48 protein-coding genes, 6 pseudogenes and 2 riboswitches (2 of these 56 running past the window's edge) are annotated in these 55,584 nt (G+C 68.3%); of the genes and pseudogenes, 28 read left to right on the top strand and 26 right to left on the bottom strand.

The window, feature by feature from the left end; all coding sequences use genetic code 11:
- Both ACQ858_RS20135 and ACQ858_RS20130 read left to right on the top strand, forming a co-directional pair.
- Nucleotides 1-116 carry the 3' portion of a YraN family protein gene (locus tag ACQ858_RS20135; RefSeq protein WP_431274323.1) on the top strand. 265 nt of this gene lie to the left of the window's left edge, so 116 of the gene's 381 nt are visible here — the last part of the coding sequence; the start codon falls outside the window, past its left edge; its stop codon occupies nt 114-116.
- Between the two features lie 121 nt (nt 117-237).
- Nucleotides 238-873 carry an SIS domain-containing protein gene (locus ACQ858_RS20130; RefSeq protein ID WP_431276909.1) on the top strand — a complete coding sequence of 212 codons (636 nt, stop codon included), beginning with the start codon at nt 238-240 and terminating at the stop codon, nt 871-873.
- A gap of 22 nt (nt 874-895) precedes the next feature.
- Here ACQ858_RS20130 and ACQ858_RS20125 read toward each other — a convergent pair whose 3' ends face one another.
- Nucleotides 896-2,386, bottom strand: a complete 1,491-nt coding sequence (locus tag ACQ858_RS20125; RefSeq protein WP_431274322.1) for a patatin-like phospholipase family protein — start codon at nt 2,384-2,386, stop codon at nt 896-898.
- A gap of 198 nt (nt 2,387-2,584) precedes the next feature.
- Here ACQ858_RS20125 and ACQ858_RS20120 point away from each other — a divergent pair, with 198 nt between their 5' ends.
- Nucleotides 2,585-3,397 carry a BON domain-containing protein gene (locus tag ACQ858_RS20120; protein ID WP_431274321.1) on the top strand — a complete coding sequence of 271 codons (813 nt, stop codon included), beginning with the start codon at nt 2,585-2,587 and terminating at the stop codon, nt 3,395-3,397.
- Nucleotides 3,398-3,528: 131 nt separating this feature from the next.
- Here the strand turns inward: ACQ858_RS20120 and ACQ858_RS20115 are convergent, their stop codons facing one another.
- The 3 genes from ACQ858_RS20115 to ACQ858_RS20105 all read right to left on the bottom strand — a co-directional run bounded on the left by ACQ858_RS20115 (nt 3,529) and on the right by ACQ858_RS20105 (nt 6,803).
- A complete protein-coding gene (locus tag ACQ858_RS20115; RefSeq protein WP_431274320.1) occupies nt 3,529-4,449 on the bottom strand; it encodes an NAD(P)-dependent oxidoreductase in 921 nt (306 codons plus the stop codon).
- Between the two features lie 18 nt (nt 4,450-4,467).
- On the bottom strand, nt 4,468-5,604 hold the full coding sequence (locus ACQ858_RS20110; protein ID WP_431274319.1) for a PilT/PilU family type 4a pilus ATPase: 1,137 nt from the start codon (nt 5,602-5,604) through the stop codon (nt 4,468-4,470).
- A gap of 155 nt (nt 5,605-5,759) precedes the next feature.
- Nucleotides 5,760-6,803, bottom strand: coding sequence for a type IV pilus twitching motility protein PilT (locus ACQ858_RS20105; RefSeq protein ID WP_093162313.1), 1,044 nt, complete (start codon nt 6,801-6,803; stop codon nt 5,760-5,762).
- Between the two features lie 38 nt (nt 6,804-6,841).
- Between ACQ858_RS20105 and ACQ858_RS20100 the strand changes: the two genes are divergently transcribed.
- Nucleotides 6,842-7,528 carry a YggS family pyridoxal phosphate-dependent enzyme gene (locus ACQ858_RS20100; RefSeq protein ID WP_431274318.1) on the top strand — a complete coding sequence of 229 codons (687 nt, stop codon included), beginning with the start codon at nt 6,842-6,844 and terminating at the stop codon, nt 7,526-7,528.
- A gap of 12 nt (nt 7,529-7,540) precedes the next feature.
- Here the strand turns inward: ACQ858_RS20100 and ACQ858_RS20095 are convergent, their stop codons facing one another.
- Entirely contained in the window at nt 7,541-8,020 is a 480-nt protein-coding gene (locus ACQ858_RS20095) for an Lrp/AsnC ligand binding domain-containing protein (protein ID WP_431274317.1), read from the bottom strand.
- A 98-nt stretch (nt 8,021-8,118) separates the two neighbouring features.
- Here ACQ858_RS20095 and ACQ858_RS20090 point away from each other — a divergent pair, with 98 nt between their 5' ends.
- From ACQ858_RS20090 to ACQ858_RS20075, 4 genes and pseudogenes are all read left to right on the top strand, one after another.
- The gene (locus ACQ858_RS20090) at nt 8,119-11,100 is read left to right on the top strand and encodes an L-glutamate gamma-semialdehyde dehydrogenase (RefSeq protein ID WP_431274316.1); all 2,982 of its coding nucleotides are present in this window, start codon (nt 8,119-8,121) and stop codon (nt 11,098-11,100) included.
- Between the two features lie 84 nt (nt 11,101-11,184).
- Nucleotides 11,185-12,462 (top strand): Glu/Leu/Phe/Val family dehydrogenase, encoded by a 1,278-nt coding sequence (locus ACQ858_RS20085; protein ID WP_431274315.1) that lies wholly within the window; start codon nt 11,185-11,187, stop codon nt 12,460-12,462.
- A pseudogene (locus tag ACQ858_RS20080) lies at nt 12,459-13,096 on the top strand (nucleoside/nucleotide kinase family protein). Before ACQ858_RS20085 ends, ACQ858_RS20080 begins: the two are co-directional and overlap by 4 nt.
- Before the next feature lie 111 nt (nt 13,097-13,207).
- The gene (locus ACQ858_RS20075) at nt 13,208-13,864 is read left to right on the top strand and encodes a DUF2242 domain-containing protein (protein ID WP_431274314.1); all 657 of its coding nucleotides are present in this window, start codon (nt 13,208-13,210) and stop codon (nt 13,862-13,864) included.
- Nucleotides 13,865-13,868: 4 nt separating this feature from the next.
- Here the strand turns inward: ACQ858_RS20075 and ACQ858_RS20070 are convergent, their stop codons facing one another.
- A complete protein-coding gene (locus ACQ858_RS20070) occupies nt 13,869-14,990 on the bottom strand; it encodes a YeiH family protein (RefSeq protein WP_431274313.1) in 1,122 nt (373 codons plus the stop codon).
- 112 nt (nt 14,991-15,102) lie between these two features.
- Between ACQ858_RS20070 and ACQ858_RS20065 the strand changes: the two genes are divergently transcribed.
- The gene (locus ACQ858_RS20065; RefSeq protein WP_431274312.1) at nt 15,103-16,038 is read left to right on the top strand and encodes a LysR family transcriptional regulator; all 936 of its coding nucleotides are present in this window, start codon (nt 15,103-15,105) and stop codon (nt 16,036-16,038) included.
- 26 nt (nt 16,039-16,064) lie between these two features.
- Here ACQ858_RS20065 and rocF read toward each other — a convergent pair whose 3' ends face one another.
- The 3 genes and pseudogenes from rocF to ACQ858_RS20050 form a co-directional block, all read right to left on the bottom strand.
- Nucleotides 16,065-16,976: an arginase gene (gene rocF / locus ACQ858_RS20060; RefSeq protein WP_431274311.1), complete on the bottom strand. Its 912-nt coding sequence runs from the start codon at nt 16,974-16,976 to the stop codon at nt 16,065-16,067.
- Between the two features lie 64 nt (nt 16,977-17,040).
- Nucleotides 17,041-18,289, bottom strand: a pseudogene (locus tag ACQ858_RS20055) (branched-chain amino acid ABC transporter substrate-binding protein).
- Nucleotides 18,290-18,362: 73 nt separating this feature from the next.
- Nucleotides 18,363-19,052 carry a TetR/AcrR family transcriptional regulator gene (locus ACQ858_RS20050; protein ID WP_431274310.1) on the bottom strand — a complete coding sequence of 230 codons (690 nt, stop codon included), beginning with the start codon at nt 19,050-19,052 and terminating at the stop codon, nt 18,363-18,365.
- Between the two features lie 75 nt (nt 19,053-19,127).
- Here ACQ858_RS20050 and ACQ858_RS20045 point away from each other — a divergent pair, with 75 nt between their 5' ends.
- From ACQ858_RS20045 to ACQ858_RS20035, 3 genes are all read left to right on the top strand, one after another.
- On the top strand, nt 19,128-20,741 hold the full coding sequence (locus ACQ858_RS20045) for an AMP-binding protein (RefSeq protein ID WP_431274309.1): 1,614 nt from the start codon (nt 19,128-19,130) through the stop codon (nt 20,739-20,741).
- A 4-nt stretch (nt 20,742-20,745) separates the two neighbouring features.
- A complete protein-coding gene (locus ACQ858_RS20040; RefSeq protein ID WP_431274308.1) occupies nt 20,746-24,045 on the top strand; it encodes a carboxyl transferase domain-containing protein in 3,300 nt (1,099 codons plus the stop codon).
- A gap of 110 nt (nt 24,046-24,155) precedes the next feature.
- A complete protein-coding gene (locus tag ACQ858_RS20035) occupies nt 24,156-24,533 on the top strand; it encodes a YXWGXW repeat-containing protein (protein ID WP_431274307.1) in 378 nt (125 codons plus the stop codon).
- A gap of 5 nt (nt 24,534-24,538) precedes the next feature.
- Here ACQ858_RS20035 and ACQ858_RS20030 read toward each other — a convergent pair whose 3' ends face one another.
- The 6 genes from ACQ858_RS20030 to purU all read right to left on the bottom strand — a co-directional run bounded on the left by ACQ858_RS20030 (nt 24,539) and on the right by purU (nt 29,579).
- Nucleotides 24,539-25,264, bottom strand: coding sequence for an LrgB family protein (locus ACQ858_RS20030; RefSeq protein ID WP_431274306.1), 726 nt, complete (start codon nt 25,262-25,264; stop codon nt 24,539-24,541).
- An 8-nt stretch (nt 25,265-25,272) separates the two neighbouring features.
- Entirely contained in the window at nt 25,273-25,632 is a 360-nt protein-coding gene (locus ACQ858_RS20025; RefSeq protein ID WP_431274305.1) for a CidA/LrgA family protein, read from the bottom strand.
- Between the two features lie 2 nt (nt 25,633-25,634).
- Nucleotides 25,635-27,140 carry an FAD-linked oxidase C-terminal domain-containing protein gene (locus ACQ858_RS20020; RefSeq protein WP_431274304.1) on the bottom strand — a complete coding sequence of 502 codons (1,506 nt, stop codon included), beginning with the start codon at nt 27,138-27,140 and terminating at the stop codon, nt 25,635-25,637.
- A gap of 51 nt (nt 27,141-27,191) precedes the next feature.
- Nucleotides 27,192-27,698, bottom strand: coding sequence for a hypothetical protein (locus tag ACQ858_RS20015; protein ID WP_431274303.1), 507 nt, complete (start codon nt 27,696-27,698; stop codon nt 27,192-27,194).
- Nucleotides 27,699-27,743: 45 nt separating this feature from the next.
- Nucleotides 27,744-28,472, bottom strand: coding sequence for a S1C family serine protease (locus tag ACQ858_RS20010; protein WP_431274302.1), 729 nt, complete (start codon nt 28,470-28,472; stop codon nt 27,744-27,746).
- A 261-nt stretch (nt 28,473-28,733) separates the two neighbouring features.
- Nucleotides 28,734-29,579 carry a formyltetrahydrofolate deformylase gene (gene purU, locus ACQ858_RS20005; RefSeq protein ID WP_431274301.1) on the bottom strand — a complete coding sequence of 282 codons (846 nt, stop codon included), beginning with the start codon at nt 29,577-29,579 and terminating at the stop codon, nt 28,734-28,736.
- Between the two features lie 205 nt (nt 29,580-29,784).
- Here purU and ACQ858_RS20000 point away from each other — a divergent pair, with 205 nt between their 5' ends.
- A complete protein-coding gene (locus ACQ858_RS20000) occupies nt 29,785-31,119 on the top strand; it encodes an aminotransferase class III-fold pyridoxal phosphate-dependent enzyme (RefSeq protein WP_431274300.1) in 1,335 nt (444 codons plus the stop codon).
- On the opposite strand, the gene ACQ858_RS19995 is transcribed toward ACQ858_RS20000, so the two are convergent.
- Both ACQ858_RS19995 and ACQ858_RS19990 read right to left on the bottom strand, forming a co-directional pair.
- A complete protein-coding gene (locus ACQ858_RS19995) occupies nt 31,103-31,684 on the bottom strand; it encodes a ChaN family lipoprotein (RefSeq protein ID WP_431274299.1) in 582 nt (193 codons plus the stop codon). The genes ACQ858_RS20000 and ACQ858_RS19995 overlap by 17 nt on opposite strands.
- Entirely contained in the window at nt 31,612-31,944 is a 333-nt protein-coding gene (locus tag ACQ858_RS19990) for a hypothetical protein (protein WP_431274298.1), read from the bottom strand. Before ACQ858_RS19990 ends, ACQ858_RS19995 begins: the two co-directional genes overlap by 73 nt.
- Between ACQ858_RS19990 and ACQ858_RS19985 the strand changes: the two genes are divergently transcribed.
- The gene (locus ACQ858_RS19985; protein ID WP_431274297.1) at nt 31,943-33,058 is read left to right on the top strand and encodes an AbrB family transcriptional regulator; all 1,116 of its coding nucleotides are present in this window, start codon (nt 31,943-31,945) and stop codon (nt 33,056-33,058) included. The two genes, ACQ858_RS19990 and ACQ858_RS19985, sit on opposite strands and share 2 nt — an antisense overlap.
- 41 nt (nt 33,059-33,099) lie before the next feature.
- On the opposite strand, the gene ACQ858_RS19980 is transcribed toward ACQ858_RS19985, so the two are convergent.
- From ACQ858_RS19980 to ACQ858_RS19970, 3 genes are all read right to left on the bottom strand, one after another.
- Nucleotides 33,100-33,378, bottom strand: a complete 279-nt coding sequence (locus ACQ858_RS19980; protein ID WP_431274296.1) for a BTH_I0359 family protein — start codon at nt 33,376-33,378, stop codon at nt 33,100-33,102.
- Nucleotides 33,379-33,493: 115 nt separating this feature from the next.
- Nucleotides 33,494-34,564, bottom strand: a complete 1,071-nt coding sequence (ydiK, locus tag ACQ858_RS19975) for an AI-2E family transporter YdiK (RefSeq protein WP_431274295.1) — start codon at nt 34,562-34,564, stop codon at nt 33,494-33,496.
- A gap of 68 nt (nt 34,565-34,632) precedes the next feature.
- Entirely contained in the window at nt 34,633-35,775 is a 1,143-nt protein-coding gene (locus ACQ858_RS19970) for an FAD-dependent monooxygenase (RefSeq protein ID WP_431274294.1), read from the bottom strand.
- 166 nt (nt 35,776-35,941) lie between these two features.
- Between ACQ858_RS19970 and ACQ858_RS19965 the strand changes: the two genes are divergently transcribed.
- Nucleotides 35,942-36,925, top strand: a complete 984-nt coding sequence (locus ACQ858_RS19965; RefSeq protein WP_431274293.1) for an AraC family transcriptional regulator — start codon at nt 35,942-35,944, stop codon at nt 36,923-36,925.
- Between the two features lie 9 nt (nt 36,926-36,934).
- Here the strand turns inward: ACQ858_RS19965 and ACQ858_RS19960 are convergent, their stop codons facing one another.
- A complete protein-coding gene (locus ACQ858_RS19960; protein ID WP_431274292.1) occupies nt 36,935-38,086 on the bottom strand; it encodes a DUF3108 domain-containing protein in 1,152 nt (383 codons plus the stop codon).
- A 100-nt stretch (nt 38,087-38,186) separates the two neighbouring features.
- Here ACQ858_RS19960 and ACQ858_RS19955 point away from each other — a divergent pair, with 100 nt between their 5' ends.
- Nucleotides 38,187-39,218 (top strand): fumarylacetoacetate hydrolase family protein, encoded by a 1,032-nt coding sequence (locus tag ACQ858_RS19955; protein ID WP_431274291.1) that lies wholly within the window; start codon nt 38,187-38,189, stop codon nt 39,216-39,218.
- Between the two features lie 53 nt (nt 39,219-39,271).
- On the opposite strand, the gene ACQ858_RS19950 is transcribed toward ACQ858_RS19955, so the two are convergent.
- Nucleotides 39,272-40,051: a LuxR C-terminal-related transcriptional regulator gene (locus tag ACQ858_RS19950; protein ID WP_431274290.1), complete on the bottom strand. Its 780-nt coding sequence runs from the start codon at nt 40,049-40,051 to the stop codon at nt 39,272-39,274.
- A gap of 80 nt (nt 40,052-40,131) precedes the next feature.
- Between ACQ858_RS19950 and ACQ858_RS19945 the strand changes: the two genes are divergently transcribed.
- The 3 genes and pseudogenes from ACQ858_RS19945 to ACQ858_RS19935 all read left to right on the top strand — a co-directional run bounded on the left by ACQ858_RS19945 (nt 40,132) and on the right by ACQ858_RS19935 (nt 43,099).
- Nucleotides 40,132-41,877, top strand: a complete 1,746-nt coding sequence (locus ACQ858_RS19945; protein WP_431274289.1) for an FAD-dependent monooxygenase — start codon at nt 40,132-40,134, stop codon at nt 41,875-41,877.
- On the top strand, nt 41,874-42,083 hold the full coding sequence (locus ACQ858_RS19940; protein ID WP_431274288.1) for a hypothetical protein: 210 nt from the start codon (nt 41,874-41,876) through the stop codon (nt 42,081-42,083). Before ACQ858_RS19945 ends, ACQ858_RS19940 begins: the two co-directional genes overlap by 4 nt.
- Nucleotides 42,084-42,124: 41 nt before the next feature.
- Nucleotides 42,125-43,099, top strand: a pseudogene (locus ACQ858_RS19935) (Bug family tripartite tricarboxylate transporter substrate binding protein).
- 153 nt (nt 43,100-43,252) lie between these two features.
- Here ACQ858_RS19935 and ACQ858_RS19930 read toward each other — a convergent pair.
- Complete coding sequence (locus tag ACQ858_RS19930; RefSeq protein ID WP_431274287.1) at nt 43,253-44,431, bottom strand: toxin-antitoxin system YwqK family antitoxin; 1,179 nt, start codon at nt 44,429-44,431, stop codon at nt 43,253-43,255.
- Nucleotides 44,432-44,530: 99 nt separating this feature from the next.
- Here ACQ858_RS19930 and ACQ858_RS19925 point away from each other — a divergent pair, with 99 nt between their 5' ends.
- The 5 genes and pseudogenes from ACQ858_RS19925 to ACQ858_RS19905 all read left to right on the top strand — a co-directional run bounded on the left by ACQ858_RS19925 (nt 44,531) and on the right by ACQ858_RS19905 (nt 48,087).
- Nucleotides 44,531-44,887 (top strand): DUF2946 family protein, encoded by a 357-nt coding sequence (locus ACQ858_RS19925; RefSeq protein WP_431274286.1) that lies wholly within the window; start codon nt 44,531-44,533, stop codon nt 44,885-44,887.
- Nucleotides 44,888-45,026: 139 nt separating this feature from the next.
- Nucleotides 45,027-45,458 (top strand): annotated as a pseudogene (locus ACQ858_RS19920) (YcnI family protein); the annotation flags it as partial.
- Nucleotides 45,459-45,515: 57 nt separating this feature from the next.
- A pseudogene (locus tag ACQ858_RS19915) lies at nt 45,516-45,943 on the top strand (copper chaperone PCu(A)C).
- Nucleotides 45,944-46,033: 90 nt separating this feature from the next.
- The gene (locus tag ACQ858_RS19910) at nt 46,034-46,777 is read left to right on the top strand and encodes a PhaM family polyhydroxyalkanoate granule multifunctional regulatory protein (RefSeq protein WP_431274285.1); all 744 of its coding nucleotides are present in this window, start codon (nt 46,034-46,036) and stop codon (nt 46,775-46,777) included.
- Between the two features lie 41 nt (nt 46,778-46,818).
- Nucleotides 46,819-48,087, top strand: coding sequence for an FIST signal transduction protein (locus tag ACQ858_RS19905; RefSeq protein WP_431274284.1), 1,269 nt, complete (start codon nt 46,819-46,821; stop codon nt 48,085-48,087).
- Here the strand turns inward: ACQ858_RS19905 and ACQ858_RS19900 are convergent.
- The 3 genes and pseudogenes from ACQ858_RS19900 to ACQ858_RS19890 all read right to left on the bottom strand — a co-directional run bounded on the left by ACQ858_RS19900 (nt 48,048) and on the right by ACQ858_RS19890 (nt 51,994).
- Nucleotides 48,048-49,360, bottom strand: a pseudogene (locus ACQ858_RS19900) (D-amino acid dehydrogenase). The gene ACQ858_RS19905 and the pseudogene ACQ858_RS19900 overlap by 40 nt on opposite strands.
- A gap of 88 nt (nt 49,361-49,448) precedes the next feature.
- Nucleotides 49,449-49,555, bottom strand: a riboswitch (glycine riboswitch).
- Between the two features lie 140 nt (nt 49,556-49,695).
- Nucleotides 49,696-50,928, bottom strand: coding sequence for an FAD-dependent oxidoreductase (locus ACQ858_RS19895; RefSeq protein WP_431274283.1), 1,233 nt, complete (start codon nt 50,926-50,928; stop codon nt 49,696-49,698).
- 79 nt (nt 50,929-51,007) lie between these two features.
- A riboswitch (glycine riboswitch) is annotated at nt 51,008-51,115 on the bottom strand.
- A 144-nt stretch (nt 51,116-51,259) separates the two neighbouring features.
- Nucleotides 51,260-51,994: a helix-turn-helix domain-containing protein gene (locus ACQ858_RS19890; RefSeq protein WP_431274282.1), complete on the bottom strand. Its 735-nt coding sequence runs from the start codon at nt 51,992-51,994 to the stop codon at nt 51,260-51,262.
- Between the two features lie 126 nt (nt 51,995-52,120).
- Between ACQ858_RS19890 and ACQ858_RS19885 the strand changes: the two genes are divergently transcribed.
- The 4 genes from ACQ858_RS19885 to ACQ858_RS19870 all read left to right on the top strand — a co-directional run.
- Entirely contained in the window at nt 52,121-52,813 is a 693-nt protein-coding gene (locus ACQ858_RS19885; RefSeq protein ID WP_431274281.1) for a hypothetical protein, read from the top strand.
- Between the two features lie 25 nt (nt 52,814-52,838).
- A complete protein-coding gene (locus tag ACQ858_RS19880; protein WP_431274280.1) occupies nt 52,839-54,791 on the top strand; it encodes an MFS transporter in 1,953 nt (650 codons plus the stop codon).
- Between the two features lie 102 nt (nt 54,792-54,893).
- Nucleotides 54,894-55,463 (top strand): phosphatase PAP2 family protein, encoded by a 570-nt coding sequence (locus ACQ858_RS19875; protein WP_431274279.1) that lies wholly within the window; start codon nt 54,894-54,896, stop codon nt 55,461-55,463.
- Nucleotides 55,464-55,568: 105 nt separating this feature from the next.
- Nucleotides 55,569-55,584, top strand: partial view of a hypothetical protein gene (locus ACQ858_RS19870; RefSeq protein WP_431274278.1) — the beginning only. 236 nt of this gene lie beyond the right edge of the window; the window shows 16 of its 252 coding nt (coding positions 1-16); its start codon is at nt 55,569-55,571; the stop codon falls past the right edge of the window.

Here is a 55,584-nt window from a genome sequence, read left to right as displayed (position 1 = left end):
TCTTCGCGGCGCGGCACTATCTGAGCCGCCTCCGCACGCTGCCGCCATGCCGTTTCGACGTGGTGCTGGTCGAAGACCGCATCGAGTGGATCCAAGGCGCCTTCGACGCTGAATAGCGAACGATGAGTCCAGGAATCCCGCGGAACCGGCTCCGCCGGGCCGCTGGGATTGCCCCCTTGAGGGGTGGAGAGCGACACGAAGTGCGCGAGCCTGGGGGTGGTCGTTATCATCCGCGCCATGCTCGAGCAACGGATTCAGCAGCACTTCATCGACAGCGCCGACCTGAAATACCAGGCCGGACCTCTTCTCGAAAAACCCATCACCCAGGCCACGCAGGCCCTGCTCGCCTGCGTGACCAGCGGCGGCAAGATTCTTTCATGCGGCGCCGGCGTCTCCGGCTTTCTGGCCGCGCAGTTCGCAACGCAGTTCGTCGGCCGCTTCGAGCGCGATCGGCCCGAGCTTGCCGCGCTGGCCTTGCAGGGCGATGCTGCCGATCCGTCCTCCGACACGCCCGGTGCCTCCGACCCCGACCGCTACGCGCGGCAGGTGCGCGCGCTCGGCCAGGCCGGCGACGTCTTGCTCGCACTGAGCGCGAGCGGCCAATCGGCCGCCGTGCTCGCGGCAGTCGAAGCCGCGCATGCACGCGACATGACGGTGATCGCGCTGCTCGGAAACGCGGGCAACACGGGCGGCGGCAATGGCGGCGCGGTGGGGCGCGCACTGCGCGAGACCGACGTGCTGGTCTGCGTGCCGCACGAGCGCGCGGCGCGCATCCACGAAGTCCACCTGCTCACGCTGCATTGCCTGTGCGATGGCGTCGATGCGCAGCTGCTCGGCGACCAGGACACCGATTCCTCGCTGCTGTCCGCCTGAGCGGACACGCGCGCACGTCCATCTACGGCTGCGAAGCCGGCTTCCGCTTCGAGGGTGGCGCGCTCTCGGTCATGCGCTCTTGCAGCTCGCGGAACGCCGGCGTTTCGCGCAGCAGGCGCCCGCCCAGTTCCCGCAGGCGGTCGACGGCCTCGTCGGGCAGCACGAAGGTGGTCGGCAGGTTCATGAAGTAGCGCCGCTCGTCGGGGTCCGCGATGGACTCGAAGCTCACGTCGATGGCGTCGAAGCGCAGCTTGGGCACCGAGGCTTCGGCCTGCGCCTGCGACATGCCCGCGAGCCGGCGCTCGGCCACTTCGAGCCGGCGCTTGTCGGCCCAGCGCTGCGCGATGTCCTTCAGCAGCTCGACGGACTCGGACGAGAAATGATCGATCGGCACGCTCGATGACTGGAAGAGCTGCGACACGATGCCCGGCGCGTTGGGCCGGCGGTCCCAGTCGATGTCCGGCGACGAGCGCGAGTTGACCACGACGACCACGATGCGGCGCAGGTTCTTGAAACCCACCTGCTCCTGGAAGGTGCGGCTGGCTTCCACTTCTTCGAGCGCCTCGAGCAGTCCGCGCAAGCCCAGGTTGTCGGAAACGCCGCCGTCGACCACATGCAGATACGGCCGGTTCCCGCTGTCCTGGAAGCTCTGGATGTCGCGATAGCGCAGAAGCGCTCGCCCGGCCGGGCGAGCAGGGCTGTCGGGCCGGGTGACGTCGCTGACCCACGGCGGCATCACGGCGCCGCAATGGCCGCCGTAGTTGTAGTAGGTGACCGGCGAGAGCACCGCCGGCACCGCGGACGAGGTCGCCGCGGCGCGCGCGAGCCGGACCTTGCCCAGGTCGGAGCACAGCAGGTCGAAGTGATCCTGCGAAAACTGAAAGCGCGCGCCGGTCGAGAGATCGGTTCCCGTGACGGCGGTGACCGGCGTGGGCTTGTCCATCAGGTCGTCGAAGGTCGCGCCGTTGAACAGGATCTCGTCGTAGTAGTCGGCGGCGAGCTCGGAACGCCCGTAGGAACCGCTGCCGAGCGCGAACCAGTTGAGCGGATTCAGCGCGCGCCGCGTGAGCGCGCCCTGCACGTCGCGCTTGAGGAAGCGGGGCTCGTACTCGGTGAAGAGCCTGTCGCCGTACAGCGCGTAGGCGAGCGCAGTGAAGCTGCCGCCCGAAACGCCCGCGATGGCGTCGACCTCGGCGAGAAGATTCACGTTTTCGCCGTCGACCTTGATGTTCGTGCGGCGGAGTTCTTCCAGCACGCCGTAAGAAAATGCCGCCGCGCGCGTGCCGCCGCCGGAAAAGGTCAGCAGGAACAGCGTGTCGGGATCGTTCTTGACCCCGTGCGAGCGCTTGAGCATGTTGCCGACGCGATAGCCGCTGTCCAGGTCGACGTGGTCGATCTGCGGATTGACCGGCGCCATCGCGGTGCACCCGCCCAGGACCAGCGCTGCCAGCGGGACGACTGCGCAGGCCAGTCTGCGGGCCAGGCTTGGCTTCGACTCAATATGTTGATTCAAGTGAGGTCCTTCTCGCTCGATCGCATCCCAATTGACGCGGAGGTTGCTTGCAACAACCGCGCCATCAATGCGGCCGGCAACACGCGAGCCGTGCGCAAATTGTAGGGACGCCGATGCGTTTGACACGTCGTAACCGGCGGTCAATTTCGCTGGGCTACCATCGACGACCCAGTCACTCATACAGGAAGGCTTCGATCCATGACGACCACCATCGCACAACGCATCGCGATCGCATTGGCTGCAGGCGCCGTATCGCTGGCAGGCCTGTCCGCTTGCGCGCCGCTGGTGGTCGGAGGCGCCGCGGTCGCGGGCGCCGGCATGGTGGCGACCGATCGCCGCACATCGACGGCGCAGCTCGACGACCAGGCGATCGAGTTGCGGGGCGCTTCGCGCGTGCGCGAGATCGCCAACGATGACATGAACGTGACAGTCACGAGCTTCAACCGCCAGGTGCTGCTCACCGGCACGGTGGGTTCGGAGGCCGACAAGCGCAAGGTCGAGGACGCCATCCGTCGCGTGGACAACGTGCGTTCCGTGGTCAACGAGGTGGTGGTGGGTCCGGCCAGCAGCTTTCCGGATCGCTCGAACGACACCTTCATCACCGGCAAGGTGAAGGCCTCGCTGCTGGATCAGAACGACATCTTCGCGAACTCGTTCAAGGTCGTGACCGAGCGCGGCGTGGTCTACCTGATGGGCATCGCCACGCGCCGCGAAACCGATCGCGCCACCGAGGTGGCGCGCGGCACCTCGGGCGTTCAGAAGGTGGTGCGCATCGTCGAAATCATCAGCGAGCAGGAGCTCGCGAACCTGAAGGCGCAGCAGCCGCTTTCGTCGATGAACGGGTCGTCGGGCTCGACGTCTTCTTCGGGCACATCGTCTTCGACGACGCCGGCATCGACTTCCAGCTCGCGCGTGCCGCTGCCGCCGATGGAGCCGCTGCCCGCTTCGTCGTCTGCTGCGCCTGCCGCCGCACCGGCCAGCAGCGGCGTTGTAACAACCCCGGTCCGCTGATCAGTCGGCGACAACGCCCGAACCCGCCGCACCCATCCCAGGGCACCCGCGGAACCGGCTTCGCCGGGCCGCCGGGTGCGCCCCTCCCGCCGAAGGCGAGAGAGGGGAGCCGCGAAGCGGCATGGGGGTGCCTACTTCAGCCGAGTGATCAGGCTCGACGTGTCCCAGCGCCTGCCGCCGGACTGCTGCACGTCGGCATAGAACTGGTCGACCAGCGCGGTCACCGGCAGGCGCGCGCCGTTGCGCTTGGCTTCGTCGAGCACCAGTCCGAGGTCCTTGCGCATCCAGTCGACCGCGAAGCCGAAGTCGAACTGGCCCGCGATCATCGTCTTGCCGCGGTTGTCCATCTGCCAGCTCTGCGCCGCGCCCTTGCCGATCACGCCGAGCACCTCGTTCATGTCGAGGCCGGCACGCATGCCGAAGGCAATGGCTTCGGACAAGCCCTGCACGAGGCCCGCGATCGCGATCTGGTTCACCATCTTTGCGAGCTGGCCTGCGCCGCTCTCGCCCAGCAACGTGCAGGCCCGCGCGAACGCCGAGATGACGGGCTTGACGCGGTCGAAGGTGGTCGAGTCGCCGCCGCACATCACGGTCAGCACGCCGTTCTGCGCGCCGGCCTGTCCGCCGGAGACCGGTGCGTCGATGAATTGGAGGCCGTGTTCGATCGCGGCCTTGGAGAGCTCGCGCGCGACGTTGGCCGATGCGGTGGTGTGGTCCACGAACACCGCACCCTTGGGCATGTCCGCGAACGCGCCGTTCTCGCCGAGCACGACCGAGCGCAGGTCGTCGTCGTTGCCGACGCAGCAGAACACGATGTCCGCATTCGAGGCGGCGCCGCGCGGCGTGGACGAGTGGGCGAGGGTGCCCTTGGCAATCGGCCTGAACTCGTCGATCCACGCGTTGGATTTGGCGTCGGTCCGGTTGTAGACCGTCACGCTGTGACCGGCCAGCGCAAGGTGGCCGGCCATGGGATAGCCCATCACGCCCAGGCCGAGGAAGGCGACCTTTTGCGGGGGGATGGCGTCGTAGGTTTTGGGATTGAGGCTGCTCATGTGCCGAGCTTAGCGCGATCAGACGATCGCGAAATGCTCGGTTCCCGCAGAGAGGTCGGTCGTGCGCGCGCGCTGGCTGTTGAGCTTGATCTGCAGCCGCAGGTCGTTCGCCGAATCGGCGTTGCGCAGCGCGTCCTCGAAGGAGATCGCGTGGCCTTCGAAGAGGTCGAACAGCGCCTGGTCGAAGGTCTGCATGCCGAGGTTGCGGCTCTTCTTCATGATCTCCTTGATCTCGCCGACCTCGCCCTTGAAGATCATGTCGGAGATCAGCGGCGTGTTCAGCAGCACCTCGACCGCGGCGATGCGGCCGTGGCCGTCTTCCGTCGGGATCAGGCGCTGGGAGACCAGCGAGCGCAGGTTGAGCGACAGGTCCATCAGCAACTGCGCGCGGCGCTCTTCGGGGAAGAAGTTGATGATCCGGTCCAGCGCCTGGTTGGCGCTGTTGGCGTGCAGTGTGGCCATGCACAGGTGGCCGGTTTCGGCGAAGGCCACCGCGTGTTCCATGGTTTCGCGGTCGCGGATTTCGCCCATCAGGATCACGTCCGGCGCCTGGCGCAGGGTGTTCTTGAGCGCGGCTTCCCAACTGTCGGTGTCGATGCCGACCTCGCGCTGGGTGACCACGCAGTTCTTGTGCGGATGCACGAATTCGACCGGGTCCTCGACCGTGACGATGTGGCCGTAGGAGTTCTCGTTGCGCCAGTCGATCATCGCGGCGAGCGTGGTCGACTTGCCCGAGCCCGTGGCGCCGACCAGGATGCACAGCCCGCGCTTGGTCATCGAGACTTCCTTGAGGATCTGCGGCATGCCGAGCCCGTCGATGGTCGGCAGCTTGGCGGGAATCGTCCGCAGCACCATGCCGACCTTGCCCTGCTGCACGAAGGCATTGACGCGGAAGCGGCCGATGCCGGTCGGCGAGATCGCGAAGTTGCACTCCTTGGTGCGCTCGAACTCGGCCGTCTGGCGGTCGTTCATGATCGAGCGCGTGAGCGCCAGCGTGTGCTGCGCGCCGAGCGCCTGCTGCGACACCTTGGTGACCTTGCCGTCCACCTTGATCGCGGGCGGGAAGTCGGCCGTGATGAACAGGTCGCTGCCGTTGCGGCTCACCATGAGCTTCAGCAGGTCGTTGATGAACTGGCTGGCCTGATCGCGTTCCATGAGAGCTCCTAGTACAAGTTCGAGCCGGCCGAAACCGGCGTGGCCGCTTCACGCCAGGGACCCCGCGGAACCGGCTTCGCCGGGCCGCCGGGGTCGCCCCCGGAGAGGGGGTGTCCGAGCCACAAGAAGTGGGCGAGGCTGGGGGTGAACATCATCTATCCAGGGAAATTCTCGGGGATCTTCGCCTTGCCGCGCGCTTCGGCCGAAGAAATGACATTGCGCCGCACGAGGTCGGTGAGGTTCTGGTCCAGCGTCTGCATGCCCTGGCCGCTGCCGGTCTGGATCGACGAATACATCTGCGCGACCTTTCCTTCGCGGATGAGGTTCCGGATCGCGGGCGTGCCGAGCATGATCTCGTGCGCGGCGACGCGGCCCTGGCCGTCCTTGGTCTTGCACAGCGTTTGCGAGATCACGGCCTGCAGCGATTCCGACAGCATCGCGCGGATCATTTCCTTTTCTTCGCCGGGGAAGACGTCGATGATCCGGTCGATGGTCTTGGCCGCCGACGAGGTGTGCAGCGTGCCGAACACCAGGTGGCCGGTTTCGGCCGCGGTCATCGCGAGGCGGATGGTTTCGAGGTCGCGCATTTCGCCGACGAGGATCGCGTCCGGGTCTTCGCGCAAGGCGGAGCGCAGCGCATTGGCGAAGGACAGCGTCATCGGCCCCACTTCGCGCTGATTGATCAGGCACTTCTTGGATTCATGCACGAACTCGATCGGGTCCTCCACCGTGAGGATGTGGCCGTATTCGGTTTCGTTGAGGTAGTTGATCATCGCCGCCAGCGTGGTCGACTTGCCGGAGCCGGTCGGGCCGGTCACGAGCACGAGGCCGCGGGGCTTGAGCGCGAGATCGCCGAAGATCTTGGGTGCGTTGAGCTGTTCGAGCGTGAGAATCTTCGACGGAATGGTCCGGAACACCGCCGCCGCGCCGCGCGACTGGTTGAAGGCGTTCACGCGGAAGCGTGCCAGGCCATCGATTTCGAAGGAGAAGTCGACTTCGAGGAATTCTTCGTAGTGCTTGCGGTGCGTGTCGCTCATGATGTCGTACACCATGGCATGCACCGCCTTGTGGTCGAGGGCGTCGACATTGATGCGGCGCACGTCGCCATGAACCCGGATCATGGGCGGAAGGCCGGACGACAGATGCAAGTCGGACGCCTTGTTCTTGACGCTGAAGGCCAGCAGTTGGGTGATGTCCACGAAGCTCCTCGGTGACGTTTTGATACGCTTTGACGATTATGACGATGATTGGCGACAACCTCCAGCATGTCCGGGAGCGGATCGTGAAGGCGTGCGCGGCCGTTGGGCGCGATCCCGCGAGCGTGCGCTTGCTTGCGGTGTCGAAGACATTTGCCGCGGATGTGGTGCGGGAGGCACACGCGGCCGGCCAGACCGCCTTCGGCGAAAACTACGTGCAGGAAGGCGTCGCCAAGATCGAGGCGCTCGCCGACCTGCGCGGCGGGCTCGAATGGCATTGCATCGGCCCCCTGCAGAGCAACAAGACGCGCGTGGTGGCGACCCATTTCGACTGGGTGCACAGCGTCGACCGGCTGAAGATCGCCGAGCGGCTGTCGGAGCAGCGGCCCGCCGAGCTGCCGCCGTTGCAGGTGTGCCTGCAGGTCAACGTCGATGCCGGCGCCAACAAGTCGGGGGTGCCCCCGGGCGAGGCGCTGGCGCTGGCGCGCGCCGTGGCCGCGTTGCCACGCCTGCGGCTGCGCGGGCTCATGGCGATCCCGGAGCCGGCGCCCGATTTCGAATCGCAGCGCGCGCTGTTCCTCGCGGCCGCCCGCGTGTTCGACGCGATCCGCGCGGATGGCATCGCGGTCGACACCCTGTCGCTGGGCATGTCCGCCGATCTCGAAGCCGCGATCGCGGCCGGCAGCACGATGGTGCGTGTCGGCACGGCGATCTTCGGGCGGCGCTAGTGGCGCCTTGCCTCAGAGCGCCAGCGGCAGCCGTGCGCTGCTCTTGACCTCTTCCATCACCGCGTAAGTGCGTGTCTCGCGCACGCCCGGCAGTTGCCACAGCACGGTGCCCGCGAACGCGCGGTAGGCCGCCATGTCGGCCATGCGGGTCTTGAGCAGGTAGTCGAAGCCGCCCGCGACCATGTGGCATTCCATGATCTCGTCGCGCACCTGCACCGCGGCCTTGAATTCGTCGAACACGTTGGGCGTGGTGCGGTCCAGCAGCACTTCGACGAACACGGTGAAGCCGCGCCCGAGCTTGTGCGGATCGAGGCGTGCCTCGTAGCCGAGGATGAAGCCCTCGCGCGTGAGCCGCTGGACCCGCGCCAATACAGCCGTCGGCGACAACGCCACGGCTTCCGCGAGCTTGAGGTTCGAGATGCGGCCGTCCTCCTGAAGAACCTTCAGGAGTTTCATGTCGATGCGGTCGAGATCTGTTATTTCTGCGCTCATGATTGGCGAATTATCCGGCGAGGCAATTCATTTTTGGTGAATAACTCTGCGGCAGAAGGCGGACGATCGCATCCATTCGATCTCGACGAGAACATGCCATGCGCCTGCCCACGCCCTACCGCCCCGAAGCCGACGTCGTCGCCCACCGCCTTGCCGCGCTGAAGGGCGCGCTCGACTGGGACTCGGTCGTGCCCGCCGCCACACCCTGGGTGCGCGCGGTGCGCGACCGGCCGCCGCCGTTCTGGGCCATGGAAAGCCTGCTGCGCGAATACCCGATCTCCAGCGCCGAAGGGCTGGCGCTGATGCGGCTGGCCGAGGCGCTGCTGCGCGTGCCCGACGCCGAGACCGCGATCGCGCTCACCGCGGACCAGCTCGGCCGCGCCAACTTCGAAGGTGCGGCGGATTCCACGCTCGCGCGGCTTTCGTCGTCGGCGATCGCGCTGTCGAAGAAATTCCTGCCGCACCTGTCGGAAGACACGGGCGATGCGGAGCCGGGCCCCGGCCTGATGGCGCGGCTGGGCGCGCGCACGGTGGTGGCGGCCACGCTGCGGGCGGTGCAGTTGCTGGGCCGCCAGTTCGTGCTGGGGCAGACCATCGACGAGGCGATGGCCGAGGCGCGCGCTGCGCATCGCAAGCATGCCGCCCTGCGCTTCAGCTACGACATGCTCGGGGAGGGCGCGCGCACTGCGGCGGATGCCCAGCGCTATCTCGACAGCTACATCCACGCGATCCGTTCGATCGCCGCCGGGGGCCGTGCCGACCGGCCCGAGGACAACGACGGCATCTCCATCAAGCTGAGCGCGCTGCATCCGCGCTACGAGGATGCCCAGCGCGAACGCGTGATGCGCGAGCTGGTGCCGCGCGTGTGGCAGTTGTGCGCGCTGGCGGCCGATGCGCACCTGAACCTTACCATCGACGCCGAGGAGGTCGACCGGCTCGAGTTGTCGCTCGACGTGTTCGAGGCGCTCGCTGCGCGCGTGGCGGCCGAGCGCCCGCAATGGCGCGGCTTCGGCGTCGCGATGCAGGCCTACCAGACGCGCGCGCTCGAACTCGTCGAGCACATCGCCGCGATCGCGCGCAAGTACAAGCTGCGGCTGATGTGCCGGCTGGTGAAGGGCGCGTACTGGGACGCCGAGATCAAGCGCGCGCAGGAGCTCGGCCTGCGGCACTACCCGGTCTTCACGCACAAGCACCACACCGACGTGAGCTATCTGGCCTGCGCACGCGCGCTGCTGGCCGCGCCCGATGCGATCTATCCGCAGTTCGCCACGCACAACGCGGGCACCATCGCGGCGATCCTGCGGATGGCCGATCGGGCCGGCGGTGTGCCCTTCGAACTGCAGCGCCTGCACGGCATGGGCGAGGGCATCTACCGCGAAGTCATGAAGAGCACCGGGGTGCCGGTGCGCGTCTACGCGCCGGTGGGCCGGCACAAGGACCTGCTCGCGTACCTGGTGCGCCGGCTGCTCGAGAACGGGGCCAACTCGTCGTTCGTGAACCAGCTCGGCGACGAGTCGGTCGGCATGGGCGAGCTGCTGTCATCGCCGCTGTGGCTCGACAAGGAAACATCGCAGCCATTGCCGCCCGCGCTCTACGGGCCGCCGCCCGCGCGGCGCAACAGCCATGGCGTCGACATGGCGGTCGAATCGATGCGTGCACCGCTGCTCGACGCGCTGGCCGCGACCGCGGTGCCGGCGGTGCCGTCGTTCGATCCCAAGCGTGCCGCCGAAGCAGTCGCTACCGCCGCGGCCGGCTTCCGGTCGTGGTCTCATACGCCGGTCTCGCAGCGTGCCGGTGCGCTTCGCCACGCCGCCGATGCACTCGAAGCCGCGTTGCCGCGCTTCTGCGCGCTGCTGGTCAGGGAGGCGTTCAAGAGCTGGACCGACGCCATCGCCGAAGTGCGCGAGGCCGTCGATTTCCTGCGCTACTACGCGGACGAGGCCGAGCGCATCATGCGGCCGGTCGCGCTGCCCGGACCGACCGGCGAAAGCAACGAGCTGCGCCTGACCGGACGCGGCCCGTGGGTCTGCATCAGTCCGTGGAACTTCCCGCTGGCGATCTTCCTGGGCCAGGTCGCGGCGGCGCTCGCGACCGGCAACACGGTGCTCGCCAAGCCGGCCGAGCAGACGCCGGCGGTCGCCTCGGAGGCGGTCAAGCTGCTGCATGCGGCGGGCGTGCCGCCGCAGGCGCTGCAACTGCTGCACGGCACCGGCGAAACCGTCGGCGCGGCGCTGGTGGCGGCGCCCGGCGTGGCCGGCGTGGTGTTCACCGGATCGACGCAGGTCGCGAAGATCATCCATCGTGCGCTGGCCGCCAAGGACGGCCCGATCGTCCCGCTGATCGCCGAGACCGGCGGCATCAACGCGATGCTCGTGGACCCGACGGCCCTGCCCGAACAGGTGGTCGATGCGGTGGTGCAGAGCGCCTTCCGCTCGGCGGGCCAGCGCTGCTCGGCGCTGCGCCTGCTGCTTGTCCACGAGAGCATCGCCGACGATGTGATCGCGATGATCGCGGGCGCGGCGAAGGAACTGGCGGCGGGCGACCCGGCGCAGCTCTCGACCGACGTCGGTCCGGTCATCGACCGGGAAGCCTTCGAGGGCATTCAGCGGCACCTCCGGCGCCTCGATGCCGAAGCGAAGGCCGTCGTCGGCGCGGGCGAGCCGGCGCAGTCGCTTCCCAACCTGATCGCCCCGCGCGCCTACGAGGTTCCGTCCGTCGCGAGCGTGAAGGCGGAAATCTTCGGCCCGGTGCTGCAGATCGTGCGCTGGTCCGGCGATCCGCAGGCGGTGATCGAAGAGGTCAACGGTCTCGGCTTCGGGCTGACGATGGGCATCCAGACGCGCATCGACAGCCGCGCGCAGGCGCTGGCCTCCAGGGCGCATGTGGGCAATATCTATGTCAACCGCAACATCATCGGCGCGGTGGTCGGCGTCCAGCCGTTCGGCGGCGAGGGACTCAGCGGCACGGGCCCGAAGGCGGGCGGGCCGCACTACCTGCTTCGCTTCTGCGCGGAGCAGACGCTCACCATCAACACCACCGCGGCGGGTGGAAATGCGGCCCTGCTTGCCGCAAGCGCATAACCGGAAAAGCAACGCGCATAGCCGTGGCGCGGCGCGCGGCGGAGGACTATCGTCGCGCCTGTCGTTCAACAACACGAGACCGCCATGAGTTCATCCTCGCTTTCCTACGTCCACCCGACCGCCAACAGCCCGTGGGGCACGTACCTGTCGCAGGTCGACCGCGTCGTGCCCTACCTGGGCGAGCTGGCCCGCTGGGTCGAGACGCTCAAGCGCCCGAAGCGCGCGCTGATCGTCGACGTGCCGATCGAGATGGACGACGGCTCCATCGCCCACTTCGAGGGCTATCGCGTGCAGCACAACCTCTCGCGCGGGCCGGGCAAGGGCGGCGTTCGCTTCCATCCGGACGTCACGCTGGAAGAGGTCATGGCGCTGTCGGCCTGGATGACCATTAAGACCGCGGCGGTGAACCTGCCCTACGGCGGCGCCAAGGGCGGCATCCGCGTCGATCCCAAGAAGCTCTCGCTGAAGGAACTCGAAAAAGTCACCCGCCGCTACACGAGCGAGATCGGCATCATCATCGGCCCGCACAGCGACATTCCCGCGCCCGACGTGAACACCAACTCGCAGATCATGGCGTGGATGATGGACACGTATTCCATGAACGTCGGCGGCACGGCGACCGGCGTGGTCACCGGCAAGCCGCTGCACCTGGGCGGTTCGCTTGGCCGTGTCAAGGCCACCGGCCGCGGCGTGTTCGTGACCGGCCGCGAGGCGGCGCGACGACTCGGCCTCGACCTGAAGGGCGCGCGCGTCGCGGTGCAGGGCTTCGGCAACGTGGGCTCGGTGGCCGCCGAACTCTTCGCCGCGGCGGGCGCGAAGATCGTCGCGGTGCAGGACCACACCGGCACCGTCATCAACGACAGGGGCCTCGACATGGCCAAGCTCGTGGAGCAGGCGCGCAAGGAAGGCGGCATCGTCGGCTTCAAGGGCGGCGACACCGTTTCCAATGAATCCTTCTGGGACGTGGCCTGCGACATCCTGATCCCCGCCGCGCTCGAAGGCCAGATCACCGCCGAACGCGCGAAGCAGACCAAGGCGAAGCTGGTGCTCGAAGGCGCGAACGGCCCGACCGTGCCGGAAGCGGACGACATCCTCGCCGAGCGGGGCGTGCTGGTCGTGCCCGACGTGATCTGCAACGCCGGCGGCGTGACGGTGAGCTACTTCGAGTGGGTGCAGGACTTCTCGTCGTTCTTCTGGGGCGAGGACGAGATCAACGAGCGCCTCGACCGCATCATGATGAATGCGCTCAACAGCATCTGGGACAAGGCCGACCAGCACAAGATCTCTCTGCGCACGGCGACCTATGCGGTCGCTTGCGGCCGGATTCTGATGGCGCGTCAGGAGCGCGGTCTCTACCCGTGATCGAACTGCCGACATCGGCGCTGGTGCGCATCGAGCGCCTGCTGGCCGACGGGCAGCGCAGGCTGCTCGGCCTCGTCGGGGCGCCGGGCTCCGGCAAATCGACGCTGGCCCAGGCGCTTCTGGACGCACTGCCGCCCGGCCGCGCGCAGGTGGTGCCGATGGATGGCTTCCACCGGCCAACATCGAACTCCGGCGGCTCGGCCGGGCCGACCGCAAGGGTGCGCCCGACACCTTCGACAGCGCGGGCTACGTGGCGCTCTTGCAGCGGCTGCGCGAACAGGGTGATCGGCAGGGCAGCGAGATCGTCTATGCGCCCGAGTTCCGGCGCGAGATCGAGGAACCCGTCGCGGGCGCCATCGCGGTCCTGCCGCAGACGCAACTGGTCATCACCGAAGGCAACTACCTCCTGCTCGACGAGGGCGCGTGGGCCGGGGCCGCGCCGCTGCTCGACGAGGTCTGGTACGTCGATGTGGACGACGACCTGCGGCGCGAGCGCCTCGTGCGGCGCCACGAGCAGTTCGGGCGCAGCCGGGACGCCGCGCTTGCGTGGGTGGCGCACACCGACGAGCCGAACGCGCGCCGGATCGCGGCCACGCGGGGCAGGGCGCAGCACGTGATCCTGATCGGCGACTGATCGAATCGGGCAAGTCAACGGGAACGTCCGCTGCGGCGTGATGTCCAAGTGGCCGATGTGGCGGCGGCTTGCCGCTAGCATTGCCCCCGATCTGCCTTTTTCCCTGCCGACATGCGTCCTTCTTCTTGCCTTGCCGCAGCGATTGCGCTGCTGGCCGCCGTCCTCGTCTCCGGCTGTGGCGTCACCGAGCGCCAGCGCTTGACGTACGAGCCGGAAGAATTCGACTCCACCACCACCCACACGCGCAGCTTCACCGCGAGCGAGGCCAGGACCTGCGAGGCCGCGCGACGCGCGCTCCTGAGCCAGGGCTACATGGTCACCGCCGCCAACCCGGAGCTGGTGACCGGCCGCAAGAGCTTCCAGCCGGCCTCCGAGGTGCACGTGGAGGTGGAGTTCCGCGTGGTCTGTGCGCGCGAGGGCGGCAAGCCGCGCAGCACCATCGCCTTCGCGAGCGCGCTGCAGGACCGCTACGGCGTCAAGAAGGTCAACAACTCAGCGAGCGTCGGCGTGGGCGCGATCGGTTCGCTGTCGCTGCCGTTCTCGTCCAGCGACGACGCGATGGTCAAGGTCGCGAGCGAAACCCTGACGGACGACCGCTTCTACGACCGCTTCTTCTCGCTGATCGAGCGCTACCTGCCCGAGTCCGCCTCCGACGACGTGGCGCCGCCCCCGGAGGCCCGACCCGCCGAGGCCCGGCCGGTCCCCCCGGCGCAACCGCCCGTCGAGGCGCCGCTGCGGGCCGTGCCGCTGTCGCCGACGCGCGGCTGAGGGCTCAGCCGAGTAAGGCCGGAACCCACCGGTTGATCAACGCACCGCCGATCACCAGCCATCCGAAGAGGATGGCGGCGAGCAGCAGCGGCAGCGGGCCCGCCTTGCGGATGGCGCCCAGATGGGTCGACAAGCCGAGCGCGGCCATGGCCATGGCCAGCAGAAAGGTGTCCAGCGTGGTCGCGATGCCAGTCACGCTCGACGGCAGCACGTGCAGGGAGTTGACGAGCACGACACCGACGAAGCCGAAGGCGAACCATGGCACCGCAAGGCGGGTCTTGTGCGAGCCAGCCGGTGCGCCGTCGTGCCCGGCCCGCTTCGATGCATCGCGCGCCAGCCACCCCGACAGCAGGATGAGAAAGGGCGCCAGCATCATCACGCGCACCATCTTCGCGATCACGGCGGTGTCGGCGGCCTCCGGCCCCACCGAGCGCGCGGCGGCCACGACCTGTGCCACTTCATGGATCGTCGAGCCCGCGTAGATGCCGAAGCCGTTCGTGCCGCCGGGGATGAAGTGCCACTCTTGGCTGAGATCGAAAAGCACCGGGTAGAGAAAGATGGCCAGTGTGCCGAAGACGACCACCGTCGCCACGGCCACCGTCACCTGCTCGGCCCGCGCCTTGACGACCGGCCCGGTGGCCATGACCGCAGCCGCGCCGCAGATCGAACTGCCGGCGCCGATGAGCATCGCCGTCTTGCGGTCCAGGCCGAACCAGCGCGTGCCGGCGACGCAGGCCAGCGCGAAGGTCGACCCCAGCATCAGTGCGTCCACGGCCACGCCCGCCAGGCCGACGTGTCCGATGTCCTGCATCGTCAGTCGCAAGCCGTAAAGCACGACGCCGGCGCGCAGCAATCTCTGCTTCGAGAAGTCGACGCCGGGGCCGCTGGCGGCCGCCAGGCGCGGATAGACGGTGTGGCCGACGAGCATGCCGAGGACGATGGCCAGCGTCAGTGCGCTGAAGCCGTGAGTCTGCAGCCAGCCGACCTCGCCGAGCGCGATTCCCGCGGTCGCCAGCAGCGCGCAGATCGCGAGTCCCGGAAGCAGCCGGCGGCTTTGCGTGGCCAGGCGCGGGCCCCGGTAGGTCGCTGGTGTGGCGCAGGCATTCGCTGCGGCTGGATGGTTCATGGCTCGTGTTCCCTGTTGCGTGTCTCGGGAGGCACTTTAGGAACTTGCCATGAACCCGTCCAACGGGTTATATGGTTATAACCAATCGATCTGATCGCTAAAGGAGGCTTTCATGGACGTCTTGCGGCTGACGCTGCGGCAACTTCAGATATTCGTCGCCGTCGCGCGAAGCGGCACCACCACGGCGGCCGCCGACGAGATCGCGCTGTCGCAGTCGGCCACCAGTTCGGCCGTCAACGAACTCGAACGGCTGCTGTCGCTGCACCTGTTCGATCGTGTCGGCAAGCGGCTGCTGCTCAACGACAACGGACGGGCACTTCTGCCCCGCGCCCTGGCCTTGCTGGACGGCGCCGCCGGCATCGAACAGATGTCGCACGAGGGGCATGCACAGGCGCAGTCGCTGCGCATCGGTGCCAGCACGACGATCGGCAACTATGTCCTGCCGAAGCTGCTGGCCCGCTTCATGTCGCAATGGGCGCCCGGCGCCGACGATGCGTGGCAGTCGAGGATCGTGATCGGGAACACGGCGTCGATCTGCGATGCGGTCGCGGCGTTCGAGCTGGACGTCGGGCTGATCGAAGGCTCCTGCCACCAGCCTGCGCTGACCGTCACGCCGTGGCTGCAGGACGAGATGGAAGTGGTGGCCTCGCCGGCCAACCCGCTCTCGCACGCGGGCGAGAAGCGTGCGCCCTTGCGCGCGCTTCGCGAACAGGTCTGGCTGGTTCGGGAGAGCGGCTCGGGCACGCGCGAGGCCACCGACCAGGCACTGCTGCCGCACCTGCGCGCCTGGCGGCGCGTCATCGAGCTCGGAAGCTCGGAGGCGATCAAGCATGCGGCCGCCGAGAACCTCGGCGTGGCCTGCCTGTCGTCGTGGGTGGTGCGCGACCTGATCGACGCCGGCCGGCTCGCTCGCGTCGCCACGACGCTGCCGCGGATCGTGCGGCAATGCCACGTGGTCGTGCACGCGAAGAAGCAGCTCACGCCGGCGCTGCGCAGCTTCATCGAGGGCGCCGTGGCGGCGACGCCGGTGTTCGGGATGCCGGGCTGAGTTCTCCGGGCGCGCAGTCTCGTGCGTCAGCGCGCCAGCGTCGATTTGCCGAACAGGCTTTCGATCAGCTCCACCGCCACTTCCGCCGTGCGGTTGCGCACATCCAGCGCCGGGTTGAGTTCGACCACGTCCAGCGATGACAGGCGGCCTGTGTCGGCGATCATCTCCATGCATAGCTGCATCTCGCGCCACGTCGGCCCGCCGCGCACGCCGGTGCCCACGCCGGGCGCGTAGTCCGGGTCGAGGCAGTCGAGATCGAAGCTCACGTGCAGGTGCGTGGCCTCGTCCACGTCCTGCAACGCCTCGATCATCGTGGTGCGCATGCCGTGCTCGTCGATGTGGCGCATGTCGAACACGTTGAGCCCCATCGCGCGGATCGCCGCCTTTTCCTGCGCATCGACGCTGCGGATGCCGATGAAGCGGATCGCGTCATGCTCGAGCGCGGCGCGCTCGCCGCTCCAGCCGGTCAGCGCTTCCGGGCCGTGGCCCAGCAGGCACGACACCGGCATGCCGTGCAGGTTGCCGCTCGGGCTCGTGGTCTCGGTGTTCACGTCGGAATGCGCATCGAGCCACAGCACGCGCAGCTTCTTGCCGCGCCGGCGCGCGTGCCAGGCGACGGCGCTGATCGATCCGACCGCGATGCAGTGGTCGCCGCCCAGCAGGATCGGCAGGTGGCGGGCGGCGAGCGCCTCGTCGACGGCATCGTAGACGGCCCGGTTCCACGTCACGACCTCGTCGAGGTGATGCAGCTCGGTGCTCGGCGCGATCCAGGGCGTCGCCGGTCCGGAGAGATTGCCCCGGTCCACCACCTCGAAGCCGAGGCGCGCGAGCGTCTGGGCGAGGCCGGCCACGCGCAGGGCATCGGGCCCCATGCCGGCGCCTCGCGTGCTGGCGCCGATGTCGGTCGGTGCGCCGATGAGTTGCAGGGTTGCGGTCATGAGCGGTGGCCTCCGTTGGTGCGGTACCCGACGGTAACGCACGAACGGTACCGCATCATGACGTTCAGGGCTGCGCCATCTTGCAGTCCGTGCCCTGCGCAAGCTCGTTGCCGCTGTACACGGCGTCGGTACGGAAGCCGTAGTTGGTGCCTTCCCAACCGACCTTCACCGTCTTGCCGTCGACCGGGGCGATGGTGTTGACCACCTGCGGGATCAGCAGCTGATGGTCTTCGGCGCGCATGCGAACCGGGCCGACCACCGAATCGAAGCTGAGGTTCTCCATGGCCTTCGCCACCTTGGGCGTGTCCATGCTGCCGGCCTTGTTGATCGCGGCGGCCAGCAGGCGTGGCGTCATGTCGATGCGCGGCGCGAGGAAGTCCTTGCCCGTCTTCGCCTTGTAGGCCTTGGCGAGCGCATCGACCTTCGGCGAATCGGCCTCGGCCCGGATGCCATTCGGCCACCCAGGTGAGTTGCCCGAGCTTGGCCTGCGACACCGCGAGCACCGTGCCCGGCACCGAGCCGGCGCTGTGGTTGAAGTAGTGCAGGTCGTAGCCCGCATCGCCCGCAGCCTTGAGCAGCAGCGTCATGTCCTGGCCCCAGTTGCCGGTGATCACCGAGTCGGCGCCCGACTGGCGGATGTTCGCGACATAGGGCGCGAAGTCCTTCACCCGGCCGATCGGGTGCAGCGTCTCGCCGACGAACTGGATGTCGGGCCGCGCGAGGCCCACCAGCTGGCGGCCGTAGCTGGCCCACTGCTTGCCGTGCGCGTAGTCCTGGTTCAGCAGGTAGACCTTCTTCACCTCCGGCGTCTTCTTGATGTAGTTGGCGATGGCCTTCATCTTCATCGCCGTGTTCGCGTCGGTCTGGAAGTGCCAGAAGCTGCATTGCTTGCCGGTGAGCTCGGGATCGATCGACGAGTGGTTGAGCACCAGCAGTTCCTTGCCCGGATTGCGCTGGTTCCACTTGTTCACCGCCTGCACGATCGCGCTCACCACCGACGAGCCCGAGCCGCCGGTGACGATCGCGCGTGCGCCCTGGTCGATCGCCGCCTGCAGTGCGCTCTGGCTTTCCTGCGCCGAGAGCTTGCTGTCGAACTGGAGCAACTGAAGCTTGGTTCCGCCGAGCACGCCGCCCTTGGCGTTGATGTCCTCGATCGCGAACTGCGTGTGCGTGAGCATCAGCTCGCCGACGTTCGCGAACGGGCCCGAGAGCGGGTCGATGTAGGCGATCTTGTAGGTCTGCTGAGCGTGCGCCGAACCGACGGCGACGAGCGCCGCGGCCGCCACGGGCGCGAGCAGGGAGGGGAACTTCATGAACTGTCTCCGGTAGGTGGTTGTGAGGGAAGCGGGAAGACGATGAAGAGGGGCGGCGCGTGCTTCGTCGCGCTCAGCCGCGCTCGCGCAGGCCGATCACGCGCCACGCGAGCCTGGAGAGTTCGGCCGTCATCTCTTCCGGCGAAAGACGGCCGTCGGGCTTGTACCAGCTGAAGAGAAAGCCCGGCAGGCTCAGCGCCGCGAACGCGGTGATCTTGGTGTCGCCGAAGTCGAGGTCGCCATCGCGCCGCGCCTCTTCCAGCAGCGGAAAGAGCTGGTCGTAGAAGTGATGCGCGAGCTTCTTCTGCGCCGCGAGGTACTCGGGGCGGTACACCTGCGGTTCCTTGTAGGCGAAGAAGGCGCAGGGATGGTGCGAGATCGTGGCGCGGATCAGCCGCTCGATGCCTTCCTTGACTTTCAGGACTGCGCGGCGGTGGTCGTCGGGCGGGAAGTCCATGGCGGTGAAGCAGTCCACGGCGGGCCGCCACGACAGCGTCTCGAAGATTTCCTGCTTGTCGCGGAAGTAGTAGTAGACGAAGGGCTTGGTCGCATCGAGCGCGCGCACGATCTGCGCCATCGTGGTGTTGGCGTAGCCCTGCGCGGCAAAGAGCCGGGTGGCCGCCTGCAGGATGCGCTCGCGCTGCACGTCGGTGCCCGCGGTGGCGGCGCGCTGCCGGCCCGTGCCCTGCGGGCGGTCGGGCCGCGCGCAGGGCGCAGGGCCTTGCCCAGAGGGTTTTTGCGGTGTCGCCGAAGTTATACCCATGGGTAGGATTGTTCGTGCACCATGCGGCGATTGGCAAGCGGCCAACCCTATCGATAACCCTGTGAAAGTGACGCCATGGAGACAACCCAGCTTCCCGACCGACCGCAGCAGCCCCTGCACGAGTACCTCCGCATGCATGCGCGCGAGCGCGGCGGCCATCCGGCCTGCATCTGGTACGGCCACGCGATGAGCTACGCCGAGCTCGATGCGGCGAGCGATGCCTTCGCCGCGCGGCTGCAGGCGATCGGTGTCGGCAAGGGCGATCCGGTGGTGCTGTTCCTCAACAACTGCCCGCAGTATCTCGTCGCGCACTTCGGCATCCAGAAGATCGGCGCGATCGTGTGCCCGAGCGGCCCGCTCAACAAGGAGCATGAGCTGGCCTACCAGGTGGGCGACCTCAATGCGCGCGTGATCGTCGCGGCATCGTCGCTGCTGCCGGTGGTCGAAAAGGTGCGTGCGACGACAGCGCTCGAACACGTGTTTGTCGTGCACTACGCGGACCTGCTGCCCTCGTCGCCCGCGCTGGACCTGCCCGCCGAACTGGCCGCTGCGCAAGGCGAGGCGCGCAGCGTGCCGGCCGGCGGCGAAGACTTCCTCGCGGTGATGAAGAGCGGCGCGCGCCCTGCGGCCGTGGCGCTTTCGCTCGACGACGTCGCGCTCATGACCTACACCTCGGGCACCACGGGCCTGCCCAAGGGCGCGATGCTCAGCTACGGCAACGCACTCTTCAAGACACGCGCCGCGGCGGACTGCAATGGCGTCGACGGCGACGACGTGCTGCTGTCGATCGCACCGCTCTATCACATCGCCGGCATGCTGATGGGCGTGAACGTGCCGGTGCTCGCCGGCGCGACCTCGGTGTTGCTGCACCGCTTCGAGCCCCGCGCTGCCCTGCAGGCGATCGAGCGCTACAAGGTCACCTGGTGGTACAGCATCGCACCGATGAACGTGGCCTGCATGCAGGCGCCTGGCATCGCCGACATGGATCTGTCGAGCCTGCGCATGAACCCGGTCACCAGCTTCGGCATCGCCTTCACCGAGCCGCTCGCGCAGCAGTGGCGCGGCTTCGCCAAGAACTGCAGTTCGTTCGAGGCCGCCTACGGCCTGAGCGAAAGCCATACCTGCGACACGTACACGCCGCATCACGCGCCGCGCTGGGGCACGCAGGGCGTGGCGGTGCCGGGCGTGACCATCCGCATCATCGATCCCGATTCCGGCGCGGACAAGCCGGCGGGCGAGATCGGCGAGATCGTGCTCGCCAGCCCGGGCACCTTCAAGGGCTACTGGAACAAGCCAGAAGCCACCGCCGCGACCCTGCGCAACGGATGGGTGCATACCGGCGACATGGGCAAGCTCGACGCCGACGGCTACCTCACCTTCATCGGCCGCTTCAAGGAAATGATCAAGGTCTCGGGCTACAGCGTGTTCCCCGAGGAAGTCGAGACCATCCTCATCAAGCATCCGGCCGTCGCGCAGGCCGCCGTCGTCGCGCAGCCCGACGCGGAGAAGGGCGAGGTGGTCAAGGCCTTCATCGTGAAGAAGCCCGGCGCGGACATCGACGCGGATGGGCTCGTCGCGTGGTCGCGCGAGAACATGGCCAGCTACAAGGCGCCCCGTGTGGTCCGCTTCATCGACGCCCTGCCGACGACCGGCGCGGGCAAGGTACTGCGCCGAATGCTGAAGGACTGACCGAATGCTGAAAAAAGTTCTGATTGCCAACCGCGGCGAGATCGCGGTGCGGCTGGTACGTGCGCTGCGCGACCTCGGCATTGCGAGCGTCGCGGTGCATGCCAGGGACGATGCGGCGGCATTGCATGTGCAACTGGCCGACGTCGCGGTTCCCCTCCCGGCCACCGGCCCGTCGGCGTATCTCGACACGGCCGCGCTGATCGCGATCGCGCGCGAGCACGGCTGCGATGCGGTTCATCCCGGCTATGGCTTCCTGAGCGAGCGCGCGGACTTCGCGCAGGCCTGCGCCGATGCGGGCTTGCGCTTCATCGGCCCGACGCCCGAGCAGCTCGCGCTCTTCGGCGACAAGGCGCGTGCGCGGGCGCTGGCCGAGCAGTGCGGCGTGCCGGTGATGCCCGGCAGCGCGGGCGCCGTGACGCTCGCCGAGGCGCAAGCCTTCTTCGCGGCCCAGCAGGCCGAAGGTGCCGGCGTGATGGTCAAGGCGATCGGCGGCGGCGGCGGGCGGGGTATGCGCGCAGTGCTGAATGCCGACGAACTGCCCGAGGCGCATGCGCGTTGCATGTCGGAAGCCAAGGCCGCCTTCGGCGTCGAAGGCGTCTACGTCGAGCGCCTCATGCGCAATGCGCGGCACATCGAGGTGCAGGTGCTCGGCGACGGCCAGGTGGTCGCGAGCCTGGGCGAGCGCGAATGCACGCTGCAGCGCCGCTTCCAGAAGCTGGTCGAGATCGCGCCGAGCCCGTCATTGCCCGAAGCCTTGCGCGACAAGGTCACGCAGGCGGCGCTGCGCCTGGCGAAGGCGGTGGGGTACCAGAGCCTGGGCACGTTCGAGTTTCTCGTGGACGAGCAGTCGACCACGCTGCCATTCGTGTTCATCGAAGCCAATCCGCGCCTTCAGGTCGAGCACACCGTGACCGAAGCGGTGACCGGGCTCGATCTGGTGCAGCTCCAGGTCAGCGTCGCGAGCGGACAGACGCTCGCGGATCTCGGCATCGACCCCGCCCGCACCGCGCCGCAGCGGGGCTTCGCGGTGCAGTGGCGCATCAATGCCGAGACCCTCGATGCGCAAGGCAACGCGCGCCCGTCCGGCGGCACGCTGACGCGATTCGATCTGCCGGCGGGGCCCGGCGTGCGCGTCGATTCGCATGGCTATGCGGGGCTCGCGCCTTCGCCGCACTACGACACGCTGCTCGCGAAGCTCATCGTGCATTCGTCATCGCCGCGTTTCGCCGATGCGGTGAGGCGTTCCCTGCGTGCGCTCGAAGAGTGTCATATCGATGGCATCGCAACCAACCTGTCGCTTCTTCGCGCGATCGGCACGCGGCCCGAGTTCGCCGCCCAGGCGGTGCACACGCGCTTCGTCGAAGCACATCTTGCGGACCTGCTGGCGTCCGCGGCGCACATCGACGCGGCGGTCGCGAAGCACGCGCGGCCCGCGGCCGTCCAGGCCGAGGCGAGCGTGCAGCAGGACGATGAAGACGGCCTTCGCATCAAGGCCCCGATGCCCGCGAAGCTCGTGCAGTTCGAAGTCGATGTCGGCGACGTCGTTCCGGCAGGCGCACAGATCGGCGTGCTCGAAGCGATGAAGATGGAGCACCTGCTGCATGCGCCTGCCGCCGGCCGTGTGGTCGCGCTGCTGGCCGAGCCGGGCGACTACCTCGTCGAAGGACAGTCGCTGGTGAAGCTCGAGCCGGTCGATGCGCATTCGGTCGAAGCCGAGGCGCGCGTCGTGCAGGACCTCGACGCGATCCGCCCCGATCTGCAGAAGGTGATCGACCGCCACGCCTTCACGCTCGATGCGAACCGCACCGCGGCGGTGGCAAAGCGCCACGCACAGGGCGGACGCACCGCGCGCGAGAACATCGCCGACCTGTGCGGGCTGGCCGACGACCCGGGCAACTTCACCGAATACGGCGCGCTGGCGATCGCGGCGCAGACGCGCCGCCGCTCGCTCGAAGACCTGATCGCCAACACGCCGGCCGACGGCATGGTGACCGGCATCGGCAGCATCAACGCGAAGCAGTTCGGCGCCGAGAAATCGCGCTGCGTCGTGATGTCCTACGACTACACCGTGCTCGCCGGCACGCAGGGCCTGCGCAACCACCACAAGACCGACCGCATGCTGGGCATCGCGCACCAGCTGCGGTTGCCGGTCGTGCTGTTCGCCGAGGGCGGCGGCGGCCGGCCGGGCGATACCGACATGCCGATCGTCGCGGGTCTGAACAACCACACCTTCAGCCAGTTCGCGGCGCTGTCGGGAAAGGTGCCGGTGGTCGGCATCGTGCACGGGCGCTGCTTCGCGGGCAATGCGGCGCTGCTCGGCTGCGCGGACGTCATCATCGCGACCGAGGCCAGCAACATCGGCATGAGCGGCCCCGCGATGATCGAGGGCGGCGGCCTGGGTACTTTCGCGCCGGAGCAGATCGGGCCGAGCAGCGTGCAGTCGCGCAACGGCGTGATCGACATCCTCGTGAAGGACGAGGCCGAGGCGGTGGCGGCCGCGAAGCAGTACCTCTCGTACTTCCAGGGAGAGGCGAACGACTGGGAATGCGCCGACCCGCGCGCGCTGCGCCATGCGGTGCCCGAGAACCGCCTGCGCGTCTACGACGTGCGCGCGGCGATGCGCGGCGTGGTCGACACCGGATCGCTGCTGGAACTGCGCGCCGGGTTCGGCGCGGGCATCGTGACCGCGCTCGCGCGCATCGAAGGCAAGCCGGTGGGGCTGCTGGCGAACAACCCGCACCATCTGGGCGGCGCGATCGATGTCGAGGCGGCGGACAAGGCGGCGCGCTTCATGCAGCTGTGCAATGCGCACGGCCTGCCGCTGGTCGCGCTGTGCGACACGCCGGGCTTCATGGTCGGCCCCGAGGTCGAGGCGCAGGCGCAGGTGCGCCACGTGTGCCGCATGTTCATGGTGGCGTCGCACCTGCGGGTTCCCTACTTCGCGGTGGTCCTGCGCAAGGGCTACGGGCTCGGCGCGCAGGCGATGACCGCCGGCGGCTTCGATGCGCCGGTGTTCACGGTCGCTTGGCCGACCGGCGAGTTTGGCGCGATGGGGCTCGAAGGGGCGGTGCGGCTCGGCTTCCGCAAGGAGCTCGAAGCCGCCGCCGAAGGGCCCGAGCGCGACGCGCTGTTCAAGAAGCTCGTCGCGCAGCAGTATGCGAACGGCGAGGCGATCCACATGGCGCAGACGCTGGAGATCGACGCGGTGATCGATCCTGCGGATACGCGCGCGTGGCTGGTGCGTGGGCTGGCGTCTTCCGCTGCTTCGAAGCGCGAGGCCGCGGCCTACGTCGACACCTGGTGAGGCGGGCGACGAGTCGAGTCACAGCTCTACACAACACTTCGTCGCGGCCTTACAAGCAGTTCACATGGGGCAGGGAGGATGAAGCCTCCAGCAACTCAAAAGGAGTCCCCGTGAAAAAACTCGCTGTCACTTTCGCCATGGGCGTCGCATCCCTGCTGACGGTAGGCGCCGCGATGGTCGCGCCGACCGCTGCGCAGGCCCAGGCCGTGATCTCGGTCCAGGTCGGGCCGCCCCCGGTCCGCCACGAGCCTGTGCCGCCGCCGCGCCCCGGCTACGTCTGGGCGCCGGGCCACTACGAGTGGAACGGCCACCGCTATGTCTGGTACCGCGGCGACTGGATGCGCGGAAGGCCGGGCTATGCCTATCGTGCGCCGGAATGGCGCGAACACAACGGCCGCTGGGACTACCAGTCCGGCCGCTGGGACAACGACCATGACGGCGTGCCGAACCGGTACGACCGCCATCCCAACAATCCGAACAGGGGCTGACCGCCTCAGAACAGCCGGAACACCAGCGGCATGAGGAGCGCGGCGAGCACCACCTGCATGCCCAGCGCCAGCGCCGCATAGGCGCCCGCATCGGCGTTGACGTGCAAGGCACGTGCAGCGCCGATGCCGTGCGCGGCGGTGCCGAGGCCGAAGCCGCGCGCGGCAAAGCCGGCGGGGCTGGTGCTGATCCGCAGCATGTCGAACAGGTACTTGCCCGATAGCGCGCCGATCATCCCGGTGAGCACCGCGAACACCGCCGACAGCGCGGGGATGCCGCCGATTTTTTCCGAGATGCCCATCGCGACCGGTGCGGTCACCGACTTCGGCGCGAGCGACAGCACCACGTCGTGCGGCAATCCGAGTGCCCATCCCAAGGCGACGGCCGACCCGCCGGCCGCGGCGCCTCCGAGCAGCGATGCGAGCAGCAGCCGCCCGAAGCGCGCGCGCAGTTCGGCGCGGCGCTGCCACAGCGGCCATGCGAGCGCGACCACCGCGGGGCCGAGCAGGAAGTGGATGAACTGCGCACCCGCGAAGTAGGTCTGGTAGTCCACGCGCGTGAGCAGCAGGCCGCCCGCGAGCACGATCACCGACCAGAGCACCGGGTTGGCCCAGGGGGCGCCCCCGAGGCGCGCGTACACCGCGGTCGCGATCAGGTAGACGACCAGCGTGGCAGTGAGCCCGAAGAGCGGCGTGGCGGAAAGATAGATCCAGAGTTCGACGAAACGCGGCACGGTGATCCTCAGGGCTCGCTTCGTTGTTCGTTCCTGCGGTCCGGCCACCAGAGCACCAGCGCCGTGACGCCGAGCCCGATCCACGTCGACAAGGCGATGATGATCAGCATGCGCCCGCCGTACTGGCTGAGCAGCGCGAGGTGCGTCATCACACCGACGCCGACCGGCACGAAGAGCAGCGAAAGGTGCGTGAGCAGAAAGCCGGCGCATTCGGCCACCGGCTCGCGCACGAGCGGAAAGCGCAGGCCCACGAGCATCAGCATCATGCCGAGCACCGGCCCGGGGAAGGGCAGCGAGAGGCCGCGCGAAAGAACTTCGCCGATCGACTGGAACACCAGCAACCAGGCCAGTCCTTGCAACCCCTTCATGCTCAGAAGCGCGGAATGTCCGCGAAGGGCTGCGGCTGGCCGGCGCGGAAGACCTGCTTGCCGTATTCGGCGCAGCGCTGCAGGGTCGGGATCACCTTGCCGGGATTGAGCACGCCCGCCGGATCGAAGGCGCGCTTGATGCCGAACATCTGCTCGTTCTCCTCGGACGTGAACTGCACGCACATGCTGTTGAGCTTCTCGACGCCCACGCCGTGCTCGCCCGACACCGTGCCGCCCATCGCGACGCTGGTCTCGAGGATGTCGGCGCCGAACAGCTCGCAGCGGTGCAGCTCGTCCGGGTCGTTGGCATCGAACAGCACCAGCGGATGCAGGTTGCCGTCGCCCGCGTGGAAGACGTTGCAGCAGCGCAGCTTGTATTTCTTCTCCATGTCCTGGATCGCGAGCAGGATGTCGGCCAGCCGCTTGCGCGGAATCGTCGAATCCAGGCACATGTAGTCGGGGCTGATGCGGCCCGATGCGGGGAAGGCGTTCTTGCGGCCGCTCCAGAACTTGAGGCGCTCGTCTTCGTTCTCGCTGCAGGCGATCGCGGTGGCGCCACAGCCGCGCAGCACCTCGGTCATGCGGCCGATTTCTTCTTCGACCTCTTCGGGCGTGCCGTCGGATTCGCACAGCAGGATCGCGGCGGCGTCGAGATCGTAGCCTGCATGAACGAAGTCCTCGACCGCGGCGGTCATGGGCTTGTCCATCATCTCCAGCCCGGCCGGGATGATGCCGGCGGCGATGACGGCCGCGACCGCATCGCCCGCTTTGCGCACGTCGTCGAAGCTGGCCATGATGCAGCGCGCGAGCTGCGGCTTGGGCACCAGCTTGACGGTGACTTCAAGGGTGACCGCGAGCATGCCTTCGCTGCCGATGACCAGCGGCAGGAGGTCGAGGCCAGCGCAGTCGAGTGCCTCGCCGCCAAACTCGACCGGATCGCCTTCTGCCGTGAAGCCGCGCACGCGCAGCACGTTGTGCAGCGTCAGGCCGTACTTCAGGCAATGCACGCCGCCCGAGTTCTCGGCCACGTTGCCGCCGATGGTGCAGGCGATCTGGCTCGATGGATCGGGCGCGTAGTAGAGGCCGAAAGGCGAGGCCGCCTCGCTGATCGCGAGATTGCGCACCCCGCACTGCACGACCGCGGTGCGGCTCACCGGGTCGATCTTGACGACGCGGTTGAACTTGGCGAGCGACAGCGTCACGCCCATTGCGTTGGGCATCGCGCCGCCCGAGAGGCCGGTGCCGGCGCCGCGCGCCACCACCGGAACGCCGAGCGTGTGGCAGGCCTTGAGCACGGCGGCGACCTGCGCCTCGGTCTCCGGCAGTGCGACGACCAGCGGGCGCTGGCGGTAGGCGGTGAGCCCGTCGCATTCGTAGGGGACCGTGTCTTCGCGCTGCCAGAGCAACGCGTGTTCAGGCAACTCGGATTGCAGCGCTCGCACGACTTGCGCCTGCCGCTCGCTGCGCTGCAAGTGTTCCTGTTGTTCGATCGAGATGGGCGCGTTCATGGCTCGGTCTGCGAAGAGCTTCGGACCGGACATTTTGCATCCGGCGAAACCTCAGCGCAGGCCCACGAGGTCGAACTGCTCATCGATGACGTATGCGCCGCCGCCCAATCCACCGCGGGTGCGAGCTTCGAAGTGAAGGGTGCGCCCGATGTCCGGCGCGAAGACCAGCATGGCGCGGTAGGAGCCGTTCTGGTTCTGCGTGAGGGCCACGCTGCTGTATGAGCGCTGCGTGTATCCGGTGTATTCCACCTGGACCACGCGCAGCACCTGTGCTCCGACGACCTCAGTGCTCTCGCCGACCACGCGTGCTCGCAGGTCCATGCTCGAGGACGAATCCCCCACCTTGACCGAGTAGCGCGTTGTCCAGGTGCTATTGCCTGCCAGCAACCCCGCAACCCAGCCGCCGGGCGGCATCATGCCGTCGAATTCGCCGGCGATCGCCGGACCGGTGCGCACGACTTCCCCGTTGGGCTTCTCGATCCATGCGCGGTTGTTGTAGCTGTGCGTGCCCGGCTCGTCGCTGTCCGGGTCTCGCGCGAAGACCACCGACCTCGGCATTGCCGGTCAGCCGGTCGAGAAAGCGGTATTCGATGCGTGCAGGCCCTATGGCGCGTGGGGTCGGCGCTGCAGGTGCGGGATCGGCCGGCGGCAGGGCCGCGACGGGCGGAAGCGCTGCCGGGGGCGGCACGGCGGGCGGGGCTGCGGGCGCTGGAACAGGTGGGTTGCTGCGTGCCGTCCGCACGGGGGTGGCGGCTGAACGGCGGGAGTCTCGGGCTGCGCCCTTGTCGGCGCCGCAATCACCACAGCCCGCCCCGCGGGCGCGTTGCTGCGTCGCGCCAGTTCCGCGACCAACCGCGCCGGCACCGCGAAGTTCAGGTTCTGCGAGTCGCGCATGCCCGACGTCGTGATGCCGATGAGCCGCCCATGCGCGTCGAACAGGCCGCCGCCACTGGAGCCTGGCGATATCGGCGCACTGGTCTGCACCATCTGCAGCTCGCCGGCGGGATCGCGGCGCAACGCCGACAGCAGGCCGTCGCTGATCGTCTGCTCCAGTCGGCGCGGCGAGCCGATCGCATAGACGCGCATGCCGGGGCGAAGCGACGATTCGTGCCCGAGCGTGACCGCTGGCGCCCGCAAGCCCGGTACCGTCATCAGGCAGAGGTCGCGGGCTTCGTCGGAGGTGTCGCGCCGCGCGGTGTACTGGACGGTCTCGCGGCGGATGGTCACGCTGGCTGACTTCGTCAGCACATGGCAGTTGGTGACCGCCAGTTCAGGCGCAATGACAACTGCGCTGCCGGAGGCGATGGGCTTGCCGGATTCGTCGGCGGTCATTACCAGCCAAATGCTCGGCGAGACCCGTTCGAAGAGCTCCGCTGCGTCGAGCGGTCCATCCGAATATGGGATCAGATCCGGTGTCGCCCAGGCCGGCATCAGGGCGCATGCGAGGACGGCAAGGCAAGCCCACGATCTTGCTGGCGCTGGAGTCACGATTCCCCTCTCTTGTTTGTGAACAAATATTACAAGAGCAGGGCGCCGCGAGCGCCCACCGGCCGGCGGCGCCGCGCGTTCCAGGTGCGCGGGAAGAGATCGGCGTCAGCGAAACACGACAGTGCGGTGCCCGTTCAGCAGCACGCGATGCTCGCTGTGCCACTTGACGGCGCGCGCGAGCACCTGGGTTTCGGTGTCGCGGCCGCGTGCGGTCAGGTCTTCCACGGTGTCGGTGTGGTCGACGCGCTCCACGTCCTGTTCGATGATCGGGCCCTCGTCGAGGTCGGCGGTCACGTAGTGCGCGGTGGCGCCGATCAGCTTCACGCCGCGGTCGTGCGCTCGGTAGTAGGGCTTGGCGCCCTTGAAGCTCGGCAGGAACGAATGGTGGATGTTGATCGCGCGGCCCGCCAGCCTGGTGCAGAGGTCGTTGCTCAGGATCTGCATGTAGCGCGCCAGCACCACGAGGTCGGCGCCTTCGGATTCGATGATCTCGAGCTGCTCGGCCTCGCCCTGCGCCTTCGTCGCGGCAGTCACCGGGATGTGGTGGAAGGGCACGTTGTAGCTCGCCGCGAGCTGGTAGAAGTCGCGGTGGTTCGAGACGATGGCGCGCACGTCGATGGCGAGCAGCCCGCTCTTCCAGCGGAACAGCAGGTCGTTGAGGCAGTGGCCTTCCTTGCTGACCAGGATGACCGTCTTCATCGGCTCGGCGGCCGCGTAGAGCTTCCAGGTCATCCCGAACCTGGTCGCCAGATCGCCGATCTGCTCGCGCAGCGCGGCTTCGCTCTCGTTGCACGCGAAGCGCACGCGCATGAAGAACAGGCCCGTGCCATGGTCGTTGTATTGCGCCGCTTCTTCGATGTTGCCGTTGCGATCGAGCAGGAAGCCGGAGACGGCGTGGACGATGCCGGTTCGATCGGGACAGGAGAGGGTAAGGATGTACGCGGAGGTCATAACGTGGATGATTGTCGCAGGGCGATGCCAAAATCCCGACGGACCCTTGTGCTGCGCACCACCCGCAGCCCATGAAATCGGCGCAGCCCGACCCAGGGCATCCGCGGAGCCGGCTCTGTCGGGCCGCCGGATGCGCCCCCTCGCGGGGGAGGCGGCTACACGAAGTGAGCAAGCAACGGGGGTGGGTTCTTTTCAGGAGCGATTCATGGCTTACAACGACTTCAGCATGGACAACCAGTGGTTGCCCTTCACGCCCAACCGCCATTTCAGGAAGGACCCGCGGGTCTTCGTGGCGGCCGACGGGATGGAGTTCACCACGCATGACGGGCGCAAGGTGATCGACGGCATCTCGTCGCTCTGGTGCGTGGGCGCCGGCCACAATCGCAAGCCGATCAACGAGGCGATCAAGGCGCAGCTCGACACGCTCGACTACGCGACCGCCTTCCAGGTGAGCAACGACAAGGCCTTCCGGGCCGCCGAGATGATCAGCGCGATGGCGCCCGGCGACCTCAACAAGGTGCTGTTCTGCAATTCGGGCAGCGAGGCGGCGGACACCTCGCTCAAGGTGGCGCTGGCCTACCACCGCGCACGCGGCGAAGGGCACCGCAATGTCTTCATCGGGCGCGAGAAGGGTTACCACGGCGTCGGCTTCGGCGGCATGTCGGTCGGCGGCATCCCGGGCAACCGCAAGGTGTTCGGCTCGGCCTTCCTGCCGCGCGTGGACCACATGCGCTTCATCCACGACCCGGTCAACCATGCCTACATCCACAACGAGGAGCCGGTGTGGGTCGAGGATGCGCTGGCCGACCTCGAGCAGCGCATCCTGCCGCTGCACGACCCGAGCAACGTGGCCGCGATCATCGTGGAGCCGATCGCCGGTTCGGCCGGCTGGTACATCCCGCCCAAGGGCTACCTCGCGAGGCTGCGCGAGATCTGCGACAAGCACGGCATCCTGCTGATCTTCGACGAGGTCATCACCGGCTTCGGCCGCATGGGCACCAACTTCGCGTCGGACTACTTCGGCGTGGTGCCGGACATGCTGAACTTCGCCAAGTGCGTGACCAACGGCGTCATTCCGCTCGGCGGCGTGATCTGCCGCGACAAGCTCTACGACGCGATGATGAACACCTCCGCGCCGGAGCACGTGGTGGAGTTCTTCCACGGCTACACCTATTCGGGCCACCCGGTGGCCTGCGCGGCGGCGATCGCGACGCTCGAGCTGTACCAGAAGGAGCAGCTGTTCAAGCGGGCGGGCGAAATGGGCAAGCTGCTGGGCGATGCCTTCCACAGCACCTTCAAGGGCCTGCCGAACGTCATCGGCATCCGCAGCCTGGGTCTCGCGGCGGCGGTGGAACTGGCGCCGGTTGCCGGGCTCCCGGGCAAGCGGGCCTACGACATCTTCCTGGACTGCTTCCACAAGGGGTCGCTGGTCCGGCCCGCGGGCGACGTGCTGGTGATCGCGCCGCCTTACGTGGTCGAGACGTCGCACATCGACACGCTGGTCAATACGCTGGCCGACTCGATCAGGACGCACGCCTGACCGGGCGGACTTCGGCGCAGTAGTCTTTCTCGGGCACCGGTGGCGTCGGCCATGCGATGTCGAAGGCGCCCGCGGTGTCACGCGGCCCGCCCGCCTGCATCTGCACCACCTTCACCGACACATCGGTGGGCAGATGTTGCGGCACGCCCAGCGCCCTGTTCGCGTGTCCGGCGCCGCTCACCAGCAGCACCGTCTTGCCCGGCGCACGCGACTTGACGATCGCCTGGGCCATGGCCCGGTCGCGGGCGATCTGGATGCGCGTCATCGGCGCGATCTGCGATTCGGGCAGCAGGTTGCAGTGGCCGGCGCGGACGGCTTCCTCCTGTGCGGCGCGTGCATCGGCGGTGAGCTGGGCGTCGAGCGAGACGTCGGCCATCGCGTCGATCATGTGCTCGCGCGGCAGGTTGGCGCCGATGACCGGCACCCCCGCGCGCACCGCCGCCATCACCGCGGGGCCGTAGGCGCTCCAGGGCCAGGCCTGGTCGTTCCAGCTCAGGGCGGTCCTGACCTGCTCCTCGGTCGCGTCGGGCGGCAGGTAGCCGGTGGCATTGCCTTCCTCCGCCATCTCGATCGCCAGCGCGGCCAGCCGGCCCCGGCGGCGAGCGCCTCGACGGTCTCGCGCTCGATCACCTGGTGTTCCGGCGCGTCGTGCTGCTCGCCGAGGAGCAGCGCGTCGACCGGCAGCAACGCGGCGACGCGGCGCTCGGTCGGCGCGTCGGCGGTCGGCGCGTCGGCAGACGGCGAGGTGGCGGCGCAGGCCGCGAGCGTGGCGGCGCCGACGAGCGGCGCGAGGCGAAGGAACGCCTGGATGCGGAGGAGAGGCATGCCGTACTATGCCCCGGCCCGCGCACCGCCGTCAGCTCCCGTCTTGTCCAACGCTTCCCTCCGATTCCCGCTTCGTGTGCTCGCCACGCTCCTGCTGGCCCTGGCCGCCGCGGGTGTCTGTCTCGCACTTCATACGCCGCTGCCCTGGATGATCGGGCCGCTGCTGGCCGTCTCCATCGCTTCCATCGCGGGCGCACCGACCGCGAGCCACACGCCCTTGCGCAACGCGGGCCAGTGGGCGATCGGTACCGCGCTCGGCCTCTATTTCACGCCGCAGGTGGTCGCGCTGGTGGCGAGCGTCTGGTGGGCGATCGCGCTGGCGATTGCCTGGGCGCTCGCGATGGGCGGGGCGTTCTCGTATGGGCTCTACCGGCTGCACGCGGCGCGCATGTCCCATGTACCGGCGCGTTCGATGAGAGCGACGGCTTACTTTTCAGGTGCCATCGGCGGCGCATCGGAGATGACGCTGCTTGCCGAGCGGGCCGGCGCTCGCACCGATCTGGTGGCGTCGGCGCACAGCCTGCGGGTGGTCATGGTGACGGTGCTGATCCCGTTCGCGATGCAGTGGAGCGGCATGCACGGCCTGGAGGTCAACCTGTCGGGCGCGCGCGAGGTCCGTCCCGGCGGTCTCTTCCTGCTGATGCTGGCCTCGGGCGTCGGGGCGCTGTTGATGCGGGCGACGGGGCGGTCCAACCCATGGTTCATGGGCGCGCTGCTGGTGGCGATGGGCTTCAGCGTCGCGGGCGTCCAGCTTTCCGCGGTGCCGACCTGGCTGTCGAACACGGCGCAGCTCGTGATCGCCGTGAGCCTGGGCGCGCGCTTCAGCCGCGAATTTCTTCAGACTGCGCCGCGCTGGCTCGGGACCGTCGCATTGGGAACGCTGGGCCTGATCGCGCTGTGCGGCGCTTTTGCGTGGGGTCTGGCGATGGTGACCGGGCTGCATCCAGCGACCATGATCCTCGGGACATCGCCGGGCGGGATCGCCGAGATGTCGATCACCGCGAAGGTGCTTCAGCTCGGCGTGCCGGTGGTGACGGCGTTCCAGGTGTGCCGGCTGGTCGCCGTGCTGATCATCGTGGGACCGTTGTACGGCTGGCTTTTCGGCCGCAAATGAAAAGGAGCGCCGAAGCGCTCCTGTCACGAAGTGGCGTCGGGTCAGTGCACGAGGACCGGGGTGTGCGCCAGCTCGGCGTAGCCCTCCAGCGTGTCTTCCACTTCTTCCTGTGTGGGCGTGTTGAGCTGCCGGGCGGCGATCTGTTGCTGGAAAAGCTCGGCCCAGGAGCCATCGAGGTAGACCTCCTTGCCCGAACGCTTGTCGACGATCTCGAAGCCATGGCGGGCCAGGGCCGGGATATTGGGCGCCACCGGCGCATCGCCTTCGGTCGGCTGCACGTGCACGACGACGAAAGAGTCGGAGTCGTAGAGCATTTGCATGGCGGGTCCTGTGAGGATTTCGATAGCGTTCATGATCGTTAGATAGCAATCAACGCGCCAGTTTCAATATCCGTCGTCACAGCGTAGGAATGCGCCTGTATCTTTTTGTGACTTTCTACCTGACCGGCACCGAAAGTGGCTCCGGATCGTCCAGCCAGGCGACCATCAGGGTGTACGAGACGGCCAGCAGCACCGGCCCGACGAAGATCCCGACCAGCCCGAAGCCGAGCAGCCCGCCGATCACGCCCGCGAAGATCAGCAGCAGCGGCAGGTCGGCGCCACGCTTGATCAGCCAGGGGCGCAGGAAGTTGTCCATCGTTCCGACAATGACGGTCCAGACCAGGAGGAAGATGCCCCAGCCGGTCGAGCCGTTCCAGAACACCCAGACCACCGCCGGCGCCAGCACCAGCGTCGGGCCGATCTGGATGATGCAGAACATGAACATCACCGCGGTCAGCAGGGCCGCGAAAGGCACCCCGGCGATCGCGAGGCCGATGCCGCCCGTGACCGCCTGCACGATCGCGGTCACGCCCACGCCGAGCGCCACGCCGCGGATCGCCTTGCCGGCCAGCACGACCGCGCCTTCGCCGCGCTCGCCGCCGAGCTTGCGGCCGAAGTGCCGCATCGTGGCCGCGGCGGTTTCGCCCTGGGCGTACATCAGGCCCGCGATGACGACGGTGAGGAGGAACTGCAGCGTCAGCGCGCCCACCACGCCTGCCTGCGCGAGCAACCAGGAGGTGACCTGCTTGGCATAGGGCGCGATCTGGGATTCGAGACCGGAAACGCCCGAGGCGACCTGCGCGTTCCACGCGTCCGTCAGCCGTGGCCCGACGAACGGCAGCCGGCCGACCCAGTCGGGCAGTTGCGGCGCTCCGCGGGCGATGAGCGCCTTGACCCACGAATAGACCTCGTCCGCGTTGGAGGCGATAGTCGAGATCGCCATCGTCAGCGGCAGCACGAACAGTAGCAGCAGGATCAGCACCATCGCCAGCACCGCGAGGCTGCGGCGCCCCCAGAGCTTCTCCTCGAACCACAGCAGCGCCGGCCAGCTTGCGACCACCACCATCGCGGCCCAGATCGTGGCGCCCAGGAACGGGCGGAGGATCCAGAGCGACGAGGCGATGAGGAGCGCGATGCTCAGGACGCTGAAGGTGATCTTGGCCAGATCGGATCGGATATCGGGCATGGTGCGGCGCTCGTTGCTTGAACGCCTCGCAGTGTCACCGAAACCGGCCGGCCCGGGGCTGCCGATCGTCACGCCATCGGCACGGACCAGGCGTCGTAGCCGTACACCCAGTCGGCGTTGCCGCCGGCCTTGAGCCACTGATTGCCGCGCGAGCCGATCTGGATGCTGCTCGCGCGCTCGATGCGCATCGCCTCGTAGCGCGCCAGGGCGGCCGGCACCTGCGCCGGCTTGTCCACGTCCGAGAGGTTGCGCGCCAGCACCACCGCGTCCTCGATCGCCATGCCCGCGCCCTGCGCCATGAAGGGCATCATCGGATGGCAGGCGTCGCCGAGCAGCGTCATGTGGCCGTTGGACCAGCGCGTGAGCGGATCGCGCTCGTACAGCGCAGTCTTGAGCACGGCGTCGCAGGCGTCGAGCAGTGCGCGCGCATCGGGGTGGAAGCCGGCGTAGAAGCCGCGAAGCTCCTCCACGTTGCCCGCGGTGGTCCACGATTCCTCGTGCCACGAATCCTGCGCGGTGGTGGCGAAGATGAAGGTGTCGCGCCCCTGGTTGAGCGGGAAGGTCACGATCTGGCTCTCGGGCGACGGGCCCCACCACTTGGTGAAGGCGGCGATGTTCGGCACGTCCCGGACGCGCACGGTCGGCACCACCGCGCGGAAGGCGACCACGCCGGTGAAGCGCGGGCTCTCGGCGCCGAACATCGCGTTGCGCACCACGGAGTGGATGCCGTCGGCGCCGATCAGCAGGTCGAGCTCGGTGGCTTCGCTCTGGTCCTTGAAGCGGATGCCCACGCCCGTGTCGGTCGCCGCGATCGATTCGGCGCGCTTGTCGAAGCGCACGCGCGCGAGCGGGAAGGCCTCGGCCAGCGCCGCCAGCAGATCCGCCCGGTGGATCGTGAGCTGCGGCGCGCCGTACTTGCGCTCGGCTTCGTCGCTCATCGGCAGGCGCGAGGTCTCCTCCCCGGTGTCCCACATGCGGCTGATGCGGTGCGTGGGGCGGGCCCCCGAGGCGCGGGCGGCCTGCGCGATGTCGGGGCCCAGCCCGTCCAGCGCCCGCACCGCGTTCGGCGTGAGGTTGATGTCCGCGCCGACGCGGAAGAACTGCTTCGCCTGTTCGAAGACGGTGACGTCGTGTCCCGCCTGATGCAGCGCGTTCGCCGCTGCCAGACCGCCGATGCCGGCGCCGACGATGCCGATTTTCAATTGACCCACGGTGTCTCCAGTCGTGTGAGGGATGCAGAAAGTCGATATGTCAAGATCGCTTCCCGATGAGGTGGGTCGATTCTTCGGAAAGGACCGTCGAGCCTCAACCGCCGTGCGTCCGCAAAGAGGCACGATTCATCCCACCCCCGCGCACGGGCCGCTGGAGCAGCGAATCTTGGACGTCCTGAGCGAAGTGCTCGCCATTTGCCGGTCGGAGCGCGCGGTGACAGCGCGCTTCTCGCTCGGTGCGCCGTGGGGGCTGCATTCGGACGGCGTTCCCGGCGCGATGATCCGGCTGTCGCGTGGAGCGCCTTACTGGATTCGCCTTGACGGCAGCGCGCCGGTTCGGGTCGAGAGCGGCGATCTCGTCATGCTGCCGCTCGGCGCGGCGCACACCCTGTCCTCGTCGCCGGATGCGCCGGCAGAACCGTTTTCGGCGCTCATCGCGCAGCACGCCGATGGTCCGAAGGATGAAAACCCGCTGGTCTTCAGCCACGGCGGTGGCGGCGAGACGACCGAGATCTTCTCGGCGTTGCTGTGGTTTTCCGCGTACTGCCGCCATTCGGTGTTCCGCATGCTGCCGCCGCTGATCCACATCCGCGAAAGCGAGATGCCGATGGCCGGATGCCTCGCGACCACCATGCAGTCGCTCATCACGGAAACGCTGGACCGCCGCCCCGGATGGCGACTGTCGGCCGGGCGCATGGGCGAGCTGCTGCTGGTCAACATCCTGCGCGAACGCCTCGGCCGCCAAGCGGCGCAGGACCCGGGCTGGCTGCGCGGCCTGACCGATCCGGCGATCGCGCGCGCGATCATGGGCATTCACCGCGCGCCGCAGCAGGCGTGGAGCGTGGAGCAGCTCGCAGGCGAAGCGGCGATGTCGCGTTCGCGCTTCTGCGCGCGCTTCAAGACGCTGGTCGGCGAAACCCCGATCGGCTACCTCACTGCCCACCGCATGGCGCTGGCCGCCGAGCAGCTCGAAGCCGGTGCGCTGCATCCGGCGCACATCGCCGAGCAGGCGGGCTACGAGTCGGAGAAGGTGTTCGCACGTGCCTTCCGTCGCTGGTCGGGGCTGACGCCCAGTGCCTATCTGCGTCGCGAACGCGAGCGCCGCAGCCGCGTGCTCGAAATCCAGGCGCGCGAGGCCGGCGAGGCCTGAGCGCTTGGCTTACATCGCTACTTTCTCGCGCAACTGCAGGTCGATGAAGTCGCCGTTGGACTGCGTCTGCCGGATGCGGACCGGCAAGTAGCCGAGGTCGGGTGCGAGCCACAGCTCGATCTTGTCGTCGAAGGGCTTGCGCGGGTTGCGCGTGAGCTTGCGCGCGGTGAATTCGCCGGCCTGCACCGCGACCTGCTCTTCGCCTGACAACGTGAAGGTCCAGATCTCCGCATCGCTGGTGCCGACCGTCTGCACCGCGATGACGGAATCCGGCGGATACCGCCCGGGATCGCCCGCCATCAGCGCGCCGAGCTGCATCACCACGCTCAGCCGGTCCTGGGCGCCTGCCAGCAGCGGCACCGCGGGCGAGTTGTTGCTGAAGACCACCGTGTTCTGGTCGCGCACGAAATGCGAGGCGACCTCGGTGCGGCGCTTGTCCGAATAGCGCAGCGGCTCGATGCCCGTCGGCCCGATCGCGCCGGTGCTGCGCGTGCTGCGGAAGGTCATGAACAAGAACTTGATCGACAGGCTGGCGTCGTAGTGCGTGCCGTCCTGCTGCCAGACCAGATCGCCGAATGCGCCCTGCATCGGCTGCGCACCTTGCTGGGCGGTCGCGGCGAAAGCGAGCCGCACCGATCCCGAAATCCGCAGCGGAACCGAGCCGGGGATGTTTCCGCCCGAATCGCCCTCACCGGTACCCGTGCCTTGGCCGGCGCCCTGCCCGCTTCCGTTGCCGGATGTTGCTTCGCCGGGGGGCGATGCCTGAGGTGCGGGCTCTGTTTCGGGCGGAACCTGCGACGCCAGATCCTGCGAGTCCGGCTGGGCCGGTGCCGTGGCTTCGGGTTCGGACGCCGGGGCCGGCGCCACTGGCCGCGGACGCGGACGCGCGACCGGATGCGGGCGCGGGGGCTTCGGTGCCGACTTGACTTCGAGCTTCGGCGGAGGCGCCGATGCGGGCGGCTCGTTGGTCGCTGGCGGCGCGACGATGATGGTGCGCGTGATGAACTTGTCGATCGCCGGCGTCGGCGGCGCCCCCACGATGACAGGCGCGAGCCCCAGCACCGCCAGATGCCCGGCGATCACGATCGCCGTGACCACCGCCAGCGTGCGCCAGCGCGGACGCGGCGCATAGGGCGGGGGGCGCAGGGCGGAAGTCGGCATCGGAAGTCGGACCCGGCGCCGGCCGCGAGGTTCACCTCGGTACACTGCCGCCCGGTCAACCAGTTTAGTCACGATGCCGCGCCGGCATCCGCCGCCACCCATGAAACTCGCCACCCTCAAAGACGGCTCGCGCGACGGCCAGCTGGTCGTCGTCTCCCGCGACCTGACGAGCGCCCACTACGCCACCGGCGTCGCCAACCGCCTGCAGCAGGCGCTGGACGACTGGGGCTTCATCGGCCCGCAACTGCAGGATCTGTCCGATGCGCTCAACGCCGGTCGTGCACGGCATGCGTTTCCGTTCGATCCGGCGCAGTGCATGGCGCCGCTGCCGCGCGCCTACCAGTGGGCGGACGGCTCGGCCTACATCAACCACGTCGAGCTGGTGCGCAAGGCACGCAATGCCGAGGTGCCGCCGAGCTTCTACACCGACCCGCTGATGTACCAGGGCGGCAGCGACGACTTCATCGGCCCGTGCGATCCGGTGGTCGTGCCCAGCGAGGCCTTCGGTATCGACTTCGAGGCCGAGATTGCGGTCATCACCGGCGACGTGAAGATGGGCGCCACGCCGGCGCAGGCGCTCGACGGCATCCGCCTTGTGATGCTCGCCAATGACGTGAGCCTGCGCAACCTGATCCCGGCCGAGCTCGCCAAGGGCTTCGGCTTCTTCCAGAGCAAGCCCGCGACCGCGTTCAGCCCGGTCGCCGTCACGCTCGACGAACTCGGCGATGCCCGGCAGGGCGGCCGGGTGCATCTCACGCTGCAGAGCACCTGGAACGGCCGCAAGGTCGGCATGTGCGACGCGGGCGAGGAGATGACCTTCCACTTCGGCGAGCTGGTCGCGCACATCGCCAGGACGCGCAATGTGCGCGCCGGCAGCATCGTCGGCAGCGGCACCGTGAGCAACAAGGGCGTCGAAAAGGACGGCCGCATGGAATGGCCCAAGGGCTACAGCTGCATCGCCGAGAAGCGCTGCATCGAGACCATCCAGGATGGCCAGCCGAGCACCGAATTCATGCGGTTCGGCGACACCATCCGCATCGAGATGAAGGGCAAGGACGGCCACTCGATCTTCGGCGCGATCGACCAGGAAGTGGTGTCGCCCGCGAGCTCGGCAGCCACCGCGGCCGGCTGACCTGCCCCTGGCCCTGCCGCGTCGATTCGAGGCAGGTCCGACGGCATTGCGGGTCATGCATGCGGCCCGCGCAGCAGCTCCTTCAGCGTCTTGATCCCCAGCCGGCGAAACGCGCGGTACTGGTGCGTGCGCGCCGTCGTGAGTTCGATGCCGACCTCGCGCGCCGCCTCCTTGGCGGTCCTCCCCGCGAGCAGATGGCCGATGACCTCGCGCTCGCGCAGGCTCAGCACCAGCAGGCGCGAGGCGAGCAGCGGCTCGGTCGCCTCGCGCCGTGCCACGGTGCTGCGGCCGTGCGCCACGGTCGCGTCGGCCAGCAGTTGCGCATGCGCTTCGAGGCACGCGAAGTCGCCCTCGTCGAAGTCCGGCTGCGCGAGGCTGCGGTAGAAGCTCACCGCCGCGCGCTGTCCGGTCGGCAGCAGCAGCAGCACCGACGCGCGCTCGCGGATGCCGACGTCGGTGTAGCAGGCAGCGCGAAAGTCGGGATCGGCAACGTCCTGGGCGGTGTGATGCCCCATCCACAGCTGCGGCCGCTTCGGCAGCTTGCGCGCCGCGAGCCAGGCCATGTTGGGATCGAGCAGGTCGAAGCGTTCCGTCACGTAGCGCTCGGCCGTGCGTTCGGCGGTGTTGCCGTAGGTGCTCGCCGCGGAGACGGTCTCGATGCGCCCGGACGCGCTGGCCGCGAACACCGTGCAGAAGGTCACCGGCAGCACGCGATGCATCGCTGAGAGGTAACTGGCGGCGAGGTGCGAGGTGCCGATGCCGGCCAGCACCGCGCTGACCAGCGCGGGCGAAAGAGGGGGTTGATCGGCTTCGCGGACGGGCCAGCGCTTCATCGGGTTCTTCGGGCTCGGGTTAACACCTCGTACGAAGTTATGACATCGCGCGTCCCGTCGCATCGGGACAATCCCGTCGCATGAACACCGCCGCCGTCTCTCCTCCCGCCGCCCGTGCCGGCGATGCCGCGACAGGCCCCTTGCCGCCGGTCGCAGGCGATCTGCCGCCGTCCGTCGGCGCCTTCGACTACACCCGTTTCGCGCCACGCCTGCCGGCGCTCGAGGGCGGCATGGAGCCCGCCCGGCATCCGGTCGTGATCGCCGGTGGCGGCCCGGTCGGCATGTCGCTCGCGCTCGGGCTGGCCAACCATGGCGTGCGCAGCGTGATCCTGGAGGCCGACGACACCGTCTGCGTGGGCAGCCGCGCGGCCTGCATCTCGCGCCGCAGCCTGGAGATCGTCGAGCGCCTCGGCGCGCTGCCGGCGTTTCTGTCGAAAGGGCTGCCGTGGACCGTGGGCCGCAGCTTCTACAAGACCGACGAGGTCTTCCGCTTCGAGATGCCGACCAGCACGCAGCAGAAGCTGCCGCCGATGATCAACCTCGAGCAGTACTACATCGAGCAGTACCTGCTGGACGAGATCGACCGCCGCAACGCGCAGGTGCCGGGGCTGATCGACATCCGCTGGGGCACCGAGCTCACGGGCTTCGCGGAGGAAGGCGAGGGCCTCGTGCTCTCGGCGCGCAATGCGCTCGGCGCCTACCAGTTGCGCGGGCAATGGCTCGTCGGCTGCGACGGCGGGCAGAGCTTCGTGCGCAAGTCGCTCGGGCTCAACCTCGAAGGCACGGCCTACGAAGGCCGCTACGTGATCATCGACATCGAGCTGCACAGCGGCCATCCGACCGAGCGGCGCGCGTGGTTCGACCCGCCGTGGAACCCCGGCTCGACCGTGCTGATGCACAAGCAGCCCGACGACATCTGGCGCATCGACTACCAGTTGCGCGCGGGGCAGAGCACCGAGGAGGCGCTCCAGCCCGCGGCGGTGACCGAGTTCGTGCAGCGGCACCTCGACGCGATCGGCGAAGGCCACCTGCCGTGGAAGACGGTCTGGACCTCGGTCTACCGCGCCGGCGCGATGACGCTCGAGAACTACCGCCACGGCCGCGTGCTGTTCGCCGGCAATGCCGCGCACGCGATGCCGATCTTCGGCGTGCGCGGCCTGAACTCGGGTTTCGACGACGCCGACAACCTCGCGTGGAAGCTGGCGCACGTGGTGCGCGGGCTGTCCGATGTCGCGTTGCTCGACAGCTACTCGCAGGAGCGCATCGCGGCCTTCCACATCAATGCCGAGAGCGCCATGCGCAGCACCGAATTCATGTCGCCGCCTTCGCGCGGATTCGACCTGCTGCGCGAGGCGGCGCTGTCGTTGTCCGGCGCGCATCGCGGCATCGCGAACCTGATCAATCCGCGCCAGACGCAGGCGGTCGAATACCGCGATTCGGTGCTGTCGACGCAAGCCGACGACCTGAGCGAAGGCCCGCGCCCCGGCGAGGCCATGCCCGAGCAGCCTCTGGCGGGCGGCCTGCATCTCTCCGACAAGCTGCGGCCGACCTTCATGGTGCTCGTGCTCAACGTGGACCGCGTCGACGAAGCGCTGGCGGCCGAGATTGCCGACGTGCGGGCCGGTCCGCTCGCGGTGAACGTGTGCGAGCTACCGTCCCCCAGTGCCGACGCATCGGTGTTCGCCGCGCTCGGCGCACAGCAGGGCGCCGTGTATCTGCTGCGCCCCGACGGCCACATCGCCGCGCGCTGGCGCCGCGTGCCGCAAGGCGCGCTGCGGCGCGCGCTCGCGCGTGCCTCCTTCCTTGTCGAAACGGAACGCCCATGACTGCCCTGACCCACGACGCGCGCGATCGCGTGTACGCCGAATGCGCCCGTGCCATCAGCGAGGCCGGCACGGAGCGAGAATCGCTCTTCCTCGCGCGGCTGGCCTTGCTGCTGTTCGAGCAGGTCGGCGACGAAGACCGCTGCCGCGCCGCGCTGGCGCAAGCGCTCGACGACCTGCCCGTGCCATCGCTGTCCGCCGGGAACTGACGCTTTTCATTCCAACATCCAGAACACCAGGAGACCATTCGATGGATCGCAGAACTCTGCTCACCGCGCTGGCCGCGACCGCAGCCGCTGGCGCGGCGCCGTGGGCCCGGGCCCAGGACTATCCCAGTCAGCTCATCAAGTGGGTGGTGCCCTACCCCGCGGGCGGGGGACGGACGTGATCGCGCGCACGCTTTCCGAGGCCATGCGCCAAACGCTGGGCCAGCAGATCGTCATCGACAACCGCCCCGGCGCGTCGACCAACATCGGCGCCGAGATCGTCGCCAAGTCCAAGCCGGACGGCTACACCATCATGTCGGCCGACAACGCGGTGCTCGCCTTCAACGAGCACCTGTTCAACAAGCTGCCGTTCAACCCCGAAAAGGACTTCACCTACATCGGCGCGATCGGTAAGTTCCCGCTGGCGCTGGTGGTGCATCCGGACTTCCCGGCGAAGGACTTCAAGGCTTTCCTGGCCTACGTGAAGGCCAATCCCGGCAAGGTCAACTACGCCTCCCCCGGCAACGGCTCGCCGCACCATCTCGCGATGGAGATGTTCAAGAACCGCACCGGCACCTTCATCACGCACATCCCCTATCGCGGCGCCGCGCCGGCGATGGCCGACGTGATGGGCGGCCAGGTGCCGTGCATGTTCCTCGACCTCGGCCTCGGGCCTGTCGATCATGCAGGGCAAGAAGGTGCGCGTGCTGGCGATCGGCTCGGGCGCGCGCTCGAAGCTGCTGCCCGACGTGCCGACGCTCGCCGAAGTGGGCGTGCCCAATTCCGAAGTGTTCGCCTTCCAGGGCATCCTCGGCCCCGCGGGCATGCCGCCCGCGGTCGTCAACCGGCTCAACGGCGACCTGAACAAGGCCTTCTCCACGCCCGCAGTGCAAAAGCGCTTCGACGATTTCGGCATGGAAGCGATGCCCGGCACGCCGCAGCAGTTCCTCGCGCTGTCGCGCGCGGAATCGCGCCGCTGGGGGCCGATCATCAAGGCGGCGGATATCAAACTGGACTGACTGAGCTCACCCCCAGCCTCGCCCACTTCGTGTGGCTCTGACACCCCCTTCAGGGGGCAATCTCGGCGGCCCGGCAGAGCCGGTTCCGCGGGATTCCTGGAATGGGTCGTGCCGGTTTCAGGCGCGCGGTGGAGCACGGGAGGCGACAGGCGCTTACTGGCTCGTGAATTCCTTTCGCGAGCCGTCCTCGAACACCTGTTCGTCGCGCTCGAGCTTGCCGTTGGCGTCCCATGCGCGCTCTCGCGTGATACGGCCGTTTTCGTCGTAGACCGACTCGGCGATCAGCGCGCCCTTCTCGTCGAACCGCTGGTGCGTGCCGATCGGCGTCTGGCGGAAACGATCGGTCGCCACGTAACGGCCCACCGCCGCGCGCTGGCCGTTGTCGTAGTACTCGGTGATCTCGATGCGCCGGCTGCCGCCATCCATGCCGTAGACGGCCTTGCTGCGCGGCCGGCCGTTCAGGTAGAAGCTCTCGTCGGTGATCGGGTCGCCCGCGGCGCTCCAGCGCTGATCGCGCACCAGCGTGCCGCGCTCGGAGAACTCCTGGTCCAGCATCCGGATCGCGCCGCGCTCGGTGAGCAGCGACACCACTTCGCGGCGCTTGACGCCTTCGGAGGAGAAGCGCCGCTCGATGCGCTGGTTGCCGGCCAGTTCGTCCTGCGCTGCGGGCTTTCCGTTGTCGTAGAAGTCCTCGCTGCGCATTCGCTTGCCCGCGAGGTAGGACAGGCGCGAGCGCAGGATGCCCTTGCCGTCGAACAACGCGACCCGTGACGGGCCGCCGCCGAAGCCGCAGAGCTTCGCGTCGTCCGTGGTCGGCGCGAGCACCGGCTTGTCGCCGCAGCGCAGCGCCGAGAGCTGGCCGCGCTCGGTGAACTCGGCGAAGGCGCGCTCGCCTGCTGCATCGGCGAAGTAGGTCACGCGGCGCAACGGGCCCGAGGGATAGAAGCTGCGCACGAGCCCGATCTCGTGCCCGTCGTCATAGTTGGCTTCGCGCACCACCTTGCCGCTGGGCGCGAACTCGCGCGCCGGCCCCTGCATGTTGCCGGCCGCGTTCACGCTGTATTCCTTCGAGAGCTTGCCCTTGTCGTAGTCGCGCACGATGCCCTGGAAGGTGCCGCTCTGGATTTGCTGCTCACGCATCAGCTCGCGGGTGTCGCGGTCCCGGCAGCGCACCAGGCCGGACTTGCCGGCAGTTGTCGCGCCATTGGCGGGGTTCACGGCGACGCCGTTGATCTCGCAGTCCTGCACCGCGCGCGCCTCTCCGTGCGCGATGAAGAGCGCCGCAGCGACGAAGCCCGCGGCACACACCGATGAGGCCGCGTGGCGCGTCATGTGAAGGCAGGATGAAAGATCGACATGTGACTTTCTGTGTCTGGCGAGTCATTTTCCACAAGCGGGGGGCGATGGCGAGTCCAATCCATAATCCTCGCCATGAACGCCCTGCGCCATGCCCGCCGCCTCGTCAGCTTCGTGCTGATGTGGTTCGCACTGTCGCTTGGCGTGGCGATCGCGTCGCCGGTGGTGCACCCGCAGTCCATGGAGCTTCTGTGTTCCGGCTCCGGGGCCGTGAAAGTGGTGGTGCATACCGATGACGGCATCCAGGAAATGGGCGCCTCCCATTTCGATTGCGCGTTGTGCATGGTGGCGGGCGCACCGCCGCCCTCGCCGGTCGTTTCGCTTCCCTCGATCCAGCCGCTGTCCCACGCGGTGCAGTCGGTTCCTGCCGCGCGACTCGCCGCGGCCACTGCCGCGCCCCTGCCGGCGCGCGGCCCGCCCAGCCTGCTCTGACATCGTTCGGCCTTGCCTCGTGCGGCGCTTTCGTATGCGCCCGCGATGGCTTTCCCGCAATTGATCGGCCCGCCCGCGCGGATGCGCGGGGAGCAGTTTCCGCTACGGCCTCTGATTCGACACCTCACGAAAGTCTCCGATGAACACTTCCATGAACGCATCCTTTTCGCTCCGCCAACTCGCCGCGTGCATCGTGCTCGCCGGCACCGGCAGCGCCTTCGCGCACGTGACCTTGCCGCCGGGCGGTGCCACCGCCGGCAGCGACTACGAGGCCGCCTTCCGCGTCGGCCACGCCTGTCAGGGTGCGAAGAGCACCACCGGCATCACCGTGCGTCTGCCCAAGGGCTTCGCATTCACCGATGCGCAGGCGCGCAAGGGCTGGAGGCTCGAAGCGCCGCCGGCCGGCGACAGCGGCGGCGAAGTGCGCTGGACGGCGGAGAACGCCCAGGCCGCGCTGCCCACCGGCGAGCGCGCCGAGTTCGTGGTGCGCGGCAAGCTGCCCGCCACGCCGGGCGTGCTCTGGTTCAAGGTGCTGCAGGACTGCGACGTCGGCAGCGCCGACTGGGCGCAGATTCCCGCGAGCGGCACGTCCACCGCCGGCCTCGACAGCCCGGCGGCGCGGCTCGACGTGCTGGCCGCCGGCGTCGCCCCCGTCGATGTGCGCGATGCGTGGATTCGCGCATCGGTGCCCGGGCAGAGCGGCACCGGCGCCTTCATGAAGCTCAACGCACCGTCCGGCGCGCGCCTCGTCGGCGCTTCCACGCCAGCGGCCGGCGTTGCGGAAGTCCATGAGATGAAGATGGAAGGCGACACCATGCGCATGCGCGGCGTCCCGAGCCTGGAGCTGCCGGCGCGGCAGACGGTCGAGCTGAAGCCGGGGGCTACCACGTGATGCTGATGGACCTGAAGCAGCCGCTCGCCAATGGAACGAGCGTGCCGCTGACCCTGGTCTTCGAAGACGCCAAGGGACGGAAGAGTTCGCTGGAACTGAAGGTGCCGGTTCAGACCGCCGTGGGTGCGGCCGCGGGCGCCGGGGCGGGCGAACACAGGCACTGACGGGGTCGTCGCCGCGACGGCGAAGGGAGCCCAAAACGCCACCTGCTTGGAGTAAGCTGCCCGCACGACAACTCACTTCCGGAGCCCTTCATGAGCGACACGAGCAAGCCTTTCGCCTTCAGCCAGTTCGTTCCCGGATTCGACTTCCTCAAGAACCTGGCCGGCGCAAGTGCAGCGGCGGGCGCGGCGCCCGGCATGCCGAGTCTCGCGAGTTGGGTTGCGCCGACGCTCAGCGTCGAAGAGGTGGACAAGCGCATCCAGGAACTGAAGACCGTGCAGTTCTGGCTCGAGCAGAACGGCCATGCGCTCAAGGCCACCATCCAGGCGCTCGAAGTGCAGAAGATGACTCTCTCCACGCTGCGCGGCATGAACGTGCAGATGGAAGATCTCGCGAGCGTCTTCACGAGGCAGGCCGCGGCCGCGCCGAAACCCGCGCCGGCAACTACGCCCAGCCGGGAACCGGAGCCGAAGAAGACCGAGCCGGCCGGGGACACACAAGAAGCCGAAGCGGCGACGAAGTCGCCCCGGCGCGCGCGCGCAGGCGGCAACGGTAGCGCCGCACCGGGTGGCGAAGCGGGCGTGGTGGACCCGCTGCAATGGTGGGGTGCGCTGACGCAGCAGTTCCAGCAGATCGCCGGCGCGGCCCTGCAGGAAGCCTCGCAATTGAAGATGCCGGCGATGGCACAGCCGTCCTCCGGCACGGTGGCGCAAAAGGCCCCGGCGGCCAAGTCTGCGAAGAAGTCCGCCGCCGCAAGCAGCAGGTCGTCGCCCGGCGGCCAAGGCGCCGCCGCTGCCGGCAAGACACCGGCTCCAGCGCGCAGGCGGGCGCGCTGAGGCCGGCACCGAATCCCTTCCCGCGAGAGAAAGTCGAGCCCATGAAGATGTTTCCTTCAGGCCACGCCACCCATCCGCAGTGGCGCATGGCTGCAGGGCTGGTGCTCGCGCAACTGCGGGCACAGATGGCGTTGCCCGACTACGCGCATTCGCCCACGCTGGGGCTGCTCTACATCACCGACCACTATTCGGCCGATGCGCAGGAGATCCTCGATCACTTGAGCGCGGAGCTGCCCGAGGTCACCGACTGGTCGGGCACCGTGGGGGTCGGCGTCGCGGCCAACAATGCCGAGTATTTCGACGAGCCCGCGCTCAGCGTGATGCTGTGCGAGCTGCCGAGCGACCAGTACCGCGTGTTCTCCGGCGTGGCGCCACTCGCGAGTACCGAGATGAGCGGCTTTTCGGCGCATACGGCGCTCGTCCATGCCGACCCGCACACGCCGGAACTCACCGAGCTGATCGCCGAGATGGCCGAGCGCACCGACACCGGCTACCTCTTCGGCGGCCTCTCGTCGGGCCGTGCCGGATCGCTGCAGTTCGCGGTCGGCGGCAACGGCAACATTCCGGGCCACGGCGCCCATGGCGGCGTGTTCCAGGGCGGCCTGTCGGGCGTGGTGTTCGGTGAAGGCGTGCGGCTGGTGTCGCGCGTCACGCAGGGCTGCCAGCCGGTGTCGGGCGAGCGCGTGATCACGAAGGCCGACGGCAACCTGCTGCTCGAGCTCGACGGCCTGCCGGCGCTCGACGTGCTGCTGGACGACCTCCATGTATCGCTCGACGAGCCCGAGGAGGCGATCGCCGCGGTGCGCGCGACGCTGGTGGGGCTCGCCGAGGCGGGCAGCGATCGAATCCATCGCACGCGCGACCTCGGCTCCGACGTGCGGGTGCGGCACATCATCGGCCTCGATCCGACGCGGCGCGGCGTGGCGATCGCCGATGTCGCCCCGGCCGGTATGCGCATGACCTTCTGCCGGCGCAACGCGCAGGCCGCGCGCTCCGATCTCATGCGCGTCTGCGCCGAGATCCGCGAGGAACTGGAGCCCGAGGAGCAGACGCTCGCCACCGCACGTGCCGTCGCCGGCGGTGAAACCGGCGCGGCGCCGCATCCAGCGCGTCGCATTGCGGGGGCGGTGTACGTGAGTTGCTCGGGGCGCGGCGGCCCGCACTTCGGCGCGCCGAACGCGGAACTGCAGATCGTGCGCCACGCGCTCGGCGACGTGCCGCTCGTCGGCTTCTTCGCCGCCGGCGAGATCGCGCGGCACCACCTCTACGGCTACACCGGCGTGCTGACGGTTTTCACTGCCGACGACTGAGCCCGGCGCAGGCCGGTGAACGCGAAGTCCACCTCGGGCGCCAGCCCGCTCACGATGCGCGCGATCGACTTGCCGGAGCCGCAGGCATGCGTCCACCCGAGCGTGCCGTGGCCCGTGTTCAGGAACAGGTTCGCAAGCTTCGTTGCGCCGATCAGCGGCACGTTGCTGGGCGTTGCGGGGCGCAGGCCGGTCCAGAACTGCGCCTTCGACGCATCGCCCGCGCCGGGGAAGAGCTGCTCCACCCGCCGCACGATCGCTTCGCAGCGCACGCGGTTGAGGTCGCGGTCGTAGCCGTTGAGCTCCGCCGTGCCGGCGATCCGCAGGCGGTCGCCGGTGGCCGAGGTGTAGCGCGAGAAGACGAGCTTGAATTCATCGTCGGTCAGCGACACCGGTGCGCCTTCGACGGATCGATCACCGGCATCGTCACCGAGTAGCCCTTGGCCGGATAGATCGGCAGGCGGATGCCCAGCGGCGCCGCATAGAGCGGGCTGAGCGAGCCCATCGCGAGCACGTAGGCATCGCCGCGGATGCGCTGGAAGCGGCCTTCGTTGTCGGTCGCTTCGACGTGGTCGATGCGGCCTCCGGCTTCGCGCAGCGCGGTCACGGTGTGGCTCATGAGAAAGCGCACGCCGGCCGCCTCGGCGAGCTTCACCAGTTCGCGGGCGAAGCGGTTGGCGTCGCCCGATTCGTCCTCGGCGGTGTAGGTGGCACCGGCGAGCTGCGCACGGATGTGGGCCAGCGCAGGTTCGATCGCGACCGCCTCGTCGGCGGAGATCACGCGACGCTCGCAACCGAGGGCGCGCATCTGCTCGGCCGGCTCGAGTGCGCCGTCGAATTCCTTCCGGTTCGTATAGAAGTGCAGGATGCCCTGCGTCCGCTGCTCGTAGCCGATGCCGGTGTCGCGGCGCAACTGCTGCAGCGTGTCGCGGCTGTAGGTGCCCAGTCGCACGATCTGCTCGATGTTGTGGCGGGTGCGCGCGGGGGTGCATTCACGCAGGAACTGCAATCCCCAGAGCCATTGCCGCATGTCGGCGCGCAGGCGGAAGAGCAGCGGCGCGTCTTCCTTGCCGAGCCATTGCAGCACCTTGAACGGTGCGCTCGGATTGGCCCACGGCTCGGCATGGCTCACCGAGATCTGGCCGCCGTTGGCGAAGCTGGTTTCGGCGGCCGGGGTGGCCTGCCGGTCGATCACGGTCACTTCGTGGCCGAGCTGCTGGAGGTAGTAAGCCGAGGTCACGCCGAGCAGGCCGGCGCCGAGAACGATCACGCGCATTTCAGAACCCTTTGAAGGTTGCAGCGCTTGGACGAGGGGAAACCGGTGCTTTGAAAAAGAAAAGCAACCGGACTCTCGCGTCCAAGTTGCCGCTCCCCCTGTCCTCGGTACCTGAGAGATTCGCCCGTTGCACCCGCAACAGGGCTTGCTCCTTCGGTGCATCACATCGCGTGATGGCTCTCCAGACGGCTCTGACAGTGATTGCAGTACAGGCTCGTTGCGAGCCGACCTGAGCGTTTATGGGAGTTTGCGCCTTCGGTGGGGCCGCCTTCGCGGCCCGCTCTCCTGCAAGTGCGGCGATTGTAGGGACTTCGCCGCCGAACGGCTACAGGGGGCTACAGGCCCCGGAACGCGAAATCGAGCTCGGGTCGCAGGCCGCTGACGATGCGCGCGATGGACTTGCCCGCGCCGATCGCATGGGTCCAGTTCGGCGTGCCGGGCGCGGTGTTGAGAAAGAGATTCGGCAGCGGCGTCTTGCCGATCATCGGCAGGCGGTTGCTGCTGACCGCGTGCATCGCGGTTTCGAGCGACGCGCGGCGGGTGTCGCCCACGCCCGGGAACAAGGTCTCGACGCGGCGAAGGATCGCGGCGAAGCGGTCGGAGTCGGGCTCGTTCTCCTCGTCGCCGTTGACGCGAACGGTCGAGGTGATGCGCAGGTGGTGGCCGCCCGCGTTCTCCAGCCGCCGGATGCGCAGCCTGCCCTGGCGGTCGTGCAGCGACACGCGAGGCGCGATCGAGAGATCCTTGATGGGCAGCGTGGCCACGTACTCGCGCACGAAGCGCAGTTCCATGTCGATGCCCAGGTGCTCGGCATGCGGCACGCTCGAGGCACCCAGCGCGAGCACATAGGACTGCGCACGCACGACGACCGGTTGGCCCTGTGGATCGAGCAGTTCGACGTGGTCGATGCGGCCGTTGCGCTCCTTGAGCGAGACCACGGTGTGTTTCATCATGAAGTGCACCCCGGCCGCGCGGCACAGGAAGACGATGCCTGCCGCGAACTGCGACGGATCACGCGCCGGGTCGTCGGGCGAGTAGGTCGCGCCGGCGAGACGGCCGCCCATCAACTCCAGCGAAGGCTCCATGTCGATGGCCTCGTCGGCCGACAGCAGGCGATCCTCGCAGCCCAGTTCCGCCCAATGCGGGGCTCGTTCGATGCGCTCCCGGTACGCCTTGGCATCGGTGTAGATGGTCATCTGTCCGGTCGAGCGCGGGCGCTGCGGCATGCCGGATTCGTCGCGCAGCGCGTGGGCGCTCTGGCGGCTGTAGACCGCGAGACGGATCAGTTGGTCGAGCGGATTGCTCCTGGGCGGCACCACCGCCCGCTCGAGCAGGCTTCCGAAGCGACGGCGCAGGGAGGCACGAAGGCGGGACCAGCGTCCCGGCGCAGGCCGCGCCGGTATCGGGACGGCCTGCGATGCCGCGGGTTCGCCGCAGGGGACCCGGCCCCGGGCCTTGGCGGCTGGCGTCGCATGGCGATCGATCACGATCACCTCGTGACCGAGTTGCTGAAGGTAATAGGCCGTCGTGACACCGTGCAGGCCGGCGCCGAGTACAACCACGCGCATGTCCGAATCCTTTTGGGAGGGCATGAACGGCCGGAGCGTGCATTCACTGTGCGGAGCGCTGCTGCCGGGGGTTCAGATCGCCGCTCCCACTGTCTTGTTTACCTGAGAGATTCATCGGCTGCGGCATGCAGCGGACTTGCTCCTTCGGTGCGCCGCGTCGGTGCGGCGTCTCTCCAGTCGGCATGGGTCAATAGGGGGCAGTCTACGAACCGTGCTGCGGTTCACCTGAGCGTTCATGGGAGGTTGCGCCAACGGTGGGACGGGTGCCGTCCGCTTTTCTGCGACCCGAATTTTATCGAGGAAACCGGTTTCTGTCTGTGACAGGCCCTTGTCAGTTCCGGCGCAGCCGCTTGAACAGCTCGAACTCCCAGTTGCGCATGCCGAGCAGCAGGGTGTAGCCCTCGAGTTCCTTCGGCGGCAGCTTCTGGTCGGTCTGGTGCTGCTGCGCGAAGTCCTGTGCCACGCGCTGGAGCCGTTCGAGGAAGGCCGGCGCGAGCGACTTGCTGATCGAGCCATGCACCAGCAGCAGCCCCTCGGCCGGGCCGTCGAAGCCGCCGCGGTAGTAGTCGAGCACGACGTTCTCGCGGAAGAAATCCATCACCGGGCCGCGTGGACGCCAGCGGAAGGTCTTCGCGAGCTTCAGGCGATACCGGTTCAGCGGCCGCAGCTCGATGATGCCGATGCGGTCGAGTTGCGCGAGGTAGCCGATGCACTCGGCCTCGGTGAGGCGGTAGACCGCGACGATCTGCTCCAGCGTCCACTGGCTCAGCACGCAGATCGCGATCAGCAGCAGCTTCTTGTCGTTGATGACGGCCTTCTCCTGCTCCAGCGTGAGCTCCTTGAGCAGCGGCTGCGAATCCGCCACGCGACGCGCGAGCTCGGCGAAGTCGATCTTCAGTGCCCGACAGATCGCGTCGACCCGGGTGAGCGGCATGTCGCCCTTGGCGAGCATCCGCTTGACGCTGGATTCGGCCATGTCGAGCGACTTGGCGAGATCCGCGTAGGTCATGTGCGCATTCTTGAGCTCGTTCTTGAGGGCGACGACGAGGTCGGCGGTGGTGCTCATGGGAAAAGGCGGGTATTGCCGGGCGATACCGGTGGTGGTGAATAAGTGCTCCGTATCGATTCTCGATGCCGTGGAGGGGGCTGGCAACCTAGATTCCGCCCATCGAGTCATCCCTTGGAGTCCGCCATGTCGCTGGATATGCTGAGCAACCTGCCTTTCGCCGCGATCGGCATCTGGGGCCTGCGCTGGCTCCGCTGGCTGGATCGCGCGCACGAGGAAGCGCTCGATGCCGCGCCGGTGCAGCAGCCCGGGTCGCACCTGCCGGTGAACGCGCTCGATTGCGCCTGGATGTTCTTCGCCGGCCTGATCCTGACCGCGCTCGGCTCGGCCTTCTATCACCTGCAACCCGACAGCGTGCGGCTGGCTGCGGACCGGGTTGGCATGGCCGTGGCGTTCGCGGGCCTGATCGGATTCGCGACCTGCGAGCGAGTGAGCGCTCGCGCTGGCTGGCCAGCCGCATGGTTCACGCTGATCGGCGGATTGCTGGCTGCGGCGGTGGGCCACGAGACCGGCAATGCACTGCCCTGGGCGCTGGTGCAGTTCGGTGGCATGGCACTGATCGTGCTGCTGTCGTTTGCCAGGCCGACCAGCGGCGCGGTCGGACTCCGGCTGGGCTGGGTGATCTTCTTCTATGCGCTCGCGAAGCTCTTCGAGCTCGCGGACCACGCGATCTTCGAAGCCACCCGTCACCTGATCTCGGGCCACAGCCTCAAGCACCTGACGGCGGCGCTCGCGGCGCTGCCCGTGCTGCACGCGCTGCAGACCATTGGACGGCGGACGCTGCGGCACAATCCGGGCGCCGTCACCGTGACGGCTTGAGGAAGCCGCCAACCAGGCATTGCGAATGACAACGACCGCCAACGCATCATCCTCCGCCGTGCACGACGCGCCGGCGCACGCCAACCAGTTCGAACTGCTGGGGCAGCGACGCTTCGCACCGTTCTTCTGGACGCAGTTCGCCGGCGCGGCGAACGACAACCTCTTCAAGTTCGCCTTCATCGTGATGGTCACCTACCAGCTCCAGGTGAGCTGGATGCCGCCGGCCATGGCGGGGCTGGTGATCGGTGCGCTTTTCATCCTGCCCTACCTGCTGTTCTCGGCGACCGCCGGACAGCTCACCGACAAGTTCGACAAGACGAAGATGATCCGCTTCGTCAAGAACATCGAGATCGGGATCATGCTGATCGCCGCCTGGGGCTTCATGCGTGCCGATGCCGTGGTGCTGCTGGCGTGCGTGTTCCTGATGGGGCTGCATTCCACGCTGTTCGGACCGGTGAAGTTCGCCTATCTCCCGCAGGCGCTCGATCCGCGCGAACTCACCGGCGGCAACGGCATGGTCGAGATGGGCACCTTCGTCGCCATCCTGCTCGGCCAAGTCGCCGGCGGCCTGCTGGTCGCGCTGCCGCAGATCGGGCGCACCTCGGTCGCGGTGGCCTGCGTGCTGCTGGCGCTGGCGGGGCGCGCGGTGGCCCAGGCGATTCCACCTGCGCCGGCCACCGATCCGGGGCTGCGGATCAACTGGAACCCGGTCAGCGAAACCTGGCGCAACCTCAGGCTCGCGCACGGCAACGTCGTCGTGTTCCGTTCGCTGCTCGGCATTTCGTGGATGTGGTTCTTCGGCGCGACCTTCCTGAGCCAGTTCCCGAGCTTCGCGAAAGAGGTGCTGCACGGCAACGAGCAGGTGGCCTCGCTGCTGCTGGTGGTGTTCTCGGTGGGCATCGGCATCGGCTCGCTGCTGTGCGAGACCCTGAGCCGGCGCCAGGTCGAGATCGGGCTGGTGCCGCTCGGCGCGATCGGGATGAGCGTCTTTGCGATCGACCTCTACTTCGCGTCGCGTGCGCTGCCGGTGCTCGGCGATCTCGGGCTCGCCGAATTCCTCCGCCTGCCGGCCCACTGGCGCGTGCTGGCCGATCTCGGCCTGCTGTCGCTCTCCGCGGGGCTCTACAGCGTGCCGATGTATGCACTCATCCAGTTGCGCAGCCAGCCGACGCACCGCGCGCGCATCATCGCCGCCAACAACATCCTCAACGCGCTCTTCATGGTCGCCAGTGCGGTGATCGCCGGGGCGCTGCTGAAGACGGGTTTCACGATCCCGCAGATCTTCCTGATCACCGGCATCGCGAACGCCGTCATCGCGTTCTACATCTTCATGCTGGTGCCGGAATACCTGCTGCGCTTCGTGGCCTGGGTGCTGTCGCGGGTCGTCTACCGCTTCGGCATCAAGGGCGAGGAGCACATCCCTGCCGAGGGCGCCGCGGTGCTGGTCTGCAATCATGTGAGCTTCATCGACGCGGTGCTGCTGATGGCGGCGAGCCCGCGGCCGATCCGCTTCATCATGGATCACCGCATCTTCGCGGTGCCGGTGCTCGGATGGCTCTTCCGGCTGGCGAAGGCCATTCCCATCGCACCGCAGAAGGACGATCCGGCTGCCTACGAGGACGCCTTCAGGCAGGCCGTGCAGGTGCTGCGCGACGGTGATCTGCTGGCGATCTTTCCCGAAGGCGCGATCACGCGCGACGGGCAGTTGCAGCCCTTCAAGGGCGGGGTGATGAAGATCCTCGAAGGCGCCCGGGCCGAAGGCATCGATGTGCCGATCGTGCCCATGGCGCTGACCAACCTGTGGGGCTCCTTCTTCAGCCGCGTCGAAGTGCGCGACGGGCAGAACGTCGCGATGGTGCGGCCGTTCCGGCGCGGCTACTTCAGCCGTGTGGGACTCAACGTCGGCGACGCGATGCCCTATGCCGAGGTGCAGCCCGATGTGCTCCGGCGGCGCGTGAGCGGACTCATGGGGGCATGAGCTCGCCGTGATGCCGCCCCTGCGCCTCGAAGCACTCTGGCCCGCTGTCACCTGGTTCGGTGACAGCGGCTTTCTGCTGCCTGCATCCCTGTGGATCACCGCGTGGCTCGCGCTGCCCCCGCGACGCGCGGCTCGGCGTGGCGCTGGGTGATTCTGTTCGGCCTCGGCTGCAGCGTGATCCTGATGTCGAAGCTCGCGTTCATGGGCTGGGGCATCGGCATCGCGGCGATCGACTTCACGGGATTCAGCGGGCACACGGCGCTGTCGGCCAGCATCTGGCCGGTGGCCGGCTGGCTGCTGGCTTCGCGGCAGGATCACCGCGTTCGCGTCACGGCGGCCGTGCTCGGGCTGGTGTTCGCGGCCGCCATCGGCGTCTCGCGCCTCGCGCTGGACGCGCATTCCGCTTCGGAAGTCGCGGCCGGCTTTCTGCTCGGCGGGGTGGTGAGCGGACTGTTCCTGTGGCGGCAGCATCGTTCGCCGCATCCGCGACTGAGCTGGGTGCTCGTGGCGCTGAGCCTCGCGACGCCAGCGCTGCTGCAGCGACCGGGCACCGCGGCACCGACGCAGGGTGCGCTGGAGGTCATCGCCATGCGCCTCGCAGGAACCGACCGGGTCTATACCCGCGCCGACCTCCTGGCTCGCCGGAACGCTCGGTCGATCGGTATCGAATAGAGATACCGAAGGCGCTGGAGCGCGCCACTGGGTCGTCACCTTGTGCCTTGACGCCGGGACGCGAACCATCATCCGCGCACCTTCACACTGCAACGAGAAACTGTCATGAGTCGGAAACCCA

Source organism: Variovorax ureilyticus (genome assembly GCF_050632185.1).
GTDB lineage: Bacteria > Pseudomonadota > Gammaproteobacteria > Burkholderiales > Burkholderiaceae_C > Variovorax > Variovorax ureilyticus_A.
The sequence above is the reverse complement of the archived record's forward strand: the minus strand, read 5'-3'. Positions and strand labels throughout refer to the sequence as shown.

Coding starts and splice junctions, on each gene's coding strand:
- ACQ858_RS20130 (WP_431276909.1), top strand. CDS start 238: ATGCTCGAGCAACGGATTCAGCAGCACTTCATCGACAGCGCCGACCTG.
- ACQ858_RS20120 (WP_431274321.1), top strand. CDS start 2,585: ATGACGACCACCATCGCACAACGCATCGCGATCGCATTGGCTGCAGGC.
- ACQ858_RS20115 (WP_431274320.1), bottom strand. CDS start 4,449: ATGAGCAGCCTCAATCCCAAAACCTACGACGCCATCCCCCCGCAAAAG.
- ACQ858_RS20110 (WP_431274319.1), bottom strand. CDS start 5,604: ATGGAACGCGATCAGGCCAGCCAGTTCATCAACGACCTGCTGAAGCTC.
- ACQ858_RS20100 (WP_431274318.1), top strand. CDS start 6,842: ATGACGATGATTGGCGACAACCTCCAGCATGTCCGGGAGCGGATCGTG.
- ACQ858_RS20095 (WP_431274317.1), bottom strand. CDS start 8,020: ATGAGCGCAGAAATAACAGATCTCGACCGCATCGACATGAAACTCCTG.
- ACQ858_RS20090 (WP_431274316.1), top strand. CDS start 8,119: ATGCGCCTGCCCACGCCCTACCGCCCCGAAGCCGACGTCGTCGCCCAC.
- ACQ858_RS20085 (WP_431274315.1), top strand. CDS start 11,185: ATGAGTTCATCCTCGCTTTCCTACGTCCACCCGACCGCCAACAGCCCG.
- ACQ858_RS20075 (WP_431274314.1), top strand. CDS start 13,208: ATGCGTCCTTCTTCTTGCCTTGCCGCAGCGATTGCGCTGCTGGCCGCC.
- ACQ858_RS20070 (WP_431274313.1), bottom strand. CDS start 14,990: ATGAACCATCCAGCCGCAGCGAATGCCTGCGCCACACCAGCGACCTAC.
- ACQ858_RS20065 (WP_431274312.1), top strand. CDS start 15,103: ATGGACGTCTTGCGGCTGACGCTGCGGCAACTTCAGATATTCGTCGCC.
- rocF (WP_431274311.1), bottom strand. CDS start 16,976: ATGACCGCAACCCTGCAACTCATCGGCGCACCGACCGACATCGGCGCC.
- ACQ858_RS20050 (WP_431274310.1), bottom strand. CDS start 19,052: ATGGGTATAACTTCGGCGACACCGCAAAAACCCTCTGGGCAAGGCCCT.
- ACQ858_RS20045 (WP_431274309.1), top strand. CDS start 19,128: ATGGAGACAACCCAGCTTCCCGACCGACCGCAGCAGCCCCTGCACGAG.
- ACQ858_RS20040 (WP_431274308.1), top strand. CDS start 20,746: ATGCTGAAAAAAGTTCTGATTGCCAACCGCGGCGAGATCGCGGTGCGG.
- ACQ858_RS20025 (WP_431274305.1), bottom strand. CDS start 25,632: ATGAAGGGGTTGCAAGGACTGGCCTGGTTGCTGGTGTTCCAGTCGATC.
- ACQ858_RS20020 (WP_431274304.1), bottom strand. CDS start 27,140: ATGAACGCGCCCATCTCGATCGAACAACAGGAACACTTGCAGCGCAGC.
- ACQ858_RS20015 (WP_431274303.1), bottom strand. CDS start 27,698: ATGCCGAGGTCGGTGGTCTTCGCGCGAGACCCGGACAGCGACGAGCCG.
- ACQ858_RS20010 (WP_431274302.1), bottom strand. CDS start 28,472: ATGACCGCCGACGAATCCGGCAAGCCCATCGCCTCCGGCAGCGCAGTT.
- purU (WP_431274301.1), bottom strand. CDS start 29,579: ATGACCTCCGCGTACATCCTTACCCTCTCCTGTCCCGATCGAACCGGC.
- ACQ858_RS20000 (WP_431274300.1), top strand. CDS start 29,785: ATGGCTTACAACGACTTCAGCATGGACAACCAGTGGTTGCCCTTCACG.
- ACQ858_RS19995 (WP_431274299.1), bottom strand. CDS start 31,684: ATGGCGGAGGAAGGCAATGCCACCGGCTACCTGCCGCCCGACGCGACC.
- ACQ858_RS19985 (WP_431274297.1), top strand. CDS start 31,943: ATGCCGTACTATGCCCCGGCCCGCGCACCGCCGTCAGCTCCCGTCTTG.
- ACQ858_RS19990 (WP_431274298.1), bottom strand. CDS start 31,944: ATGCCTCTCCTCCGCATCCAGGCGTTCCTTCGCCTCGCGCCGCTCGTC.
- ACQ858_RS19980 (WP_431274296.1), bottom strand. CDS start 33,378: ATGCAAATGCTCTACGACTCCGACTCTTTCGTCGTCGTGCACGTGCAG.
- ydiK (WP_431274295.1), bottom strand. CDS start 34,564: ATGCCCGATATCCGATCCGATCTGGCCAAGATCACCTTCAGCGTCCTG.
- ACQ858_RS19960 (WP_431274292.1), bottom strand. CDS start 38,086: ATGCCGACTTCCGCCCTGCGCCCCCCGCCCTATGCGCCGCGTCCGCGC.
- ACQ858_RS19955 (WP_431274291.1), top strand. CDS start 38,187: ATGAAACTCGCCACCCTCAAAGACGGCTCGCGCGACGGCCAGCTGGTC.
- ACQ858_RS19950 (WP_431274290.1), bottom strand. CDS start 40,051: ATGAAGCGCTGGCCCGTCCGCGAAGCCGATCAACCCCCTCTTTCGCCC.
- ACQ858_RS19945 (WP_431274289.1), top strand. CDS start 40,132: ATGAACACCGCCGCCGTCTCTCCTCCCGCCGCCCGTGCCGGCGATGCC.
- ACQ858_RS19940 (WP_431274288.1), top strand. CDS start 41,874: ATGACTGCCCTGACCCACGACGCGCGCGATCGCGTGTACGCCGAATGC.
- ACQ858_RS19930 (WP_431274287.1), bottom strand. CDS start 44,431: ATGACGCGCCACGCGGCCTCATCGGTGTGTGCCGCGGGCTTCGTCGCT.
- ACQ858_RS19925 (WP_431274286.1), top strand. CDS start 44,531: ATGAACGCCCTGCGCCATGCCCGCCGCCTCGTCAGCTTCGTGCTGATG.
- ACQ858_RS19910 (WP_431274285.1), top strand. CDS start 46,034: ATGAGCGACACGAGCAAGCCTTTCGCCTTCAGCCAGTTCGTTCCCGGA.
- ACQ858_RS19905 (WP_431274284.1), top strand. CDS start 46,819: ATGAAGATGTTTCCTTCAGGCCACGCCACCCATCCGCAGTGGCGCATG.
- ACQ858_RS19895 (WP_431274283.1), bottom strand. CDS start 50,928: ATGCGCGTGGTTGTACTCGGCGCCGGCCTGCACGGTGTCACGACGGCC.
- ACQ858_RS19890 (WP_431274282.1), bottom strand. CDS start 51,994: ATGAGCACCACCGCCGACCTCGTCGTCGCCCTCAAGAACGAGCTCAAG.
- ACQ858_RS19885 (WP_431274281.1), top strand. CDS start 52,121: ATGTCGCTGGATATGCTGAGCAACCTGCCTTTCGCCGCGATCGGCATC.
- ACQ858_RS19880 (WP_431274280.1), top strand. CDS start 52,839: ATGACAACGACCGCCAACGCATCATCCTCCGCCGTGCACGACGCGCCG.